Genomic DNA, 55330 nt, shown 5'->3' with positions numbered 1-55330 from the left:
GAATAGCGCATCGCGCAGCACTGATTGACCTGCACGCAGTGGAAAATGAACGCCAATCACAAACCCTTTTGCTCTAGACTCCCGCTGCAATAGCTGGATGTCCTCTTCTGATTCAAGCAGGCATGCTTCGATTCCGTAAAAGCCCTCCTGAAAATCTCTTGCATATTTTTCCTGATCAAATTTTCCATATTGGCCAATCATGAAATTTTTCAATCGAGGGCACCACCTTATTCGCGAATCTGTCCTTTACACAACACCATCATACCACGATCTGGAAAAAGAAAACGCGGGAAATGCTTCCCGCGCTCTGCTTACTTTCTTTCTATTTTGGTACCCGCATCATGCGTCACGACGAGAAATGGCGTCAATTCCCCTTCCTCCCAGAAGAAAGGCAGGACAGAAATCGGCACCTGTCCTTTTGAAACAAAATCGTACGTGAGCCGCGCTAACAGATGAGCTCCGGCATCTCCTGCCATATCCGCCACAATCAGTACATCTTGATGCGGAATGGCGACACCGAGCGAGTCTCCCTGCTTCTGCTGATCCATTTCCGCAAGAAACGAATCGAGCAAAATTCGGCTAGCTGCATAACCATCTGTCGGGCTAATAAAATGGATGCGGTTGCCTCCAACCTCTTGCGTCTTCACCGAAAAGGGAAGCTTTCGCAGGTTTTCTATCGCGTATGTGTGAAGCTGCTCGCTTGTCCAGCCTGCTTCCTGCAGCATCCGATTCTCTATCAATGCATAGCCTTCCCCTTGATCGATTGCGTATAGCACGAACGTATCTGCCGTGTGCTCTTTCGCCACCCAACGATCCGGGTACTTGTTGATCATGGAGGCATGACGCAAAACAGGATAGACGTTATGCTCCTGCCCACTTACTCTTACTGCTCTATCCAACTCCCTTACCTCCATTCATTACCAAGGCGGACTGTCATCGTCCTCCGTTGGCGTACTCACAGGGGAATAGGCAACGTTTTGGCTGCGCTCTTCAATTTCCCGAACGATATCTGTCAATGCCTTAGGCTTTAAAAACTCAACAGGAGACATTCCTCGCTCAAACTGTAGCTGCTCGCCCTCCAGAAGCACCAAATAACGTCCGTTCACCTTCGCGATATGCATGCTGGTTCCGTAATCCGCTAAAAGTGTGCGAATTTGCATGTGGTCCAGCTTGAATTTCAACTCGACCTCCGGCTGACGATCCGTGATAATTTGCATCGCTTCCATCACGGTCTCATGCTCCCACTTCTCTGATAGCTCACGCTTCGGGCTTGCTGCAATGATTTCAATCGCTTCTTCCTCCCGCATCCGCTCTTCGGACTGTTCGGGATACGTATATTCGATGTGCTGTCTCGCCAGTGAAATAACTTCCTCAGACACGATCTGTGTCATCGTCTGTGGATACTCGATAAAACGCAGGAATTCCTCAAAATATCGCGCGTGGGAAAATTGATGAATTTTGACATGATACGGGTCATTCATTCCCGATTCAATCATGTACGGATACATCAAGGACTTCATATTTTTTGCATTGATCGCCATGCGAACGTTCGATATCAGGCTCTTCTCATCTGTGATGACAGCCGTTTTTTGTTCGAAATCGCATTTCAAAATAAAGATGTAGCGTTCGTCAATCAGCTCTAATCGCGTCCGAACGATAATCATGACGCCGCCTCTGACCTGAGAGGTTCGCAAATACGATTGGATCAGCTCCTGACACGGCTCCTTGCTCTCCCCTGACGTTTCCGCTACGAGTAGTCGATTCAAAAGGGCATAGTTAGGGTTAGAGTCTAGCGGATGTCCAGGCTCCAGCACAAACTGCCCCAGCTTTGTCGGCGTACCTTCTGTCTTCGGATTCAGCTCGACCTTTCTTTTGGCAATCCGGGCAAATTCTCCATCGAGAAAATCTCTCAACTCACTTCTCTGGTATTCATCATGGCTCAAATAGCGCGTCATCCGCACTTGTTTGATACCATCCTCTTCTTCAGGCTGTTCCATTAGATAAAAGGATAACCAGTCAATTGTAAAATTCATACCCTTCGCTCCTGTCTGCATGTAACGAACTGATTATAGCAAACCTGCTCAAAAAAAGGTCAGGTTTTTCAAATCATGATAAGATGGAAGGAGAAGGGGAGAATCAGACATGTGGATTCGAATGAAGTCATGGTGGAACGAAACGATCATAGATAGACCTTATCGACGTGGTCACATGGCAGGACAATATCAAATAACAGAAGTATTAGGAATGGGAAGCTACGGGATTGCTTACCTCGCTACGCACATCCCTACGAGCAAGCAGGTGGTCTTGAAGCAAGTAAAACCAAGCCTGCGTCACACGCCAAAAGGAGAAGCCATGCAGGCGTATGAGAAAAAGGTGCTGACGTCCCTCTCGCATCCGCAAATCCCTCGCTGCCTGGATTCTTTCACCTATCGTCAAGACTCGTTTATGGTCATGACATACATAAAAGGCCCTACACTGGAAGACATGCTGTTTGATCAAAACATCGTAGCGGATGAGTATACATGTGCACAATGGATGCGGCAAATCGGAGAGCTGGTGGCCTATCTCCATGATCGACACCTGATTCACCGGGACGTACGCATCCCCAATGTCATCTGGAAAGAGGACAAGCCGTACCTGATTGATTTTGGTCTCGCCAGGTTCATTGGTGACAAGCCGACTTACACGGCTGATACACTCGATGCCTACCCTTCAGAAAAACAATTGAAGCGAGAAGTTGCCCCTTCCAGTGATTTGTATGCATTGGGACATTTCTTTTTATTTTTGCTCTATACCGGGTACGAGCCTGAACTGGACGCGCCTGAAAAAAGCTGGGAAGAAGAGCTCACTATGCCCCCCATTATTCGGGTGATGATTCGCCGTTTGTTACAAATGGACGTTCCGTATGACAGTGTACAGGAATGGCTGAATGAGCTGGATACGTATTTGAGCCAAGCCCAAGAAAAAAGAGCAGGGAATCCGTAGCCTTCACGGATATGCCCTGCTCTTCTTCGTTCTTCATTCTGCGATTGGTTCTTGCTTCGCCTGTTCTATCTTTTCCTTCAGTTCCCCTGCTTCCTGGCGCAGCACTTGTCGCTCGTGTTTGGTCAGAACTTCTCCACCAACGGTGCCATTCACCAGCAAATCCTCTTCATATAACCGATCTTTGCGCATGGAAACCTCCTGCAGACAAGTTGTGTACTTCTTGTCCTACTTTGTTCCAAAGCTGCCCTTCTTATGTGCGCGATTTTGATTACGTTTGGACGGACTTGCATTTTTGGCCGGTGCACCTGTCTTTTGCGACGGCGCAGGCTTTCGTACAGGTCGTGGATCTTCCAGAGCGCCATGCGTCATGAATTTTTCTGCAATCGGCAAGCCTGTTGTCTTGGAAAACTTTTGAATGATGAACCGTTCCTGTGTCGTAATGATTGAAAACACAAGTCCAGCACGGCCCATGCGGCCAGTTCGACCGCTACGATGGATGTAAGTGTCTGCATCCGATGCAGGATCGAAATGAACGATACATTCCACCCCTGGAATATCAATCCCGCGTGCCGATACGTCTGTCGTAATCAGCACTGGAAATGCTCCGTCGCGGAATTGTTGCAGCGTACGAGCACGATCTTCCTTTGTTGCATCGCGGTGCAGAAGTCTGCACGGCAGATGGTGGTAGTTCAGCTTCGATACAATCTCGTCCACTTTTTCGATTTGATTGACAAAAACAATAGAGGAGCGTACATTCACGAGTCGCAGTAAACGTCGCAGCGTGTCCACCTTTTTACGCGGATCGGTGACCAAATACATGTGTGCTACCCCTGCAGCGCCTTCTGGTGCTGCTGCACGAATAACAACTGCGTCTTTGGTAAAAATTTCTGCCGTATGTACGACTTCCTCTGCGATTGTCGCGGAGAATAAGAGTCGTTGCGTATCACGCAGCGTTTTTTTCATGACCTCTTGAACTGGCTTGCCAAAGCCCGCATCCAACATCCGGTCTGCCTCGTCAACGACGACTGTCTTTACTTCATGGACCTTTAGCTTTCGCTGATCGATCAGCTCCAACAGTCTTCCTGGCGTTGCAACGATCAATACAGGCTTCTTTTTCAGTCGCTCGATTTGGCGTTTCACATCGACTCCACCAATAATGGACATCACAGCCGTGTCCTTACCTGGCAGAAGATTCTCTGCTTCCCTTGCAATCTGGACGACGAGCTCATGCGTTGGCGCGAGTACAATAGCCTGTACATCTTTTTGATCCATATTGATCTTCGATAAAATCGGCAGCAGATAAGCAAACGTCTTGCCTGTCCCTGTCGGAGATTCAATCAAGGCGTCCCGACCAGCCATAATCAACGGAATTGCTTCACTTTGTACAGGTGTAGGTGCTTCCATTTTTCGCTCACGCAATATAGTCAACAGCGGTGCGCTAATTTGTAAATCTGCAAACGTGGTGCTCACAAAAACCCTCCTGGCATAAATTCGTGCATTGGGTAAGCTTACCACACTTTGCGGGTAGAAAACAGAGGGAAGCCAATCCTCGCAAGGGAAGAGTGATACAGAAAAACAGGCGAAATCCGAAAGAGGACTTCGCCTGACCCTTCTTCTACCCGTTATTGGAATCGAAACGGGTCTCCTGCTTCTCACCCTGGTCTTGACGGTCTCGGCTGGTGGTTTGGTTACGTGTCCCTTTTGGACTTTCCATGTACTCCTCTACTTCCTTTTGAAACGCCTCATCATAGTCACGCACACCTATCACCCCCTGTCTTTTATTTTGACCAGAGTGATCACATATTATTTTCCTGAAACCTTTTGCCCGGTCATGCGTCTCTCATATAGGAATGATAAATTCTAGAACAATTTGTAAGATGGATGTGAATAGTGAATGGAGACGTTATCGCGCACTCGCACACGTAAGCGAGTCAAGCGCAAAAGACCATGGCGTTGGGTAAAGAAATGGATGCTGGGCACTGCCTTAGCATGTACAACCATAGCACTACTGGGAATTATTTTTTTATTTGGAACGAAAAACGGAGTAGAATTACGTGAGTGGGCTGCCGGTACCTTGCTGACGACACAGCACGATTACTGGGCTCCTTATACGTTTTTACCTGAAGAAAAGCTGAAGGAACTCAAACAGCAAATTACGCATCCGCCCGTCATCAATTCCGAAGGCAGTGTCACAACTGGACCTGCTGTACCGACCAATGCAAAGCTAGTAACGGTCACACTTCCGGAAAAACCCAAGGAATTGATCGAGATCGAGGAAATCGACGTCTCCAAAGGCAGCTATTATTTTAAAGGAAAAATCATGTACATTAGCGACCCGAGCCGAGTGCGCCTCGTCGTCACGAATCGCAAAGATCGCGGAGATCTGCTCGATGAGTTCGTCAAGAAAACAGGTGCCCTTGGGATTGTCAATGCAAGCGGCTTCGCTGATCCAGACGGCTACGGCAAAGGAGCGCGTGCCTACGGTGTCGTCATTCACGACGGTAAAATTTTGCAGGGCTACAACCCTAAGAGCGGAGAAACTGCTTTAGGGCTAACCTATGATGGAAAATTGATTACAGGCAGCTACTCGGCTGAGCAGCTCGTAAAAATGGGTGTTCGTGATGCTGTGAGCTTCCGTCCACAGTTGATCGTAAACGGGAAAAACATGTTTGAAGGCAAGCCTGCGAAAAGCTGGGGGATTCAACCACGTACCGCTATTGGACAAAAAGAAGACGGGACAATCGTGTTCGCAGTCATTGACGGACGTCAGCCGGGGCATTCCATTGGTGCAAGCATGAACGATATGGCGGAAGTATTGGCCGAACGTGGTGTAGTTACTGCAATGGCAATGGACGGTGGTTCCAGCTCCATGATGCTGCACAACGGTGAGGCCATTACGAAAACCTCTTCTCCTTATCATCGAGGACGTTATTTGCCAAATGCGTGGGCTGTTTTTTAAAGAAGTGTTGACGCGATCGAGGAGGTTTACGGATTTGCAGAGCTTGTATCATTATAGTGAAGACCCAACCATTACACATTTTCAGCCACGTGCACATCCCTCCCATCCGACACTTGCTCCGGCAGTATGGGCGATTGATGAAGCACGAGCTCCGATGTACTTTTTACCGCGAGATTGCCCGCGGATTTGCTTTTACAAAAAGGCAGATTCCGAGGCTGCGGACGTCGAACGCTTTCTTGGCTTGACGAGTGCCAAGATGGTTATTGCTATCGAAAGCAAATGGTATCCGGTGCTTACACAAACAAAGCTTTACGAATATACCTTCTCTCCCGAATCTTTTTATTGCTGGGACGAAGGAGCGGGCTACTATTTGTCTAAGGAAACCGTTACGCCACTAGACGTAAAGCCATTAGGTGACCTCATACACTGCCTTAGCCAAGCGGATATTGAATTGCGAATCACCCCTTCGCTGTTGCCGCTTCGAGATTCATTGCTACAAAGCAGTTTGCACTTTTCCATGATACGTATGCGCAATGCGTCGCTCACATAAGAAAACAGGCAGTCTCACCTAACGGTGACTGCCTGTTTTTGCATTTACAGTTTAATCGGTGTCTTTGCTTGCTCCAAGCTCCATTTCTCAACATCCCACGTCTGCGTGACCCAATCCTCATAAAATTCAGGTTCGTGGCAAACGAGAAGAACAGTCCCTTTGAATTCCTTCAAGGAGCGTTTCAGCTCTTCCTTCGCTACGACATCCAAGTGGTTCGTCGGCTCGTCGAATACCAGCCAGTTGCTTTCACGCTGCAGTAGTTTACAGAGGCGGACTTTTGCTTGCTCGCCCCCGGACAGAGCGTTCATATTACGATTGATATGCTCGTTTTTCAAGCCACAACGTGCCAGCGCTCCACGGACCTCATGGTTATTCATCGAAGGGAAATCATTCCATACATCATCGAGTGCAGTAATTGGCTTCGCCTTTACTTCTTGCTCGAAGTAAGCAGGATGGAGGAAATCGCCTTTCTCCAGCTTTCCACCCAGTGGGGGAATCACACCCAGCAACGTTTTCAGCAGGGTGGACTTACCTACCCCGTTCATGCCGACAATCGCTACTTTTTCGCCGCGCTCCAGCTTCACACTCAGCTTCGGCAGCAATGGATGAGAATAACCGATCTCCAGGTTTTCAGCTTCGATGACAAAACGGCTACTTGCTCGGGATTCCTTAAAGATAAACGAAGGTTTGGCAGCCGTTTCAGGCTTGTCGATTCTGTCCATTTTATCAAGCTGCTTTTGACGGCTCTTCGCGCGGCCGGTCGTAGACGCACGTGCTTTATTTCGCGCAATAAAGTCTTCCATTTTTGCGATTTCTTCCTGCTGCTTCTCAAACGCATCAAAATGCTGGCTGCGTTTCATCTCGGACTGAGCCAAGAAGGATTCGTAGTTACCCGTGTAACGATTCAGCTTGGTAAATTCCAAGTGATAAATCACATTTACCACTTCGTTCATGAAGGTCGTGTCATGGGAAATCAGCATGAAGGCGTAAGGATATTCCTTCAAGTAGTTTTTCAGCCACACGATATGCTCTTCATCCAAGTAGTTTGTCGGCTCATCCAACAAAAGAACAGTTGGTTTTTCCAGCAGCAATTTTGCCAGAAGAACCTTGGTACGCTGTCCACCAGAGAGGGATGCAACGTCACGTTCCAAACCGATAGCACTCAGACCCAAAGCGTTGGCGATTTCATCTACCTTCGCATCGATCAAATAAAAGCCGCTTGTTTCCAGCTTGTCTTGAATTTCACCCATGCGCTCCAGCAATTCTTCCAGTTCCTCAGGAGAAGCCTCGGCCATCTTTTCACCAATCGTCATCAGTTCAGCCTCTTGCTCCAACAGCGGCAGAAAAGCGTCCTTGAGTACGTCACGAATCGTTTTACCTGCCTGTAGCTTCGTATGCTGATCCAAATATCCGTATTCGATTTTTGGCATCCATTCAATGCGACCATTATCAGGCAAGTTTTGGCCTGTCAAAATCCCCATCATCGTTGACTTTCCAGTACCGTTTGCTCCTACGAGACCAACGCGGTCATTCGGTTGCAAACGGAAGGACACATCACGAAACAATACACGGTCCCCAAAACCATGGGACAAATTCTCAACGATCAAAACACTCATTTTCTATTCTTCCTCCTGATCTGTTTCCTCTACGAGGCTTACAAAAGAATTCTTTCAAAAAAAGTCGGAGCATACCGTGCCACATAAGCTTCGCCCGTAAAAACCAATTCATCCAGCCGGACACGCATATCCTGAAGGTTGACACCTTCAGAAGCGATGTTCAAGATCGCTGCTCTTGTCATCAGCCTTAGCATATTTACTTCTGCAGCCAGCTTGTCACCGAACAGTTTGCCACTATGCACGATCTCTGAGCGATGATTGTACGATTTTTTTACAAACTGTGCAATCTTCTCCCGTTGCATAGCCGTTTCACCAAAATAGTACGCCATTCGGACACGCAATTTATAGGTAATCTCGCCTTTTTTGCCATCGGGAACAAACAACGATTCCAATGCAATCCACAAATCCAGCAGCTGATCCTCGTAGTTCTTCTTCTCCAGCGAGAGCGCATAGCGACGAAAAGCAAGTGACGGGAGCTTTTGATCGATTAAGGAAGTGAAAATGTTCGCAGCTTCATCATCAAATGTGTACTTGTCACCATCAAGTGATCGCTTCAAATACGTAATGCCATACATGTTGCCATTGACAGTGATGATGTAAGGTATCGAACAAGTCCCCGTTGTGGACGCTAGATTCAGCTTGCTTTCGACTTCTTCAATCCACACCCGTTCATCCGTTACTTTCATCTCTTCGTGATCCCCTACTAAAAATAAACTGCTGGGATCTACTCGCAAATCAAAGGTTCTCTTGTTCTCGTCCATTTCATTGCGCAAGAAACGAGACGCGATCTCATATGGCTTCTGGGCGCCTGAAATGAGAGTGTACGAATTAGGCAAGTCGATCCGAACGGGCTGTGCTGTGGTTGAATTGAATACGGGGGCGATTAAGACCGGCATAGTTCTCGCTCCTTCCAGACCAGCAGAGCTCGTTTATTGTTTACATAATAAATATTATGTTCTATAAACAGTATCGTGCCATTCTGTAGTTTTGACAACATATCAATTCCTTCTAAATGTGGACTTGCTTCCTTACCCATACAAGTTCAAAAGTCGTCTTTCAGCACCGAGAAAGTGGCGAGAACCTGAAGAAGGAGCGGAGTGTAGGGGACCTACATGAGCACCGGACTTCGAAGGTGAACGACAATTTCGATGCCGAGTAAGCTTACAGGACAACATCGTGATCAAAAGACGAGCTTTGGAACAACCTCATTATAGAATACCAGCATTTCCTATGATTCGTCATCATGTGTTTACGCCAAACTAGGTAAAGAAGGAGTTGATTTTATGGAAAAAGACCATATTCTTGATGAAAATCCGCATCAAACTTTTAATAATGTAGCTCGACCGCTGGAACAGACTGGTGAATCCCAGCCTGGCTCTAAAAAAGTAAAGCAACAAAATCATTCCCGCTCCATTCGAACACGCGAAGGATAATAAATGGCACCCGGCACTATACGTCGGGTGCCCACTACCCTTCCTTTTATTTACATCGAAAAAGATTGAATTGTCCCACAAGGATGCACTATGATAAATTCAGTATCCTTGATGGAGGTTAAGTGAAGATGATCACCATTCCACTCCCGGGCAACAATAGCCCTCTTTCCAATTTGATCAGCTATAGTGTTTCACCGCTGTACGAGATGGCTGCAAGTCTGTATACACTCGCCCAAGAGACTCCTCCCGAGCGATTCGCGGATTGGACCGAAGAAAAGCTAGATCAGTTTGAATCAGCGCGTTTACTAAAAGAATGGGGTTATTTTGTCCCCCTGTTCCGATATGGGATCCCCGACTCATTCGACCCCCTACATACAAAAGGTGTTATGGCTGTAGATGATCAATATGAGTACTTCGTAACTCTGCCCACTGACCATTTTGTGCGAAGTATTAAACCGATCTTGGAGGAATGGATATCGCATCACGATATTCCTCCAGTCGCTTTGGATTTAAAAGAGGATTCCGATTATGTGAAAGGCCGATTTAGCCTGTTCGTTTCATCTTATTGGCAGTTATTTTTTGAAGCGAACTGGGAGTCAATTGCTCCAAAATTCGTTCGTGAAGCCGAACGGATTTATTACTCTTTACAAGCTATCAGTTCCCTTACTACCTATCTGCAAACCATTTCTCCCGCGATTACATACGACAATGAGACGCTTCGGCTTACCTGTCCAAGTAATGGGCCAAGCTGCGACGCTTCTCATCTCATCCTTTATCCTAGTCATTATTATGCCCAAGAACCTACTCTCACAAGAAAAGGATTGAATGCCCATTTGTTGTATTCGATCTCAGAAGCAGCATCGCAACCAAAAACGCCCTCATGAAGGGCGTTTTCCACGTTGCATATGTGCGACGATAAGTTTATCTAATTGTTGGCTGATTTTCACGATTTCTGGGTCAAGAAAATTGTAACCTGCATCTTTTGCTGCTCGTTCTAACTTTAGGCGCAAGTCATCAATCATCTTACTCGTAATTTCCATGCTGCCAAGCCCCCACCTAACTGTTGTCACCCACTATTTTACATTAAATAAAATAAGGTGGAAAGGGTAAGATGTGGAAGAAAAAGCCTTGTATCCATTTCTGGAACAAGGCTTTCCCCTTTTCTATTTCATGACGTGGATCGGACGACCCAGTGCCAATTCAGCAGCTTCCATTGTTACTTCACCCAGAGTTGGATGGGCATGGATGGTCAGCTCGATATCTTCGAGTGTTGCACCCATTTCGATAGCCAATCCGATTTCTGCAATGATGTTGGATGCTTCTGGACCAACAATTTGCGCACCCAATACGAGATTCGTTTCTTTTTCCGCAATCAGCTTCACGTAGCCTTCGCCTGCATTTACAGACAGAGCACGACCGTTTGCAGCGAACGGGAAACGACCTACGACATAATCGATGCCTTTTTCTTTCGCTTCTTTCTCATTGATTCCTACGCTTGCGATTTCTGGATCGCAGAATACAACCGCTGGAATCGCCTTGTAGTCCACTTCTGCCGGATGTCCAGCAATCGCCTCGGCTGCAACCTTACCTTCGTAGGAAGCTTTGTGAGCCAATGCAGGACCAGCTACGATATCCCCGATTGCGTACACGTTAGGAATGTTCGTGCGGCCTTGCTTGTCAACTACGATCAAGCCACGGTCAGTTACGTTCATGCCGATATCGCGGATACCGAGTTCATCCGTATTTGGACGGCGGCCAACAGTAACGAGTACGTATTCCGCCTCGATTTTTTGTTGCTCGCCTTTTACTTCTGCAGTCACGATCACGCCGTTGTCTGTCTCTTCCATTCCTTGTGCCAATGCTTTTGTATGGATGGTAACGTCGAGCTTTTTCAGCTTGCGTTCTACCAAACGAGGCATATCTGGCTCAAATCCTGGCAAGATTTGATCGGAACCTTCCAAAATGGTTACTTTTGTACCAAACTTCGCGAATACGGTACCGAGCTCGATACCGATATATCCGCCGCCGATTACCACGAGGCTCTTCGGCAGCTCAGTCAAGGACAGCGCTTCTGTAGAGGACATTACGCGCTTGCCAAACGGGAATGCAGGCAACTCGATTGGACGCGAACCAGTTGCAATGATGCAATGCTGGAAGCGATAACGGTTGACATCATAACCGTGGAACACGCGTACTTCATTTTCACTTACGAACAGTGCTTCACCAGGGATTACCTGGATTTTGTTGCCTTTGAAGAGGGAGCCTACGCCACCAGTCAATTGCTTAACGATACCGCTCTTCCACTCTTGAACTTTGGCAAAATCCACTTTTACGTTTTCCATGGTAATTCCCATGGATTCTGTATGTTGTGTATGCTCATACGTGTGTGCAGCGTGGATCATTGCTTTGGAAGGGATGCAACCTACGTTCAGGCACACGCCACCCAACTCACCTTTTTCCACGACAGCTACTGTTTTGCCCATTTGAGCGGCACGAATCGCCGCAACATATCCACCTGGGCCTGCACCGATTACGAGCACGTCTACTTCTGTAGTAAATTCACCTACTACCATTGTCTCTTATCCCTCCATGACGAGCAGCGTTGGGTTTTCCAGGAGCTGCTTCACGTAGTTGACGAAACGCTGTGCAGGTTCGCCATCAACCAAGCGGTGGTCAAAGCTCAAGGACAGGTGCAACATTTGACCAACCACGATTTCTCCGTTTTTCACAACTGGCTTTTCGCTAATGCGGCCAACACCCAGAATAGCTACTTCTGGATAGTTAATGATTGGCGTGAAGAACATACCGCCAGCAGAACCGATGTTTGTGATGCTGAAAGTAGAACCTTTCAATTCATCTGCTGTTGCTTTGCGGTCACGTGCTTTTTTCGCCAGTTCGCCGATTTCGCCTGCGATTTGGAAGATGGATTTGCTGTCAGCAGATTTTACAACTGGAACAAGCAAGCCCTCTTCTGTCGAGGCAGCGATACCGATGTTGTAGTACTTTTTAAAGATGATTTCTTGTTTCTCATCGTCGATAGAAGCGTTGAGTTCTGGGAATTTCTTCAGACCAGCTACAACTGCTTTCACGATCATAGGCAAGTAAGTCAGCTTCACACCGCGCTCTTCAGCAAGTGGCTTCGCCTCTTTACGCATCGCAACAAGCGCTGTAACATCCACTTCGTCGAAGATCGTAACGTGTGGTGCTGTGTAAGCGGATTTCACCATTGCCTTCGCAATTGCTTTACGCATGCCTTTCAGCGGAACGCGCTCTTCCAGCTCGCCAGCTTGAGGTGCGTGGTGGACAGTTGGAGCCGCTGCTGCTTGTGCTACGCCTGTAGCTGCTGCTGCAGGAGCCTCAGCTGCTACTGGAGCTGCCACTGCTTGTGCAGTTGGCGCTGCTGCTCCGCCAGATACGAAGCGATCTACGTCATCACGTGTGATGCGACCCAATTTGCCTGTACCTGGTACATTCGCCAATTGAACGCCTTTTTCACGAGCGTATTTGCGAACGGAAGGTGTAGCCAGCACGTGTTTACGATCAATAGGTGCCGCTACTGCTGTTGCAGTTGCTTGTGCCATTGGCGTTTCCAGTGCTTGGTTCGCATTTGCGCTCACTTGGGAACCGATGTCGCAGCCTGGCTCCATTTTTTCTGCAGCTTCAGGCGCTGGTGCCGCTTCAGCAGCGTGGGAATCGCCATGACCATGGTCTGGCAGGTTCGGAATTTCACCTTCTACGTCAAACTCGATCAGTGGATCGCCGACTACGGAAACCGTACCCTCGGTTACTTTCAGGTCGATAACTTTCCCTTTAACAGGCGACGGTACTTCTACAACCGCCTTGTCATTTTGTACTTCCATGATGACTTGGTCTTCTTCTACGGAATCTCCGGGCTGTACGTGCCATTTGACGATTTCGCCTTCATGGATACCCTCGCCGAGCTCCGGGAGTCTGAATGTAAAACGACTCACAGTATCTCCTCCTTATAACACTTCGCCATAGTAGTAACCCTATATTTCCCAAAAGAAGGCGGAAAGCTTTCAACTTTTCCGCCATTATGTCCATTTCTCAATTAAAAATCGAGGACTTGAGTCAGACCATCTACTACGCGTTTTACGTCAGGCAGCCATACATCTTCTGCTTGTGCAAACGGGTAAACGGTATCTGGTGCTGTAATACGCAGCACTGGTGCTTCGAGGTGCAGGATCGCACGCTCGTTGATTTGCGTGATGATTTCTGCAGCTACACCAGATGTTTTTTGTGCTTCTTGTACTACGATCGCACGGTTTGTTTTCTTCACAGAAGCTACGATGGTATCGATATCGAGTGGGCTGATGGTGCGCAGGTCGATTACTTCTACTTTTGCTCCACGCGCTTTCTCGATTTCTTCTGCTGCTTTCAGGCTGGTATGCACCATTGCACCATAGGTGATGATGGTAACATCGCTACCTTCTTTTACAACATTTGCTTTGCCAAGCGGAATGGTGTACTCGCCTTCTGGAACTTCTTGACGGAAGGAACGGTACAGCTTCATGTGCTCCAGGAATACAACTGGATCGTTGTCGCGGATTGCGGAGATCAACAGTCCTTTTGCATCGTACGGGTTGGAAGGGATAACCACTTTCAGTCCCGGAGTTTGCATCATCAAGCCTTCCAAAGAGTCAGCATGCAGCTCAGGCGTTTTTACACCGCCACCAAATGGGGAACGGAATGTAATTGGGCTCGTGAAGCGACCGCCGGAACGGTAGCGCATACGAGTAGATTGGGATGCAATCGCATCGAAGGTTTCAAAAACAAATCCGAAGAACTGAATTTCTGCTACTGGACGGAAGCCATTGATGGAAAGACCAACAGCCAAACCGCCAATTCCGGACTCAGCGAGTGGCGTATCGAATACGCGTTGCTCACCGAACTCAGCTTGCAGACCTTCTGTTGCACGGAATACCCCGCCGTTGTTACCTACGTCTTCACCGAAGACAAGTACGGTTTCATCGCGCTTCAATTCTACGCGCATTGCATCCGTAATGGCTTGAACCATTGTCATTTGTGCCATGGCTTATTTCGACTCCTTCGCCAGGAATTCTGCCTTTTGCTCTTCGAGTGCAGGTGGCAGTGTCTCAAACATTACATCGATCAGTTCGCTAACTTTCATTTTCGGAGTTTCGTCCGCTTTTTTGATCGCGTCAGCTACTGCTGCTTTTGCTTCTTCAATTACAGCCTCTTCGTCTTTTTCGTTCCAAAGGCCTTTTGCTTCAAGGAACTTGCGGAAGCGGATCAATGGATCGCGCAGTTCCCACTCGCTTTGCTCTTCACCTGTACGGTAACGAGTTGGGTCGTCACCAGCCATGGTATGAGGACCATAACGATAAGTCATTGCTTCGATCAAAGTCGCACCTTCGCCGTTTACACCGCGCTCTTTTGCTTGTTGAACCGCGTAGTAAACTGCGAGAATATCCATACCGTCAACGCGTTCGCTAGCAATACCAGCAGAAACTGCTTTGATTGCGATGTTTTCAGAAGCCGTTTGTTTTTCGAACGGCAGAGAGATCGCATAACCGTTGTTTTGGGAGAAGAAGATGACAGGCAGCTTGTATACCCCTGCAAAGTTCATACCCTCGTAGAAGTCACCTTGGGAGGTTGCACCGTCACCAAAGTAGTTGATCGCAACTTTCTTTTCACCGCGCAGCTTGTAGCCCATTGCAACACCTGTTGCTTGTGTACATTGAGCCGCGATGATGATTTGTGGCATCAATACATTAACACCTTCAGGGATTTTTCCACCCTCGATGTGTCCACGGGAGTACAAGAATGCTTTGTGCATAGGGTAACCATGCCATACCATTTGTGGAATATCACGGTAGCTAGGCAGGATAAAGTCTTCTTTGGAAAGAGCAGCCTCGGAACCGATCATGCTTGCTTCTTGACCAGCTACTGGTGCATAGAAGCCCAAACGGCCTTGGCGGTTCAAGCTGATTGCGCGTTGGTCCCATACACGGGTAAATACCATTTTACGCATCAGTTCACGCAATTCATCATCGGAGAGCTTAGGCATCAAGTCAGGACGAACAACCGTACCATCCGGGGCAAGAATTTGCAGCGGGGCGTTGTTCTCTGTTTGTTCAACAGCAGTGGATACGCTCATCACATTCACCTCGTCACTAGAATAAGGGGCTTCCATTTCTCGGCCTGCCTTCTGCCACTATCATTTGAGCACACGCTCGATAGGCGGAGAAAGCAATTCACGTCGGAAGTAACCCTGATAAAATACAGAAGAAATTTGCAAAGTGCAAGAAAGGGCTTACAGCGCCGTTTGCAACACCCTGTTATACTGCAGATAAAATACCTGTTTAACGTGTTATAGTATTGATATTACAGGGTTTATTTCCTCTCTGTTATCATTTACTATATAAGCTGTATCAGTTTTTTTCAAGGCTTAGTTTTTCAATTGAGCAAACAGGGAGTGTGAATCGATGTCTGACTATGTAAAGCGAACAATTGTAAAAGAAGAAGTGCCCAGCATCTACGTGGACACTCCCCGCTCGGTCAAAGTATACTTACCGCCGGGGTACAATGAGCTTCTTTCTTACCCTGTTGTTTATTGCCAAGATGGGAACGATTTTTTTACGATGGGGCGAATGGCGACCATTTCCAATCAATTGATTCTGGAAGAGGGCATCGAGCCATACATCGTCGTCGGTGTCTCTGTGGATCGAAACAAGCGCACGAGTGAGTATTCCCCATCCGGCTCGAGAAACGCAGCCTATCTGCGCTTTTTCACGGAAGAGCTGTTACCTTACATCGAGGAGCGTTATCCTGTACGACGCGATCCTGGTTCACGTGTACTGGCTGGAGACTCCTTAGGTGGAACAGTTTCTTTGCATCTCGCTCTGGAAAACCCGGAGATGTTCCCCCAAGTACTCGCTTTGTCCGGAGCGTTTTTCCAAACGACGCTCGATCCACTCCTGAACCAATCTAGCCTATCCTGGCTGCGAATCTGGATGGTCGTTGGTCTCGATGAAACAGCTGTTGAAACGAGTGCAGGTACCTTTGACTTTGTTCATTGGAATCGCAGTGCGAAACAGATTCTTGAGGACAAACAAGCGACATTGTCCTATCGAGAAAAACCAGGGAACCACGTCTGGGGATTGTGGCAAAAAGAATTGCCTGACGCCTTGCGCTACTTCTTCCCTCCTCCTCGTCTGTAAGCATTACGAGCCATTAATTTCTTTGATGTCCTCGTACCCGTAGTACCGGCCATCCACCAGGAAGATGCCTTGGTGGTTGGCTTTTTCGATTTCGCCAGCAACCTGATTCGCATCGTTTAGAACGATGTTGACAATTTTACTCTCGTCACGCTTCATTTGATTGAGAATACGTTCTCGGTCTTTGGCTGAGATCATATCTATCCCTCTTTTCCCCTATGTTGGATAGCTATAGTATTTCATTGGGGGGGCTGAATTACACACAACAGCCTCAAGCGAAATCGAACCAAAAAAAGCCTTGCCGCTCTCCAATTTCTTGGGCTCGGCAAGGCTTATTACGCTTATTCATTTATCGTTCGATTGTCGTATATTTAAAATCTCTGCCTCCAAATGGATTGATCAGAAAGCCTTTTACTTTGTCATTTTGAATATATGGTCTTGCTCCATAATAAACGGGAGCGATCGGCATTTCTTCCATTAAGATTGTTTCTGCCTCACGCATGATCGCGTTTCGCTTCGTCAGGTCTTGTTCCAAATAGCTCTGGATGATTAGCTCGCGGTATCTGTTGTTTTCCCAAGCAGCGTCGTTCGTCCCCACTGTTTTGTCCTTAAAGATTTCCAGGAAATTGATGGGGTCGTTAAAATCCGCTCCCCAATTTCGATAAGCAAACTGATAGTTTTTGGAGCGCTTGTTTTGTAAAAATACTTTTTCCTCCAAGCCACTTATCTTAACATCGACACCCAGGTTTCTTTTCCATTGATCCTGAAGGGCTTCAGCCAGTTTTTTCTGACGATCATCACCAGAGCCATACGTGTATGTCACTTCAGGCATAGTGGATAGCCCCAGCTCCTTTAACCCTTCATCCAATAGCTGCTTGGCTTTGCCCAGATCTTCCTGAAAATAGTCATTTTCACTGAGCTGCATGGAGGGCGGTACCCATGCGAATGCCGCCGGAACGCCTGTCTGTACAATTCCGTCTACGAGCGGCTGCCGTTGGATCGAATACGAGAATGCTTGTCGAATCTTTTTGTTCGTAAAAGGTGGCTTCGTCGTATTGAAGGTGACAGCAACTGTATTCGGATACGGAGCAAGCACGATCTTGCCTTCATTTTGCAAAGCAGGGATCACATCTACTGGCAGCACATAAGTCGGGTGTCCTCCCCAATCCAAATCTCCAGAATCAAACAAAGCTTGCGCCGTATTCGTATCGGTAATCATGCTCCAGACGATCTTATCGAGCTTGACGGCGTCTTTGTCATGATACTTGTCGTTCTTCACGAGAATCAGCTTGTTTTTATGCTCCCATAGCTCCATTTTGAACGGGCCATTCCCCACGTAGTTTTCAGGAGAGGCTGCCCAATCCGGATGTGCCTCCAACGTCTTTTTATGCAAAGGATATAGTGTCGGAAAAGCTGTCAGCTCGTAAAAAAACGGGGCTGGTGAATTGAGTTTGACCTCAAGTGTATAGTCATCGAGCGCTTTGACACCTACGTCCGCATGTGTGCCTTTGCCTGTATTAAATTCCTCTGCTCCTTTTATGAAATAAAGCATGTATGCATATTCGGAAGCTGTTTTCGGGTCCAGATTTCTTTTCCACGCGAACTCAAAATCATGGGCAGTTACTGGGTCGCCGTTGCTCCAAAGCGCATTCGTTTTCAACTTGAAGTTGTACGTCAGCAAGTCCTCAGATACCGTGTAGCTGTCAGCGATGGCGTTGGCGATTTTTCCATCCGGACCATAGCGAGTCAACCCTTCAAAACAGGCGGTAATGACATCGAAGGAAGTCCCATCAGATGCGAGTCCAGGGTCTGCTGTTGGAGGCTCTCCACCGTCTGCATTCCAATTCAATACCATCTCTTCCCCTGTTGGCTGTGCTGGCTGAGATACCTGATCATTCGGCTGGTTCTTTGCTGCTGGTTCACTTGTACTGCATCCCGTTAAAACTTGAAGCAGCAAGAAACAGCTCAAAATGAAGCTCATCCTCTTTCTCACATAGACCATCCCCCTTGACTCGATCTGATTCAATGCTCAAGCGTGTACTATCGCTTTATCACACTACCATGATAACGCAAGTGGGCACGAAACAAATCAGACGGTATGGCGAAAAACGGTGAATGGATTGGATTGTATTTTGTACAAATTGTCTAATTATTTTAAATATTATACACAAGCACAAAAAAGCCAGTCCTCTCTGTGACTGGCAACAATCATCATGCAAGATGACAAAAGTAGATGGAAACTATTACACCGTATGTATCAATTGTTCAACTGTTTTCAAAACGAGCTTGATCTGTTCCTCGCTAATGTGTCGATGTGTCGTAAAGCGAATGACATATTCATCGAAATCAACGGCGAGTACTCCTTTTTCCTCTAAGCATTCCAAGAAGGCTACTGCCGTTTGACCGATTGAATCCGTATTTACCAGCACGATATTCGTCTCTACTTGCTCTACCTGAAGCGATAGCTGGCGCAAGCCTTCTGCCAATTGCTTTGCCCGTTCATGGTCTTCTGCCAGTCGCTCCGTCATTTGCGTCAACGCGATGATTCCGGGTGCTGCCAAATACCCTGCTTGGCGCAACCCTCCTCCTAATTTTTTTCTCCACCATCTCGCTTCTTCTATAAATGCACGATCGCCAGCCAGAATAGAACCTACTGGCGCACTCAGTCCTTTGGACAAACATATCTGCACGGTATCAGCGAAGCAGGTAATCTCACTGACTGCAACACTTTGGGCCACAGCGGCATTAAAGAGGCGGGCTCCATCCAAATGAACAGGAACACCATGTTTTTGGGCTACGTCATAGATATTCTTCATTTGTCCGACTGTGATTACCGCCCCGCCAGCGCGATTATGCGTATTTTCGAGACAGATCAGTTTTGTGCGAGGAAAATGAATATTATTGCCGCGGATCGCCCTCTCTACGTCTTCTGCACGCATAGCACCGCGCTCTCCAACCAGGGTCCGGGTCTGCACACCTGCCAATGCCGACATAGCCCCGCCTTCATAGTAAAAAATATGCGAATCTGCTTCTGCAATCACTTCATCGCCGTTTACACAATGTGTCAGAACAGCGACTTGATTGCCCTGCGTACCGCTTGTGACAAACAAAGCTGCTTCCTTCCCGAGTATTTCTGCTGCGATCGATTCCAAACGGTTAACAGTCGGGTCCTCTCGGTAAACATCATCTCCAACCTCCGCTTCCGCCATCGCACGAAGCATTTCTTCGGTTGGCTTCGTAACCGTATCGCTGCGCAAATCGATTTTCATAAATGACACTCCTTTCACCCAGATGCATCTCTCATTCCCTGTCGTAACACTTTCAACATTGCATCCTGAATTCCCTCTTGCTAAGATGGAGGGGACACTTACATACAGTTAGGGGATTTGACCTGTGAAACTAAAAATCACGCGTAATGCTGCCAAGCAATTGACGACTATCATCGAACAAGAAGAAGACAAAGACCTGAAACTTCGCGTATATATTACACACTCTCACGGTGATCATGCGCACTACGGCCTCGCTCTGGACAAGCCGACAGAAGAAGATGAAGTGATTGCTACAGACAAAGAGATCGATGTGATCGTGAAGAAAGACGAGCCATTGCTGGACGGTGTTATCATCGATTACCTCTTCTTGCCACAAGAAGGCTTTGTCATTACCAACCCTTCTAAAGGTAACACAGGTGACCACTAAGCTTGATACAGATAAACCCTCTGCCTTCTTGACTGGCAGAGGGTTTTCTTTTCGTTTGGAGTCTTTATTCGTCAACAGCTCTGGTATACAGTTCTGCCGGTAAATCTATTAACAACGGAGAACACGCTTCATCCATCTGTGCCATAACAAGTCGATGGACAGGTCGAGTCATGGCTACATACAAAAGCTTTGCGTCCCATTCATTGTTTTGATAGGCCTCTACATCGAGCAAGATGACCACATCAAACTGCAATCCTTTTGTTAAAAAGGCAGGCATGACAGTTACGCCACCCGGGAATTGGTTATCCTTGCTGCCTAGAAGTGTCAGATCTGCAATTTTGTCTTGCAAGCCCTTATGCGCCTTTTTACTCGCTTGAATCGTTTTCGCAACGATCGCGATCGTTTTGAAGCCTTCCTTCTGGTAGGCAGCCACTCGCGAAGAGACGTCCTCCCACAGCTGTGCTCGTGAACTCGCCGTTACCATAACAGGCTTGTCACCATGTCGCAAAACCGGTTTTGCCAATACGGTCTCTGGCAATTCGATTTGTCGTAAAACCTCATTGGCACAACGCATTATTTCAATCGTCGAACGATAGCTTTGCGACAGCGTGTAATAGGAAGGAAACATTTGAGCAAAGATCCCCTTCGTCAACTCCTCCCACGCATGAATGCCCCTGTAGCTATGAATACCTTGCGCGATATCTCCGACGATCGTTAGCGAGTTTCGCTTGGTTGCCAATGCAATGACGGCGATTTCTAGTGCACTCAAATCTTGCGCCTCATCTACGACCGTATGATCAAAATGCTCTGCTTTATTCATTCCCTCGACAATATGTTGTAAATATAACAATGGCGCAATATCTTCCGGCTCTAGTCTTTCCTCTGCAAACAACACAGCGCTTGACTGACTCACATCACGAACGACCTCATCTGATACATCAGCAGGTACGAGCTTGCGCAGCAATTCCTCATCAGCCATCAACTCTCGATAAGCTGCGAAGATTTCCAGGCGCGGGAACTGCGTCAAATACGTGTCCAGAATTTGCTCCAGCATTTTCTCGAATTTGTACAAGCCTTCTTTGTCCAGATCGACTTTTCGCTCGCGCAAATGGGAAAACAGCTGTTTGTTCATTTCTTGTTTCAAATGCTTACGAAGTGCTTCCACCCGCCGATGATACGGCATATTTGCGAATTGCTCCAGGAAGCATTGGCGAATAAAATCACTCGGGATCGAAAAGACTTGCTTCGTTTTGTTGTATAAAAAGCTGAGCTTCTTAAAAGGTATTCTTGTTTCGACGATATGACGGATGTATTGCTCCAACGCCTCCCGACAGGCGAGTGAGCCTTTGAAGCGGAGCCTGTTTCGCATGATTTCCTGCTGACGCTCATCCTGTCCGTCTTCAAAAAATAATTGGAGAGGTTTATCCGGACTCGTGATTCTCCATCCTTTTGGCAAAAGAGGCTTCACGAGCCGCGCCGCCCAATCCACAAAGGTAGACTGTTGTACATCATCGACCCCCAGCTCAGGCAAAACCTCTGAGATGTAAGTAAGAAACATCCGGTTCGGCGCAAACACCATGAACTTTTTGGACATCATGGAATCCTGATAGTTGTAGATCAAATAGGAAAGCCGATGCAGGGCAATTGTCGTTTTTCCGCTCCCCGCTACTCCTTGCACGACGATTGGCCGTTCTTTTTCCGCCCGGATTATATCATTTTGCTCAGATTGGATTGTAGCGACAATGTCCTTGAGTCTGCTATCGTTTGCCTGATTCAGATTTGCTGCCAAGAATTCATCGATGAAGCCCTCTTGTAAAAACTCGTCAGGATGCCCCATTTCACGGTTAATGGTCTCTTTTACCGCTCCATCATAGATACCGACGATTTTTCCATCTTCTATGGCAAAATTCCGCTTTAATCGAACCTCACCACGTACGATCTCTCGTCCCATCCGGTAAAACGCGTCTTTGCTCTCACCGGAATAATATAGGCTGGCAATGGGCGCACGCCAATCCACGACGACTGAATCAAACGTATCGCTTCGCACAATCCCTCGTTTTCCGATATAAACCTGATCCAACTCATAGATTTCATCTTTCATGAAATCCACTCTGCCGAAATATGGCTTCTCTCTGCCCTGATCTTCCAGGTAGCGTAAATCTTTCGCCTTTTTATAGTTCACGACTTGCTTTACATAGTCATCTGTTGCCTCTCGAATTTCCTCACGCAGCTGTGCAATTTCTTCGTCAATCGACGCAACTGTTTCTTCCAGCTTTTTTTGTTCTACCTCATAATCACGATGCTGTGTACTCACATCCATTCCCCCCTCACATCGATCACCATTGCCTTGCCAGCCATATTCCAGCTGCACAAGAAAGGAGACTAACTCCTAAGCTAAGTAATGCGTACATAGTGCCACGCAGTAATTGACCTTCTCCCCAGAAGGAAACAACCTCCAGTGAAAAACTTGAGAAAGTCGTAAATCCTCCCATGACTCCCGTAGCAAAAAGAAGGTAGAGAGCAGGCGACAAAAAGCCCCGCTCTTTCCCAACCACGAACAAAATGCCGATGATCAAGGACCCAGACACATTGGCGACCCATGTTCCCCATGGCCAACCTGGCTGATTGGCAGCCAACGATAACAGGTAGCGCCCGAGAGAACCAACCGCTCCTCCTACCGCCACAGCTATCCACGCCATCTCTTACCCTCCCCACGATATCAGCTGTTCTCGTTATGTATGTCACAGAAAAAGACACCCTAGCGTCAAGCGAGGATGTCTGTCGTATCAGTAATTGTTATCTTACTGTTTTGGCTTATTTTCTTCAAGGTCTTCCACATACCGGATAGAATCTAAATTTGCTCTCAAAGAAAGCTTAACGGCGTCAATGTACTTTTGGCGCAACGTTTTTTGCTCAAGCTTCTCTTCCTCGGTCAAACCTTCTTCGCGAGATTTTTTGACCAATTCGTTAATGCGTTTAATTTCTGCGTCAGATACCACTGCTGGTTTCCTCCCACTCTGTAGTAGTGCCGCTTCATTATACCACATTCGAATGATCCCGCAAGACGACCGAACACTTACTGAGTATCGGGAATGAAGAGAGTCTGACCTGGGTAAATCTTGTTGCTATCCATATCGTTCGCATCTTTAATCGCTACGATGTAGTCACGCACATCCATATTTTGATCCGCTTTGTGGCGAACGGCAATCGTCCATAGACTATCGCCGGAGCGAACCGTCACTTCTTTGCCTTGTGGTGCCTCCATTGCGGAAGAAGCAAACACTAGTTCGGTCAATAAGTAAAAAAAGAGAGTGAATGTAATAAGAAACAAGAGAGCTTGTCCTCTCGTGATACCAAAACGAACGCGACGCTCTTCTTTTTTCTCGAAACGATTACGTACTGTCAATGAATTCATGATAATGGCCCCCTCACAAACATACGTTCTGTTATCTTGTACCCTCATAATAAATGAGAACATATGTTCATGTCAATAAATAATCGAACTTATGTTTGTCGAACGCAAGATCCCATGGTATAATATAGGAAAATATGTTCGAGAAATCAGAGGTGTCTTTCTATGTCAAAATTATCGAGTAGACAACAAGCCATCATCGAGTTCATTCGAAAGGAAGTTCGTGATAAAGGATATCCACCCTCTGTGCGGGAAATCGGAGAAGCTGTCGGACTAGCTTCCAGCTCAACCGTACATGGACATTTGGCACGATTAGAGAAAAAAGGCCTCATTCGCAGAGACCCTACCAAACCTCGCGCCATCGAATTGCTTTCAGATGAAGATCGGTTTCAAGACAATTTCGAAGACTCTGTCGTACGTGTGCCTGTAATCGGGAAAGTAACTGCTGGACAGCCGATCACTGCTATTGAGGATGTAGAGGAATACTTCCCGCTTCCAGATAATATCGTGACTTCTGACAAGGTCTATATGCTGCGCGTCTCTGGAAATAGTATGATTGATGCCGGGATTCTCGACGGCGACTACGTAATCGTTCGCCAACAGCACGTAGCGAACAATGGTGACATCGTTGTAGCCATGACCGAAGAAGACGAAGCGACTGTCAAAAGATTTTTCAAAGAGAAGAACCACTTCCGACTCCAACCGGAAAATGCAACGATGGAACCGATCATCTTGGAGCATGTATCCATTCTCGGAAAAGTCATCGGTGTCTATCGACTCATTCACTAGTTTCCACACATAAAAAAGGACAGCCTCGGCTGTCCTTTTCGTTTTCTATTTGATAGGCTATCTGGCGATAAAAAACCAGACAATCATCGCCACTTGTAGAATTACTTTTACGACCGCACTGCCCAAAAATCCGATCAGTGAGCCCACACCTGCTTTTACTGCTCGCTCCATCGTCTGCTTCTGCACCATCAGCTCTACTAGCACAACGAATACGAACGGCAAGATCAGCATACCAAACGGCGGAAACACGAATATCCCGAGTACAATACCGACAGCAGCCGCAATGGACGACCACTTGGACCCCCCGTACCTTTTCACGAAGTACATATTCGTCAATAAGTCAGCACCATAAAGCAGAATACTTAGAACGACCATTCCCCACCAAAATGATGCTGGCAATCCCGCTCCGGGATCGGCAATGAAAAAGTGATAGAGCAAGAAGCCCACCCACAGTAAAATCGTATCAGGTAGAACGGGTAAAAATATCCCGGCGATACTCAAAAGAAACAATAGCACAACTACGATCCACAAAAATATTTCCATCCACGACACTCCCTTCATTTAGGTATACGAGTGATCATTGATTTCGTTGCGCACTTATTCACTTTTGTCTAAACTATTTTAAAAGAAAGCAGAAACGGAGGTAGCTTCATGAGAAATTGGCATGACCTCTCTTACTTGCGCCACGGAACGATCCGTCAAAAATCAGCCTGGAAAGCGATCCAGGAGACTCGCATCATGGAAGTTCTTTCTCCGTACCGCCCTGTTCTTGCTGGCACCATTCCATTGGACATTGATGTTCTCCAAAGCGACCTGGACATCATTTGCGAGAGTCATGATCTGGAACAGTTTGAACAGAATGCATGTAAAGCTTTTGGCTCCTTGCATGGCTTTGAAGTAACCCATATAAACGTAAAAGATATAGCCACGTGCGTCATCCAGTTTTTCGCGGCTGACTTTTGGTTTGAATTATTTGCTCAACCGGTTGCCGTCGAGAAGCAAAATGCCTATCGACATATGGATATGGAAGCACGGTTGCTAGCGATAGGTGGACAGGAAGCCTATCAACAAATCAGGGCTCTCAAGCAAAGCGGCATCAAAACAGAACCCGCGTTTGCCGAGTACTTTCATATTCCGGGTGACGATCCTTATGAGGCATTGTTACAATTGGAGTCGTTAACAGAACAGGAATTACGCCAAAAGGTTCAGCTCCTCCTGAATCGTTAATCCATCAACAAAGACCCGACCTCTACTTCTTGAATGCAGGAAGGGTCATCATTTTTGGGACTGCCCACTTTCGTAGTTACCGGATAAACGCTCATCTCGCTGGATTCATAGGGGGTAAAGAGGGATTGTAGCTCCAGTTGATCATACTTCTCTCGATCAAGCCATAAGTCTTCGTCCTGTTTCTTTAAAATGACTGGCATTCGCTCGTGAATGTTTTCCATGATTTCATTCGCCTGTGTCGTCACAATCGTGCACGTATGTACTTTTTCTCCCTTTTGATTCATCCACGTATCATACAATCCGGCAAAAGCGAATGGTTCCCCCGTTTTCAGTATGATCCTCATGGGCTGCTTTCCTGTGATTGAATTCATCCATTCATAAAAGCTGTCAGCAGGTAGGATGCACCGTTTCTTGACGAAAAGCTGTTTGAACGCGGGCTTCTCATTTAACGTCTCGCAACGAGCATTGATCATTTTGTAGCTGCTCTTCTCATCTGCTGCCCACGACGGCACCAATCCCCACTTCAACTGACCAATCCGACGCTTGCCGCGATCAGCAATAATCGCTGGAACCAGCTGGCCCGGCGCAATATTGTACCGTGGTTCCATCTCAAACGGGATGACTTCGATCTGGAACCGTTCCTTCCATTTTTCCAAATTCGTTACGAGTGTAAAACGTCCGCACATACGATTCACCTCACAACCTTCCCCTGCTAGACTTATTACTTTTGTCTTCTCTCTTACTCTTTCACACGGGTAGGCATTTAAAACCTTTCACGCATGGGAATCTTGTTCAAATAAAACAATCACATCCTCCTCTTCTACATAACAAAAGAAGACCACTAGAAGAATTACTTCTCAGGGTCAAATTTCTTGTTGTTATGAAAAGACCTAACCCGTACAGAATAGATATCGGTTACAAACATGAAATTACGCCAACTGTCTATGATTTTCTATAAAAACTGTAAATAACTAATCTCAATCTGGCATTCCGATTTCTGTCTTTATATTTTGTTTGATTTTTCTGAATTTATAAGCGAGAAAAATGGCTCTTGTGAAAAGATCGATGGCTATCGAGATCCATACGCCTGCAATTCCCATTTGAAAATGAATTCCTAACAAGTAAACACCTATGACGCGAATCACCCACATGCCGATGGCCGTGCTGTACATTGGGCTTTTCGTATCTCCAGCTCCTTGCAAGGCCCCCGCTAACACTACTGCCACAGCTAAAGCTGGTTGGGCAAATGCATCGATACGCAAGGCCGTCACCACCATATCAATTGCATTTTGATCTGAGGTAAACCAACTGGCTAACCACGGTGAGAATAGAAACATCAACAGCCCAATGATTGACATGAGTACGACCGCTATCCAGGTGGTAAGCATTCCGTATTGGTAGGCATCTTCTCTGCGGTTGGCTCCCAAGCTCTGTCCCACAAGTGTTGTTGCCGCGACAGCTAATCCATAGCCGGGCATGTAAGAAAAACTCTCGATTGTACCAGCTATCGTATGAGCCGCGTACGTATCGGTGCCCATTCGGACAATCAGGCCAAAGTACAGGACTTGACCAAGACGCATAATGATTCTTTCTACAGCAGCTGGTAGGGAAAGTTTGAGTAGAGGAGCATTGTATGATTTCCCGTTAGTATCGGTGGCTGTTCGAAGTGAAAACGCCATTTTTGATCGCTGAATGTATACAAAAAGTACAATGGTACCGATGATTCTCACAATAACTGTCGCCCAAGCTGCTCCAGCAACCCCTAAGGACGGAACGATCCAGAATCCAAAAATGAAAAGATAATCCAAGACGATATGGAGAATATTAATCCACCAGCTGACCTTCATCGGTGTCTTGGTGTCACCAGCTGCCCGAAGGATGCTTCCAAAAATGAGCATGAGTGAAATAAAAACGGAGGGTACTGCTACAATGCGTAAATACATGGCCCCATCTGCTAGTACCTTAGGTTCAGCACCCATTAGACTTAGCAGCGGTTCTGCAAAAAGCAACGTAATGAGGCCGAAGATCATACCCGCCAGTGCAGCTAACAAAGTGGACTGTCGGGCAAGCACTTTTGCTTTTTCAAAATCACCTGCCCCGACACTTCTGGCAATCAAGGATGAGGTCCCGATCCCTAGTGCCATAAAAATAGCCAAGTATACGGCTAACACAGTATTTGCAATACCGACGGCTGTAACTTCGGCCAATCCTAGCTTTGATACAAAAAGAGTATCTACGAACCCTACAGCTGTTTGTAAGATGTTTTCGATAATCGCAGGTACTGCTAAGGCAAGAATGAGCTTTATCTTTTGCTTCGATGATTGTCCTTCATTTCCTATGACATGTCCCGTCATACAGATCAGCCTCTCATCGGATAAAGTGGTCCAATGCTTTTTTTATATCAGCCAAAACAGGCTCTTCCCCACCGTGATGAACAGCCTCGATCAGACAGCTTTCAATATGATCGTTAAAAATGACTTTTGAAACACTATCGAGCGCCTTTCTCGCAGCAGCAATTTGCAGAAGCAGATCTGGACAATCACGGCCCTCCTTCGCCATTTCTTTTATGGCACGTACATGCCCTTCGATTCGTGCAAGGCGATTGACAACCTGTTTTCGGTACTTATGCTCATGCGTATGCTCATTCACTCGCTCACCCCCTTTTCATTCATTGTATCCCCCTGGGGGGGTTATTTCCAGTTGTTTAGATAAGAATTTTCAGATTTTTCCCCAAAGATTCTTACCATAGAAATCTGTAAGTGTTTATCGTGAGATCATTGATGAAACATTTTTGTGCTCCTAAAATCGTTCACCATCAGAGGATGCTGTAAACCTCTCGAAAGTCGCTTGACCAAAGTGGAAAAAGGCGTGCACATAGTGGATGCAAGCCGAGTGATCGTATCCGTGATTAGAGATTACACCCGATGGTTCACGTGTTTATGTGACAAATATTTATCAGAATACTGTCTCTGTGATCAACATCGCAACCAATACCAAAATCCTCCCCCGAATCCCCGTCGGTGACTTCCCCTTCGCTATCGCAATCACTCCGAACTGCGTCCATTGCACTCGTCGAAATCTATCGAATAAAGCTCAAAAAATCCAACATAAAGGAAGAATAGGCAGACCATTAGTCTGCCTCTCGTTCTATTTCTTTGTCTCATTTTCTTTCATGTGAATGAGCTGTTCCGTTTCCACATCATAATTTCCTATCTCATTTTTGGGATCATTCTTATATCCCCATACAGATACTTTCTTGGCGTCTCCCTCCACTTGCTCCCATGCTGAATCATCCACAATCACGAAAATATCAGCATAGCTACGTCCATCCCCAATGATTACATTTCCTTGAAAAGAGAGCTTGTTCGATCCAATTGTTAGATTCGTTGTTTCATTTTTAGCGAAGTATACCCCTTCGCTGTTTGCGATCAGTGGCAGCGCACTAAGTGGTGTCGTGTTATTTTTCTCATCCACTTTTCTAAGCAGTTCCTTTTCGAGTAGCGATTGAGCCATCGATTTGTTCATGACCATCGCGTTTTGTTCTCCTGCAGGAACGATTTTCACACTATAAGTATCAGTCACGGTCACGTCTTTGGACTGTTTGGCTAACGCGTTATTTATTTGCTGTTCCGTTCCGTATAAGATAATCCCATTTGCGTCCTGTGAGCATCCTGTAAACAAGACGGCTGCAAAAAGCAAACTTACACCAAGACCAAATTTTTTGCGTAATTTCATGATGACTTTCCCCTCTCTCTTACTAGCTAGCCTACTATCCACCTACTGGAGTCGAGGCAACTATTACTATAATGGTCTATAGAGACATTTACCATCGACTTTCCTTACATATCCACTTACATTTTTGTAAGTATCGTTATACAAAAAAGTCATTTTCTTTTATAATTACAAATACTCCCTTTTGGCATTGGAAGGGAAAGCTGTTTTCAAAATGGACCTCGAGGGGGGTGTACAGATGGCGAATCTTCTCAATTTGCCACATACCGCAGCGGCTCATGCAAAGCCTAGGAATAGTAAGGCGATACTTTGCATGAGGTGGTCTTACGTTTAATCGAATCATCGCCTTCATTTGCGTATCTCATTTCCTATTTCTTGGCTTTGCCCCTTATTTTCGTATTCATAAATAAGGAGCGAGCAGAAATGAAGTGTGTGAAAGCAAATTTAATCCTTCCTGAATCGTTACTGGCAGAAATTCAAAAGTACGTGCAAGGAGAAACCATTTATATTCCGAAGACAAAAGTAGCCCATCAAAAATGGGGCACGCGTACTGGCGGAAGAAAACTATTAGATGAGCGCAATACGGCAATCAAAAGCAGCTTTCAGGCCGGGTCGTCCATTTCTCAGCTAGCGGAGAAATACTTTTTGTCTACAGAGACGATAAAAAAAATCGTATACACCAGATAGACGCTCAAAAAGCACTGACAACCCTTCCATTCAGGGTGTCAGTGCTTTTCTCGTATGGCGAGTTTGTTTACGAAATGTCTTCTCCCTTTCTCACCCACAACAAACCCTTTAAAGTAAAGAAAAGCCCCATCCAACAGACAAGACAGGAGGAACCTAAACATGGAGCCTTTTATTCATACGCATCACTATCATTTTATTAAATCTCGCGTTCAAGCAATTATGAACGCCTATGCGACCAGTACAGATGTCAACGTCATACGTGCTCGTAAAGAAATCGCCCACGAAGAAATTTTTCAGTTGTTTCCGAGCATCACACCAGAACAAAAAGAGCTTTTGCAACCGATTGACACGATCAAAGAAAAAGCGGAGGGTAAGCAGTTCTTGCATCTACTCTCATCCTTTGTGATCCCATTCCCTGCTCCCACAGAGTCTTCGATCAAGAAACTCTTCCCGAAAGTAAAAAAGCTAAAAGTCCCGAATTTAACTGAGATCAATTTTTCAGAGATTTCCTATATAAGCTGGCTAGATACCGCGACGGACAAGAAATATATTATCGCCAACCATGAAGGAAAACTGATTGGCATTCACGGACAGTTTACAAGCATGAATAAAAAAGGCGTATGTGCGCTCTGTAATCGCTTTGAGGAAATTGGCATGTTCGTTCTTGAAGCCAAAGGCTCCAGTGATGGCACATATTTAAAAAAAGGAAACTACATTTGCCAAGACAGCGTGACATGCAATCAAAATATCATTTCGCTAGATAAGCTGCACGATTTTATTGCGCTCATGGTCAAATAATCTGTATGCCAAAATGAAAACAGCCGCCTGCTCTCGAAGCCAGGCGGCCTTATCTATTCTATTTGATCTTACTTGACCTCAATCAGAATCTCTTCGAGTCGATCCCAAGTTTGGGTAACGCCTTCGAGCATGCCCATATCCATGACAGTCTTAAGCGCTTCTGCGGACACATATTCAGCACGGTTCACCAGCTTCGTCTTGCCGCCCAAATCGATGAATTCCAGCGTGACCTCAGTCGATGGCATGGTATCGTTTGAATTGCCTTCTGCATCTGAAAAGTAATCCGTATAGACGATCTTCTCTGGCTCGACAATTTCCTTATAAACGCCTTTGCCCCATGATTCCATGCCGAAATATTCTCCCATGCTCTGATCGACACATTTCATGCAGTAGTGCCAAACACCACCCGGTCGGAAATCGATGTTACAAACCGGAAGCTCCCAGCCTTTCGGTCCCCACCAACGCTTGAGATGCTCAGGCTCTTTAAACATCTTGAACACGAGATCTTGGGGAGCGTCGAACACACGCTCCAATACCAGCACTCGATCATTCTCTACCCTCGAAACCATTGCGCTTTTTGCCATTGAAAATTCCTCCTCATCGATTTGAATAATCTCATGAATTGTCCTTGTTCTGCAGTTCCCGCAAGTAGTCATCCAGTTGATCGAATCTGTCCTCCATAACGCGCTGGAAGGACCTCACCCAAGAATCAAGCGCTTGGAATGGTTCTGGCTGTAGCTTGTAAATCCGGCGGTTGGCTTCGGCTTTTACTTCCACGATCCCGTTGTCACTGAGCACCTTCAAATGCTTCGAGGCTTGGGGCTGCCGAATCCCTAGTCGATCAGCGATTTCCCCCACAGTTAAAGCTCCGTCGCGCAAGAGCTCGACGATTTTCATACGATTTGGTTCAGCCAAAGCAGCGAGCGTCGCCAAGTCCATGCACGGATTTTTCCCAGACATGTCACTCACCCCGTTACATGATGGACTTTCCGTTCATCTCATCCCCTTTAGCTATATGCTTATCATTTCTTAACCCAAATATACTCGATAAGGAATATTCCTGTCAAGGAATATTCAAAAGAACTTCAATGCCCTTTATTGGTTTGGATTAGTGATTGATCAATAACTATGGCTTACCATTCATTTCATAGATGTGCGATTCTGCAAATGTTGGATCGTTGCTGTAATCCCCTGCTCGAACTGCGTCGCTGGAATCGGTCCGATTAGCCGATTATATTTTTCTCTGCTTAGGATTAATGGTTCTTCGGTTAAGTAAAGCATCTCGACAACTTCCTTCATCACGGGAATGAACATACCGAGTAAAGACAATCCTATTTTCCCGAGAGGAATGACAGGTTTCGCAATGCCACTAGCCTTTTGAGCAATTCTTACAATTTCTCTGCCGGATATGATACCTGAACCCGGGATGTTCCAGTTTTGGCCATAGGCAAACTCTCTGCTGGCCAGTTCTACAATCATCTTCGCCGCATCGGGTAAGTAAACATATTCACGAGGAACATGCATATTGCCAATGAAAAACGCCGGTTTGCCAGCCGCGATCGACTCGAGCGTCGATCCCAAATACGATGCTTGATTGGCAGTTGGTCCGTAATAGTCCGGCAATCTGACAATCATCGTCTGCACCTGATTCCAATCGCTACTGAACAGCATTTGCTCAAATGCCAGCCGGATCTTTCCTTTCTTCGTGTGCGGGTGCTTTGGATGCTCCTCCGTCACTATGTCCATCTGCTTTCTCCCGTATGGATAAATGCCGTCTACTGCGACAACCTTCAAGCCTCTCTGGTTGGCAGCCTCCATGATGACTTCACCTAATGGTATCAGCTTGCTTACCATCTCGTTATACGGCACGTTTGCACAATGACCCCCTGTTGCCCCCACTACTATGGCTTTTTTCATTTTCTTCGATTGTCTATCGACCTTGCTAATAATCGGGAATGCAATCGAACTCTGTAACCGATCAAAGTAGAGATGAGCCGTACATATCGTCCTGTAGATTTTGGACCCATCCCTGCCAAGAGGCCAATTATATTCGACTGTTACTTTTTTCCATATTCCCTCGTCTTGCTAACTGTATCTAGGATACTGATCACGGGAGGCAAAAAAAATGAAGAACAAAACAACATGTCTTATCCTTTGGTTTAGCCAGAGCGTATATGTGCTCTACTTATTTGCTTGGCTCCTTACTGTAGCATTCACTGCTTTTCTTTTGCCGGAAAATGAAAATGATACAAGTGCATTGCCGCAAGTTTTCTATGCGGTACTCATTTATCCATTTGCTTTGCTCGTTTCAGCTATTGGCAGTTGGGTTGCCTATCACAAACATAATTTCAAAGTAAGTTACTGGCTGAATTCGATTCCTTTGCTTTGGATTATTCCGATGACACTGCTTTTTATTTTGTTCATTGTCGCTGTTTGATTTTACTAATGCGGCACTACATTCGATTTTTAGCTAAACCATGGAGTGAATTTCTTTTAAATTTTTCCATTAAAAGAAGGTATTTCCATTTTTTCTTTGAATTTATCATACGTATTTTATTTATTGCACTCATATGGAGGAGAAAGATTATGAAAAGCTTGGTAAGAAGTTTCGGTATTTTCGTCCTGGCATCATCGTTCTTAATCGTACCTTCACAAGCAGCAGAAACGAATACGGGAGCAAAGGGAAAAAATAATATCGCCCGAGCAACAAATGTCTTTGAAGGTAACTGGCAGTATGGTGATACGTTAGTAGTAGCTTACGATACATTCATGCCAAATGGTTGGATTTCTATCGAAAGAGAGCCACACCGTGGAGGGACACTTGGATATGAAGTAGCCAAATACATTGTTGGTGCTCCGTATGGTGCGGTGGAAAGAAGCTATAGCTTTAATGTACCTTCCGGCTGGGTCGTAATCGGTAGAGGTTATAACAGTAAAAGACAAGCTTATATCGATATAAAAAATGAGACGAAAAAACGATACCAGCCTAATGAGCTGGAGAATAAATGGATAAGTACCAGTCAGCCCGTACCTTATGGCTGGGTCGTCGTAGGGGTAAATCTCTATGAAAAACATATTGTCAATATAAGCAATGTGCCTACTCAATCAAGCATTGAAGTTCTCAAGCATCCCTCGCCATCCTTTTCTTTTGAAATACCAAGAGGCTGGGAGGTTACCGAAGACGGAACACATTCACGGATCATCACGAGAATGTACTAAAGCTCGAACTCAAAAATTTGAGCGTCGTTCGCTGGTCCATCAATGTTTGCTGTTATCAAGCACCTCACCTTATTGGGTGAGGTTTTTTTGTAATAATCAGATGCTCATTTCACATAAACATTCATTGTGCCCCACATTTCACCCCCAAAGAAGAGGACCACATTGAAGTAACAAATGGAGTCGTCACAAAAATGACTGAACAGTACGTCCCCTAATTACTAGCAGCGCTCCCTTTTTGGGAGGTTTTTCTTTTTTCTATTTGCGTAATAAGCTATCAGGGAATAAAAACGCTTATAAAATCTATCGGTGTATCATCATTCCACTCTTTCTGGGGTACAAAGTGTATCCCTTGAACACACGGTATATGAAATCTCCACCACATGGTGTCTTGTAAAAAATCATCATCTATTTCATAGTCGATTTCCCCTTTTAACTCCGAAAGCACTGTTTCAATTCCAATTAATTCTTGATACTTCCCCTTATAGTTATTCATGGCATAGATAGAATAGAGCCCTTGCTCTTTACTCAAGTGAAACCAGAAATCATCGCTTTTGATTGAAATAATTTCAGCACGTGCCCACTCACATGTATATTCAAAATTCAAATGCTTTTCTAGCGTTTCCAGATCTCATCCCAGTATTGGTTAGATAACCACTGTTAAACATCCACTCTAGTTTCTGTTTAAGAGCTTCAGCCACCTTAAGCCCCCTATCTTCCTGAGCAATTTGTTATGTTTTGCATGCCCAAATTTTTCACTATATGTGATATCGCCCTTACATCGTTCCCCAAATTGCATAGCTTGAGTTTGGGGTTGTTCCTCATTCTCAGATAGGGGTGATATCAATGGGATTTTTTGACGATAATTTTTCTTTAGTCTTAGTTCTTTTCGTTTTATTAACAATTGTTGCCTGCAGTTGTGATGATTGCTAATATCAGTCCAATGCTAAGGGCGGCTAAGCTGCCCTTTCTTACCCATTTTTACGATAATATGGGAAAAGGCCCCGTATCTCCAGAAGCTTTTCAACAATTATTTAATTGGATTACTATGTTCTCTTATTATTACATCTTGCCCCTGATTCTTGTAGGATTGCTCAGCATGATATCCTTTGCAACAATGATTGGAGTAGCTCAACCAGCTACTCCCTTTTATTTTCAGAATATATGGCGTTCCTGCGCGTATACTTTTTTTGGAAATATAACTTTCGAGGGGGAAGATTTATGAAAAAGCTTACTCTGTTCGGTATTGCTGCTGCTTTATTACTGTCTCTTTCATTTCCTGGTGTTAGCAACGCAAAAGAACAACATGTACCATGTGAAGCTGATGGGTATTGCGGATGGCCAACCTATAACGCTTAAAAAAACAATCAAAGAAAGACTGATAAGCACCCAGTCATGATAAGAATGCTGATTGGATTGGCATTTGCTTTTTGGTTCTTTATTCTTTGGGCCGGAAAATCACTTCTCTCAAGCGATACTCCCGTAACGATTTCGACCGGTGACACGATCCTTTTCTCGCTCAGTTATCTCGTTTCTACGGTAGTAGCTCTTACCTATGTCAGGTTCACGCATAATGGTAAAGTACATATCTTCCTGTTTATCCCTACATTACTGTGGGGACTTTCTACTGCTCAAGTATTTACCCACCATTTTCATCCTTATGATACGGTGATGAGTGTTATTGGCTTACTAGGATCTGGAATTATCATGTTCTATTCCATTTTGAAGCAGAAAAATGCTCGTCATTTTCGAGGATGAGATGGCGGATGCTTATTACCTTTTGCCACTTGCTCCAAGTTGGCAGCCTTGTTCCCTATAATTATCTTTAGTTCGTGTTTTTAGAAATTGATCAGAATTGATACAAAGGGGTGTAATAGGTATGAAAAAACAGCTTCTCTCTATTGCTATTCTCGCTTTACTTATCTCTGCCGCACCTGCATATGCTTCCTCATCTACCCATGCTCAAGTACAAGATGAACCAACCACTGCATCCACGGAGCAAACAAAAGAACAACCATTCACAAAATACTACTACCTTAATCCTGGCCAGTTAAGCGAGAAAGAAGCGATTTATTTAAAAAAAGGGCAGGAGCTTCGTATTAGCCCCAAAGGTAGCTTCGCTAATTACACAGTCTATAATGATCAAAATACACAGATTTGGAGCGGTACGACAGGTATCATTATTAAAGCTAAGGAGGACGGATATCGCTACGTACAATTTCAAGCCCCATATTCCTATGAGGATCAAAATGTTATCGTCGCTACTTATACGATTCAGTAAAAAATATACATGTTAGCCCGTCCTGATAATGAAGACAGGTACGGTCGTCCTGCTATGATTACCGATTTACTTATGGGCAATGTCTCCACTCTCAGCTTGGAGATGTACGCTTGAAGACTTTTACCAAAAGATATGAAATGAGCAATTTGTAAACAAACTAACTGTTCTTATAGTCACCTACCGAAAATAATATGGTAATACGTGGAAAACATATCTTCCTTGGAGGTGATTACCATGTTCAAAAAACTTCTTAAAAAGTTAGGTTCAAATCATCCATCGGAGCCTTGCGGAGATTCATGCATCATATATCATGGCTACTGTCTCTGCCCTTGATTATCTGTATGAAAGTTCTAGATAGGCTGTCCCAAAAGCCATGAGAGTGGCGAGGGATGGTCTTTTTTTCACTCTAGTCATTCAGCTGCTTATGCGTTCAAAAAGTGTGATTGTCGTGACCCCTCCCCTGCGCTCTAATTTCCCCTCTATACGTCGGGTATATTTTCGATTAGAATAGATCAGTACTATTCTGCTATCGGTAGAATGTCAAAATCTTTCACAGGTTTACCCTGCATTATTGGAGGCTTTTACTACTAACATGAACAGTCAACCACAAACCAACGTCAAAATCGTCACAGCCGATCCTAGCGCGATCGGACTGTTCGGACTGGCTATCGTTACGTTCGTAGCTTCATCTCAAAAGCTTGGGCTGACAGAAGGTCTTGGACTTGTGATCCCTTGGGCAATCTTCCTCGGTGCTTTTGCCCAGCTCTACGCATCTATCCTCGATGCGAAGCACAACAACACATTCGGGACGACCGCTTTTGGCGCGTATGCGTTCTTCTGGTTCGCGACAGCAAGCAGCTGGCTTGTGAAGCTCGGCGTATTCGGTGAGACTCTCGCTGCTAACGCTGACGGCGCACAGCTCGGCTTTGCTTTTGCAGGATATCTCATCTTCTCCATTCTCATGACGATTGGAGCAATGGAGACTCATAAAGTATTGTTCTTTATCTTCGTACTTATTGACGTCCTGTTCGTGGGTCTGACTTTTGATGCTTTTGGCATCGCTTCTGGAGTATTCAAACCAATGGCTGCTTATGCTGAGATGGGAATCGCTCTTCTCTCCTTCTACGGTGCAGGTGCAGCTGTCCTAAATATTCATTTTGGTAGGGTATTCCTTCCTGTCGGTCGTCCGTTCGGGATTTTCAAAGCTCGTTCTTAATTCGTTAGCCGCTCACCTCGCCGATCCGCGTTGGAGCGGCTTTTTCTATTGCGTCCAATTCCAGAGGAAAACATGAATGAGCACTGAAACAATTTTGCTACGTAGCCGTATTCCTTTATGAGGTGACACAATTGCCATTATTCGCCACTATTTGGTTTTTATCAGTTGCTACATGTATCTATATGGTTTTTATAGCTGATTCCCCTGGTCATGTTGATAAGTGGATTGAAATGTTTGCAATCGTCACTTCCAAAATGATGTGGTCGGATATTAAAAGATGGTTGGCATTAAGAAAGAGTGGGACCTTATAACCGATAATTCTAAAACCTTATCCTCATAAATACTTCGCTTTCTCCTTCATCTCAAAACTAAATGAATGGAATTTTCGCACCTTTTTAGCCACGCAAAAGCATCCCCTAAAATATTCATTGTTTTTAAATCTAGGGTGTTTTTCCAATGTCTACTACAAGGAGTGCAAATCAACATCACTTTCTCTTACCTATACAAAATTACCGTTGTGTTAGAAGAAACCAGTAAATTAAAATCAAGTTATCCTTTGCAAGAAGATGGTGATTATGGATTGTACTGCTTCGAAGAAATCTCGGAATTCATATTCGCAGAACGAAAACACTTATTTTCATATCCTGATCTTGTCATTTATCATCCTGGACATTATGCAGAATTAAATGATCAAATTATTCACTTTTATAAACAAGAAGGCTTTTCGAAGATTACTTTATCTTCTGCTCCCAATCGATTCATGAATGGAAAGTCAGAATATGAGATGTTCAGACCTATCCTTGTGGAGGGCGGTATCCCCGAAAATGACATTATTCACATTACAAAAGGTAGTACCATCGACGAAATTGTCAGATACTCATTTCAAATCCCACTTCAGCAATCAATACCGTTCAAGAACGTCCTTTTAGTCGGAAAAGCCTTTTTTATGAGGCGTTTCTTAATATTAGGTGAAAAGTATGCTCCGGAAGGTACCATTCTTGATGTCATGGGTCTAACTGATGATAGAGGCATTGAAAAGAGTAACTGGGCGGATACTGAACCTGGAAAAAATAGAGTGATCGGAGAGCTGGAAAGAATATCATGCTTGTTGAGAGGGACTATTTCATAATCCTTTTTACATTTCTATCCAGAATGAACAATCCGGATTTCGTGTTGAGCTGGAGTGATTATCATCATGAACTCTCTGCCCATCGTTTAAAAAACTCAAGTATTTCATTCAGGTTTTCCGGACCACCAAATGCTTCAAAACATCCGTCTTTCAATCTGCAATGTACCCAATCATTCTCGGTTCTTTCTACAACATAATTCTGAAAGGGTCTTTTGTTCTCCAGAGGCGTATCTTGTAAGTTAACCTTTATTGACCACCCCGGATTATCAATAGTACTGATCGTTATTCCATAACCATGCTCCCAGTCTCCATCACAATTGGATGAGTAAAAATTTTCCAACCACTTTAGCATCTCCATTTTTAAATCCATCCCTTCCAAGATATTTCACACATTTAATTAATCCCATCCCAAACATGTCGCCTACTTTGTCTACCATTCGACAATATCTCCTAAAGAAAAGGAACTCGATACCCCTTAAAATGGTATATGTTGGTAATTTCGGAAAAGGAGATGAACGATCCATCTTATTTTTAATGGAATTGCCGCAACGAATGACATCCACTCGATAATCGTTTCTCAATTACATTTACCACTATTATGAAAGGTTGATGCTAATGTTTAAGAAAACCTTGATAATCCTGACTTTAAGCGCAGTTGTCTCTGTACCAGCTATAGCTGCAAAAGCCCAAGGGGCAGCTCTACCTTCTCAGGAGAAGGTGCCTAACTTCGCAACAACAAAAATCAAGAATGCCGCATTTGGTCAGGAAATCTGGGTAATGCTAGGCTCTCCTATTCCAACCGGATGGGTCGTGATCAGAACTTCTGGAAATATGAACCTGATTAAGGATCTTAATAACGCTCCTGCTGGTTACGAGGTTTGGGTAATGCTAGGCTCCCCTATTCCAACTGGATGGGTTGTGATCAGGAGTTCAGGAAATATGAACCTGCTAAAAAATCTTAACAACGCTTCTTCTGGTCAGGAAGTATGGGTAATGCTGGGTTCTTCTATTCCAACCGGATGGGTTGTGATCAGGAGTTCAGGAAATATGAACCTCCTTAAAAATCTTAATAACGCTCCTTCTGGTCAGGAGGTATGGGTGATGCTTGGTTCGCCTGTTCCTGACGGATGGATCATTATCAGATCAACAGGAACAATGAACCTGATCAAGCGTGTTGGCTAATCAGAACAATTGGATAACCGCATCTATAATAGATTGACAGATAGCATGCATTTCGTCCACAAGCTGAGATCGAAACTCAATCGACTTCAGCTTGTTTCCTTTTTCTGTGTGGACGTAAGCTGCTGAAAAACCATTACTCGTACACATCGTGAGTGCCAAGCTTCTTACTTTACTAATCTTATGTTGTGATAATTTGTTCATATTTCCCCGAACAATCCACTTGTTGTATAATTTTGTAATACATTATGATATCTAGGGAGTAAACAATATGCTTGTACCAATTATCAGTATCTTGATGAGCATCTGGTTATTTAGAGAAGCAAAACTACGTAATGAAAACCATTTCTTCTGGGCCATTCTCGGCCTTCTCTTCTCGTTTTTAGCAATAGGAATTTTCCATATAAAACATAGGAATCATATTCAAGGTATTGTTGCTTTGATCTTTGGGATACTTATTTACTCGATTCTCTTGAACGATTACTTTCCTACCCCCTGAAAACCATGCCGCTGCCAATCTTGGTGAAATGCAACTTGGTAAGATATGCGTGATACGAAACCACTGTGTTTCCCGGTAGCTCTAACACGGTCCACCCCGTTGGGAAGCCCATGAAGACTTACTTTCTCGACAGTTATAATTGTAATACCCGTCCTTTCCATTCCTTTTTTCGTGGTTTATCTTGAAGGGGGCTCGCTCAAATGGTAATTACATTAATTCTTCTTATTGGATGGATTCTCATCTTGAATTCAAAGTCTTTAAAAACTAAGTGGTTATATGTGAGCATTTTTATTGTTGCTCTGTTTATACTTGGAATCATTTCGTATAATGACGAAGACTGGACTGGGTATTAGGTAGATCATTGCAACGTGAGCAATATGATTTGTTAACTTCTATCATACCGTTACTGGTTTTGTACCAATCTGTTTCAGACGCCTCTTTGCATCCTCTGCCGTTCCTTCTCCGTTTAATACCCGAGTACGCAGCTCTGTATTAATAGTTCCCCACAAAACGAACTTCCTTTTTCATAGTAATCTGTCTAACCTTCTGCAAAAGCTAGGGCGAACACATCAAATGAGTCATCCTCACAGTATGTATTAATCACTTCATCAGAGATATTTACGGCGTTGAGTTTCAGGCCCACTTCCAAGCTCTTCAAAACGTCTAAAACTGCTTATTTATCCATACTTATTCTCTTCCTAACCAATAAGTTTACATCCGCTTTTTTATGGTAATATACTTAGACTGACCAAATTTTAAGGTGAAGCAATTGATTTATGCTAAAGTAAAAAACATTATTGATCAATGGGACCCGATTGGGTTAATTGGTATAGATCCCGAACACGATCATTACCGAAATGAAATAAATGAGATTATTAAGCTCCTTCAATCTAACTACAGTATGCCTGAAGAGTTCGCCAAACATTTAGAAAGCATTTTCATCGAATACTTCGATGACGAAATTTATATTCGTCCGTTTGCAGAATGCCTGGATGTCGCTCGCATTCTAGTTACAATCGATAGCGATTAACAATTAACGAATGGCTTCCCTAGCATTTCATCTGTCCCCGGCCGCCATCATCGCTTGGTGGGTCGTAAGCCGCCTTCTATTCTTCACGGGAGTAAGGTGTTAAGTGAAGCATCCTTGCCATTTCATCTGACCGATCACGAATCATTCCCCCATCTCTCTCCTGTTTATCTCTCTGCGCAATTGATAAAATTACCATATAGGTGAGTATTATGAAAAAACAACGTTGGAAAAAACAGGATCAATTTTATAATTGAGCTTGTGTGCCCGACTTTTTTGTCCCATCCTCCCACATCACACTCTAAGAAAAAGGAGTGTTGATTTGTAAATAGGTCGTATTAATGTCGTATTAATGTCGTTACTTGGTCAGAAGCGTTGTCCATTTGTTTGGGAATTGTCCGATCGTTTTATACCGTTTGATTCGTTCTATTAAAACAGCTAACTATTCCAGCGATTCAAGTCCCCATTTTTTCCACCCCTTAACTTTGGGTTTACGCCGTGGTTTGTGAGCTCTTTAGTGGGGACGGGAAACGCTACCCTGATCCTTTGACATACTGTGAAACACCTACGCAGTATTACTATTAGAAACAGTGACTCGCATGAAATTCATCTAAGAACGGCCAGGTCATAGAAGCATGTAAGTTATGGCTAATGTGTATCCCATGATGGCACGAAATAATAATTGAATGTCCAAATTAAAGTATGGAGATTTTGTTTTTTTAGGAGGTTTATAATGACGAGACAGTTGAAAAGATCTTCTACTGACAAATCTATTTTAGGTGTTTGTGGTGGTATTGCAGATTTTTTTGGTATCTCTTCATTTATTGTGAGACTTATTTTCGTTGTTTTCGCAGGCCCTGTTTTAGGCATTGTGTATTTAATTTTGGGGAATATTCTCGAAGAAGATAGACGATTGTAAAGGTCGTATTTTGCATTATGATTTAAACCGCCATTGAGCAGATCCATTCATATCCGTTCAACCTGCAGCAATTTTTCAACTGGCACCCACCAAACTCCTTCGACCCTAACAAGCTTGATCTTGTTCGCAATTCGGTCGATATCCTTTACGACGCCCCATTCCCTACGGATACAGTCCTCATGCCAACTAACATTGATTGCATAGTCTTTTCGAACAGAGTCGTAAATAATGACATTCATTTCAGCCAGTGAAGCAGGATTGATCGGAGGTAAGGGAGTCACTACCGACTCATAGTGATGTTCATACAGTAAGCTCATTTGCCAGTCTCCTCCACTAATCCAGCCTCAATTAAGTCTCGAAGAATGTCAGGAGCGCATCCTGGGCTTACACCTGTGTGGATTTTGCTTATAGCTTTGAGATGCTTTGGGGTTAAAACCGGAACAGCTTGGAATTGGCCATCAATCACTGCTTTAATTGTCTCCACGTTAATCACCCTTTCACGAACGTTTGTTCTTATTTTATGATGGGTGACGAAAAAAGAAAAGCCCCATTTTTTAGTGGAGCATTAAATGTTTTTGCCGAACATATATACGTGCTCCCGAATGGGGGTTATTTTTTTGTCTGTTAGCAAGGGAAACTTGATCGAGGTGATCTTATGTTTGCTGTTTTTATCCGTACTGCCTCCAGCGATTTTCGGATGACCCAAAAGTAAATGGAGCCCTATATGCCGCTTGTACAAGACATAGAACATAAGGTGTACATGGAAATCGACGTTAAAACCATTGACTAGGATCCGACCTGGGCTGTCTCGGTTGATTGCTGACATAAAGCTGGATTGGTAAACAAGGTCATCTGCCACAGTGCTGAGCGAATCTCCCGAACCCCTTTTTAGAGTTTGGCAATTTTATGAGGCTAGCTAATCAGATGAATGTCCCTGTGGCATTCGCAGAAATATTCTGAAGGAATCACTTGAAATCGTATGTTAAGCACTGCAACGGTCTTTTTACACTTCGATCTGCACAACACTTCGTTTTTTGTTTTCACCGGGGTATCCGAATGCAGCATTTACAAACCGACAACCATACGCTTCGTAATCAAAGCGCTGATGAGAATGCCCGAAACACCAAACCTTACCTTCAAGTTGTGAAAAGTAAGAACTTCCGTCAAAGTAATAAAATGAGTTGACCAGATCACGGTCTGCCTTGCTCCAATCGCCTCCCACATGTGTGATGATTACATCTGATGACTCAAGGATAACGTCAAGTTTCTTCTTCTCTTCGTCAGCAAATGTAAATGGCTTGTCCAACAAACCCTTGATCAGTCTGGAGTCGTTCATTATTTCCCACCACTTCGAATAAAGTGCCTCTTTTGAATATCCAAGCTCTTTAATCCCATATGAGAAGTCGTACCACATTCCAACTCCTCCATACGTAATCCCATCGATCTCTATTGTGTTGCCATCAAGATAATGCACATTAGATGATATCAAGCTGCATATTTCTTTCATTTCGCTTACGCGATTAAGAGATTTTCCCCCGTACTGCTCTTCTTGATTTGCACTAACCAGATAGTAATCATGGTTTCCTGCAACTATCAGAATGTGCTCATATATCTGTTTCAACTCTTCAATCAATATTTTATTTTGCCAATTGTAATGGCCCAGATCACCAGCAATGACAAGCACTTTATGGTGATTTTCAGGCAAAAATCCTTTAATAAAGTTTTTAATTTGCGGCATCATTTTGTGTAGTGGATTTTCAACTTTAACCCAAAAATCCAAATGAACGTCTGAGATAAGATCAAATCCTTTACTCATGCCACTCACCTGCTTTCCACTCGAAATATTGTGTTAATAGCAATTTTTCATTATTTCATAAATCCTTATGTTATGACCTCTGGCAAGGTCTGTTTTAAAGAGGGATTTGACAGTGACATTGAGTTGACCAGAAATTGCTTTTTGAAAAGTTTCGCTTTTACTAGTTATAAACTCCTCATCTATTTTCATGGACTCATCAACATTTAAATCAAAAAATTTATTCAATGCATTTTTTGCATTTCTGAAATATTGAGTCAATTCACTATCAGTTACATAGATTAGGATTAATCTAGCATCTAGGTCTGATCTAAACATAGTAAGCCTATAAACATCATTAAACAGTCTCCCTGCTTGATGTGGTCTTGGTGAATTTTTTCCGCTTGGAATTTGACGATCATACTAAAATTCTAATACTAGACCTGCTCTTATGTTAGTTGATGGGATATAAGTATCCACTTCTTTATTTGGAATTGAAGGATGTGGGTATTCTAAAATGACTTCACATCGTGTGTCTAGTAAAATGCTACATTGATGGTGTTTATCGTTCTAATACATTTACTTGTTTCTTGTGAGAATTTTGTGAGCCGAGTTTGATAGGCTAAAAGTGCCCATTGTAGATCTTCATCTTTTTATCCGTTGGTGGAACGCCGTATGCGCTGAAAGGCGCCTGTACTGTGTAGGCTCGTTAAAAAGCCGATATAGAGAGAGGTATAAGACGAGAATAGCGATCAACCTGCAAATGTTACACTTCATCCAAGCTGGAAAAACGGGGCTATTTTTTCTATTCGTGTTGGTAGTGGTTCGGGAATACTCTCAGGTGAGGTAGCAGTCGACGGTTACGGTGGCACAGCAACCATATCTAACTTAACCAGTAGTGATCCTACGAAAGTGACCTTTACGAATGAATCTGGCTTCTTATTGATTAGTAGAATCGCCAGCGGCACCGCGACAGTTTCTTACGAAATTACTGATAGCCGTGGTGGGAAAAGTACGATCAGTTACACCGTCATCGAGCTATAGGATGCAAAAAAATTAAAATAACTTTCTTACCTCACCTACAAAGGTGAGGTATTTTTTCACCAAGATTGTCTGTTATCCAAATTACCGATTTGTTAACTAACCTTCAGAGCAGCTTTGTAAATAGCCTCTTGCGGTGCCGCCCCATAGCCTTCAAACCGCCTAGGTTTCTTTGAGTTCCCACCCAAGATGTATCTTTTGAAACCATCGCCGCTCATTGGATAATTCATACAACCAGCCATTCGAAACCAACTTGTCTACGATGTGCCACGCATCGGCTATGTTTTGGAGTGGGTTCCATTCACTCGCCCATATCCATGTATCATCAAATCCATAAAAGTAATCCCTCTGGTTGTAAAAGTTCGTTCCCTTTTCCCACCCCATCACCTTCGTTGCCAGTGTTTCAACGAGTTGCTGCTCGGTCATGCTGTACCACCATTCCCTTCGGCCAGCAACCTTTCGACCAGGTTATAAATCTCAATTACGTCCCAAGGGAAATGTCCTGAAATTTCGATCCCCAATAAATCTGCCGCATGTGAAGCGAACCTCACCTCAATTGATCCACCTGTTTCATCGTCGAATAAGAAGTCAAAATGAATCTCTCCGTTGGTGATATCAGCGCCGTCCACGAACGCGTAGGCTTTATTCAGCATTGTTTTGATTCCCTGTTCAGCCTGTTCTTTTGACATGCCCTTGGTATATACGACCAATTTATTTCCATGTCTCTTTCCTCCCTAACTAGTTTGTTAAGTAAACATATATAGAACCTGTACAAAGGTGTAATACTTTAATAAAGGAAGAATTGTTCTAGACCTAATTTGTTCTACAAAAATTGGAGGTCAAATAGTAATGCATTCACCAGAAAACAATTTGCAAAAACACACACTGATTTCGATTCCGTCATTAGATCAGTTAAAAGAGATTGCAAAAAGAAGTAATTATCTAGTTGATGAAAGTCTTTCTCCTGATTCAGAATTTGCCTTCCTGAACCCAAAGACAAAAGCTGGTGTTGCTGCAATGATGACTACAGACCACTCTCTAATTAGCATTGATTTATACGTTAATAACGATCCCACCATAGTTCCTTTTGTATCAGAAGTATTAAATCTGTATCTTCTACCGGTTGATAATTTAGCTGAAGACGTCACTTCGTCCTACAACGATAGAAAGGAATTTGAAAGACATTATGACTACTATTGGGTACAATACATGCCTATCGAAGAAGATCCAGAAGTGGTGCTAATTAGATATAGACGTTTTGTAGAAGAATGATTTATTCAATCCAGCTTTATCTTGATACACATTGTGATAAATACTCTTCTCAATAAGTTCAAATATTGAGCTTTCAAAGCAAAAAATGGTAATATTTTCACGAATGAACATTAAGGAGGTGCCTCAAATGAAGTTATATCCTCTGACATAGATAATTTGAAAGCGAGGAGTTATATGACATTTGAGATTATAGAACGCATTCCTACTCTTGAAGAGTTTCATCAATTGTGCGTTTCAGTTGGTTGGGACAAGATGATGAATTTCAAAGTGATCGAAGACTCACTTGAAAATTCTTTGTATTCAGTTGTTGTTCTCTTCGAAGGTAAAATAATTGGTATGGGCCGAATTATCGGCGATGGGTACGTTTATTTTTACCTTCAAGATATTGTTGTACTTCCGGAGTTTCAAAAAATGGGGATAGGTACAATGATTATGGACAAACTCATGTCCTATCTAAAAGGGAATGCTCCCGATAAAGCTTTTATTGGTCTCTTTTCTTCTAACGAAGGTAAGATACTGTATGAGAAATACGACTTTAAACAGTACCCTGCTTTAACAGGAATGTTTCGAGTAGCACCAATTTAGTTAGCATTCACAGCAAGCTCCTCCAAGTCTGGAGGAGTTTTAAATTTTGCAAATTTATCATTTAAGTTATGTAAACATCAGTTACATCCCAGGCAGCGAGAAAATCGTCTGTTCCCCCGTTTTGCGTCGATCCCTTCCAATGCCTGGAGTGCTGGTCTACTCTCGAATTGGATCTCCTTCAACCGCTAAGCTATTATTGGAATTTTGTTGTTCGGAAAATCATTCCACTGCTTTACTTGATAAGAATCATCTGCAATACCTCTAGCATATCCACCCAGATATTGATCGCGTCTTTACCCGGAACCATTGCCGACATTTAATCAAAAAAACGACTGGCTCGATCGCCATAATCGTTTGGTGTGTCGTAAGCCGCCTTGTATTCTTCACAGAGTAAGGTATCCAGTGAAGCATCCTTGCCAAATCATCTGGCCGTTCACGAATCATTTCCCCACCTCCCTCCTGTTTATCTCTCTGCGCATTTGATAAATCAAGAAACTATTATTACATTTTTTGTTAATTACTAAATAGGTGAGTATTATGAAAAAACAGGATCAATATTACTCTGCTTAATTGGCCTTTATTTATTGATAACTAGCCTGGAGTATGGCTTGATCGGTTTCCTTTATTTAGCCGAGTGATTTAACATAATTGACCTTGTGTGCCCGACTTTTTTGTCCCATCCTCCCACGTTACACTCCAAGAAAAAGGAGGGCTGCTTTGTGGAGAGGTCGTATTACTGTCGTCACTGGGTCAGAAGCGAGCCTATATTTATAAAAATTCTAAAGCGGCAACATGAGAAAATTTGAAGACCATCTGCATAAGATTTATGAGTAAATTGTGGGTAATTTGTCGCTGCGTTTGTGGGTGAAACGATTTTCACAACCGCACCCACGAAAACAAAAACCCCTCGCACCTACAGGCACAAGGGGTCTCGCGTATTAATAAGCAGTCATATATTGCTCGCGCTCCCAATCGTGAACGCGTGTGCGGAACATATCCCACTCAATTTCTTTTGCTTCAATAAAGTGTACAAGCGCATGCTCGCCCAATGCTTCGCAAATAACCGGGTCAGCTTTCAGGCACTCGATTGCTTCCTTCAGCGTAGACGGCAAGTTCTCGATACCGTTTGCTTCGCGGTCTTGCTCAGTCATAACGTAGATGTTGCGGTCGATTGCAGGTGGTGGAGTGATTTTGTTCTTGATTCCGTCCAAACCAGCTTTCAGCATAACTGCCAGCGCCAAGTATGGGTTGGTTGCTGGGTCTGGGCTACGCACTTCAATGCGCGTGCTCAGTCCTCTGGATGCAGGGATACGGATCAATGGAGAACGGTTTTTCGCAGACCAAGCTACGTAGCAAGGAGCCTCGTAACCAGGTACCAAGCGCTTGTAAGAGTTTACGAGCGGGTTGGTGATCGCTGTAAAGCTGCGAGCATGCTGCAAAATACCTGCCAAATAGTGCTTAGCTGTTTGGCTCAGACCCATTTCATCGGACTCGTCATAGAAAGCATTCTCTTTACCACGGAAGAGCGATTGGTTCGCGTGCATACCGGAGCCAGCTACACCATACAGAGGTTTTGGCATGAAGGTAGCATGCAGACCATGCTTTTGCGCGATGGTTTTGACAACCAGCTTGAACGTCAAAATTTGATCAGCAGCTTGCAGTGCATTTGCATACTTAAAGTCGATTTCGTGTTGACCTGGAGCTACCTCGTGGTGAGAAGCTTCCACTTCAAAGCCCATTTTTTCCAAAGTCAATACGATATCACGACGGCAGTTTTCACCGGAGTCGAGTGGAGCAAAGTCGAAGTATCCGCCTTGGTCATTCAGATCAAGCGTAGGCTCGCCTTTTGCATCCAGCTTGAACAGGAAAAACTCAGGCTCAGGACCTACGTTGAATGCTGTGAAGCCCATTTCTTCCGCTTCTTTCAATGCACGCTTCAGGATATAGCGCGGATCTCCTTCGAATGGAGAACCATCTGGCATGTGGATATCACAGATCAGACGTGCAATTTTGCCAAACTCGTTGCCCCACGGGAATACGACCCATGTATCCAGATCAGGAACCAGGTACATGTCGGATTCCTCGATGCGCACGAAGCCTTCGATGGAAGAACCATCAAACATCATTTTGCCATCGAGTGCTTTTGGCAACTGGGACAGGGGGATTTCTACGTTTTTAATAATCCCCATCAGGTCGGTAAACTGCAGTCGGATATACCTTACGTCCTCTTCTTGGGCCAAACGCATAATGTCTTCTCTTGTAAACTTGCTCACATTTCTCTCCTCCTGTCTCTATATCGGCTTTCTATCTAGTGGAAGAAGCGGGAAAGCTCTCCACGTATCAATGCACCCTCGCCATGGCGAGTGGCATCGCGATACATAATCTGCTGCCTTAGGAGCTGATGCAGCTCTTTGTCGGTCATGTCCTTGCGTTTCTCTTCGGATGTTGTGGAAATCTCGGTTTGTTCCATCGCAGGCTCTTGCATTTGCAAGACTTGCTTGATCCCTGCAATATTCAGTCCTTTTTCAATCAGAGCCTTGATCTCCAACAAGCGATCTACATCGTTGAAGGAAAAGAGCCTCTGCTTCCCTTCTGTGCGGGCTGGCTGAATGAGGTCGTTTTGTTCGTAATAACGGATTTGCCTCGCAGTGAGATCAGTCAGCTTCATGACGATCCCAATGGGAAAGAGGGCCATATTCCGGCGAAGGTCATCACTCATGACTTGTCCCTCCTGTTTCGTATTTCTTAGTCTTATTCTATTTTATAACAAAAATCCTGTCAATAGATGTTAGGAAATATTACACGAAAAGTTATGTACAGTTTTTTGACATGAAAAACGGCATCCTCCATGATCTAGAGAACGCCGCTTGTATCCTATTTACTCGGTATCTCGAGCAAGCCTTTTTCTAACATCCCGTTCAACGCCGTCAATATCCCCACTTTTACGTGTGAGTACGTCAATCCACCCTGAACGAAGCCCAAGTACGGCGGGCGAATCGGGCCGTCTGCCGAGAACTCGATGCTCGCTCCTTGAATAAACGTACCCGCAGCCATAATCACCGGATCAGCGTATCCAGGCATTTCGCTCGGATAAGGAGTCACGTGTGAATCGACTGGTGCTGCTTTTTGAATTCCTTGGCAAAACGTAATCAGACGTTCTGCACTGCCGAACTCAACGGATTGAATCAGATCGGTCCGCGGTTCATGCCACAGCGGATTCGTTTTGAAGCCCAGACGCTCCAGCATTGCCGAAGAGAATACTGCACCCTTTAACGCCTCGCCCACTACATGTGGAGCTAAGAAAAAGCCCTGGTACATCTCCAGTAGTGAATAGAGTGATGCACCACCCTCCGCGCCAATTCCTGGTGCAGCCATTCGATATGAAGCAAGCTGAACCAAATCCTCGCGTCCAACGATATAACCACCTGTTTTGACCAAGCCGCCGCCAGGGTTTTTGATCAGTGAGCCTGCCATGATGTCTGCACCAACGTGCAGCGGCTCCTGTTCCTCTGTGAATTCACCGTAGCAATTGTCTACAAACACGATGAGATCGGGCTTGATTTCCTTTACAACGCGAATCATCTCTTGAATTTTGGCAATGGTGAACGACGGTCTGTCCGCGTATCCTCGCGAGCGTTGGATGCCGATGACCTTTGTCTTTGGCGTAATCATTTGTGCGACTGCCACAAAATCAATCTCGCTTTCTGGCGTCAATGGGACATAGTCATACCCAATGCCATAATCCTTGAGCGAGCCTTGACCTTCTCCGCGAACGCCTACCACTTCTTCAAGCGTATCGTACGGCTTGCCTGTAATATAGAGAAGATCGTCGCCAGGTCGAAGGATTCCAAACAAAGAAATCGCGATCGCATGTGTGCCTGAAATAATATGGTTGCGGACCAAAGCTGCTTCTCCACCGAACACCTCGGCATAAATCGATTCTAGCGTCGCACGTCCAGAATCATCGTAGCCATAGCCAGTAGATGGCGAAAAATGAAATTCGTTGACTTCGTGCTTTTGGAAGGAACGCAACACTTTCAGTTGATTTGTATCCACCAATGCGGAAATTTGACGATGTCGCTCTGAGATCGTCGCTTCTACCTCCATAACGAGGGGACGAAGCTTTTCACCATGGGAAAAATATGAAAACATCTGTTACTTACCAACTCTCTTCAACAGTCTCTGGCTTATCCAGGAGGAAAGGAGCAATCTTGCCGTATATCGGATTATCCTTGTTCACACGGACGGTGATCAAGTAGGCCGCTTCCTCTTCATTAAATTCTTGTTCCATCTCTACCCCATCCCGATGCAAAAGGGAGAGAATGTCTCCGCGCTCGACGGGAACGCGCAGCTTCATTTCATTGAAGGATTGCAACGCAAATGACTCAATCCGGGCGAGCAGTTGCTTCAGGTCATTTTCCCGCATGGCAGAAATCAAAATTGATTCGTCTGCACGTGGCAAGTAAGAACCCTCTACAAGCATGTCTGCCTTGTTGAAAACGACTAGCTGTGGAATCTCTTCTGCTTTTAGCTCGCGCAAAATCTTGTCTACGACGTCCATGTGTACTTGGAAGTCAGGGTGATGACTATCCACCACATGCAGAATGAGGTCCGCTTCCTTTACACCTTCCAGCGTCGAACGGAATGCAGCGACAAGACTCGTAGGCAAGTCTTGAATGAAACCAACCGTATCGGTCAACAGCACATCCAGCCCACTCGGTAGCTCCAACTGCCTTGTCGTTGGATCGAGGGTCGCAAACAGTTTGTCTTCCTGCAATGTGTTTGCATTCGTTAGCTTGTTGAGAATCGTAGATTTCCCGGCATTCGTATAGCCGACCAACGCAATCTGGAACACGTTGTTTTTCTTCCGACGCTCCCGATGCAATTGTCTCGTCCGAACCGTATCCTCTAATTGCTGCTTGAGCTCACTGATCCGCTTGCGGATGTGGCGACGATCGCTTTCGAGCTTGGATTCACCCGGACCACGCGTACCGATACCGCCCCCGAGACGAGACAGCTGTTTCCCCTGCCCGGCAAGCCGAGGCAGCAAGTAGTTGTACTGCGCCAGCTCGACCTGAATTTTTCCTTCACGAGACTGCGCACGACCCGCAAAAATATCCAGAATGAGCTGCGTGCGATCAATCACTTTGCAATCGAATACTTTATCCAGATTACGAGTCTGGCTTGGGGACAGCTCATCGTTGAAAATGATGACATCCACATCCAGCTCTTCAGCCCTCAGCGCGATTTCATCGATTTTTCCTGTACCCAAATACCATGCAGAATCAACCCGGTCTCGATTTTGTGTGATGACGTCGAGTACCTCTACACCTGCAGTAGCTGCCAGCTCATGCAGTTCTTCCATAGAAAGACGCGTTCTTTCTTCATCGCGGTTATCTAAATAGCAACCAACCAGTATGGCTGTTTCTTTCGTCTTAATCAGATCGTTCACCGATTCACGCCCCTTCATGCACTATCATACCACATTTTGCCCAAAACGTTACGACCGCAGGGCTTGGCAAGTGAAACACCCCTGTCTTTTTTCGTTAAATTGCTCTTCGACTATTCCTTCATCAATCAGTTTGTAGAGAAACTTCTCCACACGCGGGAGTAAAGTAAACAGCCGCTCCCCGAATTGTCCAGGAAAACGGCTGCTGCAATAAATCCTATAGATTTGGATACGATGCCTCTTTGTATTGGCCGCTCCTGATTCCTTTTTCAAATAACGTGGAAAAATCAATGTTGTGTTTGAAAAACAATCGTTTGGCTGGCATGTCTTTTTTGATCGCCACCGACACGAGATAGCTCCGTAGTGGTTGAAAGGTATCGAAAGAATATGTTTCATCCTCTTCAGGCTGTTCCATGAGCGGTACCGAAAATGACAAGGGAGGAAGCGAAAAGCCCATTCCCTCCGCTTTCATCACCGCCTCTTTGCGTGTCCAAATGCGATAAAACGCTTCCTGCTTCCTGTCTGGCCTGTCCATTGCTTCCACATAATCAATCTCTGCTGGTGTAAAAACCTGCGGCATTACATTCAGATGGTCTCCGGCAATTTTCTCGACGTCAATTCCCGCCTCTTCTTCAAGCGCAAGTACACAGACAACCATGCCATCCGTATGGGAAAGATTGAAGGAGATTGCTCGCTGATACTCTGGCGGCAAGAGAGCATGATGAACAAAGAGCTTGCCGTATTCATTTTTCCTTAACCTTACACGCTCAGCAGGGATCCTCAATACACGTCCGAGTAATTCCTTAATCAAGACACGTCCTGTCAAAAATTCCACTTTTTTAAAAGGAACCCGATACCGTTGAAATGTCGTCATTTCTTCTGGGTCCAAAAGATCACTTCTATGCCGAATCTGCTCCAATGGGTTCTCATCAGGCAAAGCAACCCAATACACTTGTATGAGCGACTGCTTCATAATACCCATTCTCCCCGTTATTCACGTTTGCATATCGGGTTAGCGCAAGCCTGTACTCGCGCTAACCCATTTTGAATTCCTTACTTCAAAATATTCTTAATCAGCGCAGCGTTTTGCTCAACAAAACCTGTATCCAGCATTTTTTCATGATCTCCATATCCGTCAAAAGCTGCATATGTGCCTGTTGTGGATGAGCCCCACAGATTGATATCGCCCCGCACATGCTTGCTCTGACTCGAAGGGGACTTGATCACATACAGATTGGCAGCCACCTGCCCGGCATTTTTGAGATTATCTAGATACGAGTAGTAGCTTTCGATTTTCTTCCCAACCTGTTCCTTGAAGAACTCTCCTTCCCCTTGCAACTGTGGGTATGCCTGGAGCATTTGCTCAACCGTTTCCTGTGCATATTTGCTGCTTTCTTCTGACGTAAGCCGCTCATCATTCATCTCCTGAATATAGAACGAGTCTAGCAATATCAGATCAGCCACGTGTTCTCCCTGCTTCTCCAAAAGCTTCGTGATTTCAAAAGCCAGATTGCCCCCCGCTGAAATTCCAAGGAATGTATACGGTCCTTGAGGTTGTATTTGTTTGATGAGACTAAGATAAGCTTCCATCCGCTTCTCTGATTCGATGAAATTAAAGCTATAAAATGTGTAGTTATCCAATGTTTCCGCCAGTCGCTGATAGACTACGCCAAGTGCCACCACAGGCGGGAAGCAGAAGATGATCTTATCCCCTTGACCTGAGGTAGAAAGCAGTATCCGTTCTGTGGAATAATCTGGCTTGGATGTATCCTGATTCGCAAGGAATTCAGCAATCTCACGGATCGTAGGTGTCTGGAAGACTTGATGAATCGGCATCTGGAACGGAAGCTCTCGCGATAGTCGGGCAGCGAATTTAATGATACTCATGGAATCAGCTCCTAGCGTAAAGAGATGGTCGTTTACGCCAATTCGTTCGATTCCCAGTAAATCGCTCCAGATCATGGCAAGCTGTTTTTCCAACTCGCTCGCTGGTTCGACATAGACATTCGTAGTCAATGAGTCTACGTCTGGTTTCGGCATCGCTTTGCGGTTTACCTTTCCATTTGGAGTTAGCGGCATTTCATCAATTTGCATAAAATGCAGGGGCACCATGTAGCTAGGTAGAACCTCACCGAGCTGTAACTTGATCTTTCCGACATCGATTAATTGCTCGGAGACGATGTAGCCGCACAGATATTTCTTGCCTTTGCTGTCAACATGGTCCAGTACAACCGCTTCCTTCACCTGAGGAAGCTGCAATAGCTGGTTTTCAATTTCCCCAAGCTCTACCCGATAGCCGCGAATCTTCACCTGAGCATCTTTTCTTCCTAGGAACTCAATGAAGCCGCCTGCATGCAAAATCCCATAGTCACCCGTCCGATAGAGTCTGCCTAACTGCGGATGCAGTATGAAAGCTTCTTGTGTCTTCACCTCATCCTGCAAGTACTCCTTTGCCAGACCGATGCCTCCAATGTACAGTTCGCCCTGAACCCCGAGCGGACAATAGCCGAGCTGTTCGTTCAGTACGTAAAACTTTTGGTTTGCAAGCGGCATGCCATAAGGGATAGAGGTGTTGGTTTCTGCAAGTTCGTCTACTGGATAATAGATGGACCAGATCGACGCTTCTGTAGCTCCACCCA

At 44.8% G+C, this 55330-nt stretch carries 66 protein-coding genes and 1 pseudogene (2 of these 67 cut by a window edge); 25 read left to right on the top strand and 42 right to left on the bottom strand.

The annotated features are described in order from the left end of the window. From AB1L17_RS01735 to AB1L17_RS01725, 3 genes are all read right to left on the bottom strand, one after another. Positions 1-213 carry the 5' end (the start) of an IolE/MocC family protein gene (locus AB1L17_RS01735; RefSeq protein ID WP_412842980.1) on the bottom strand. It extends 717 nt beyond the left edge of the window, so only the first 213 of its 930 coding nucleotides appear in the window; the start codon lies at positions 211-213; its stop codon lies off the left edge, out of view. A 98-nt stretch (positions 214-311) separates the two neighbouring features. Further along, positions 312-899, bottom strand: coding sequence for a DUF1444 family protein (locus AB1L17_RS01730; RefSeq protein WP_412842981.1), 588 nt, complete (start codon positions 897-899; stop codon positions 312-314). 18 nt (positions 900-917) lie between these two features. Continuing rightward, on the bottom strand, positions 918-2033 hold the full coding sequence (locus tag AB1L17_RS01725; RefSeq protein ID WP_412842982.1) for a DUF3900 domain-containing protein: 1116 nt from the start codon (positions 2031-2033) through the stop codon (positions 918-920). Positions 2034-2142: 109 nt separating this feature from the next. On the opposite strand from AB1L17_RS01725, the gene AB1L17_RS01720 reads away from it, so the two are divergent. Then, a complete protein-coding gene (locus AB1L17_RS01720; protein WP_412842983.1) occupies positions 2143-2985 on the top strand; it encodes a serine/threonine protein kinase in 843 nt (280 codons plus the stop codon). Between the two features lie 33 nt (positions 2986-3018). Here AB1L17_RS01720 and AB1L17_RS01715 read toward each other — a convergent pair whose 3' ends face one another. The 3 genes from AB1L17_RS01715 to AB1L17_RS01705 form a co-directional block, all read right to left on the bottom strand. Then, a complete protein-coding gene (locus AB1L17_RS01715) occupies positions 3019-3174 on the bottom strand; it encodes a hypothetical protein (protein ID WP_173619571.1) in 156 nt (51 codons plus the stop codon). A gap of 36 nt (positions 3175-3210) precedes the next feature. Then, positions 3211-4455 (bottom strand): DEAD/DEAH box helicase, encoded by a 1245-nt coding sequence (locus AB1L17_RS01710; protein ID WP_412842984.1) that lies wholly within the window; start codon positions 4453-4455, stop codon positions 3211-3213. Between the two features lie 145 nt (positions 4456-4600). After that, entirely contained in the window at positions 4601-4744 is a 144-nt protein-coding gene (locus tag AB1L17_RS01705; RefSeq protein ID WP_162837736.1) for a hypothetical protein, read from the bottom strand. Positions 4745-4879: 135 nt separating this feature from the next. Here AB1L17_RS01705 and AB1L17_RS01700 point away from each other — a divergent pair, with 135 nt between their 5' ends. Together AB1L17_RS01700 and AB1L17_RS01695 are read left to right on the top strand one after the other, a co-directional pair. Next, positions 4880-5944 carry a phosphodiester glycosidase family protein gene (locus AB1L17_RS01700; protein ID WP_412842985.1) on the top strand — a complete coding sequence of 355 codons (1065 nt, stop codon included), beginning with the start codon at positions 4880-4882 and terminating at the stop codon, positions 5942-5944. A gap of 34 nt (positions 5945-5978) precedes the next feature. After that, on the top strand, positions 5979-6494 hold the full coding sequence (locus AB1L17_RS01695) for a DUF6886 family protein (RefSeq protein ID WP_412842986.1): 516 nt from the start codon (positions 5979-5981) through the stop codon (positions 6492-6494). Between the two features lie 44 nt (positions 6495-6538). Here AB1L17_RS01695 and AB1L17_RS01690 read toward each other — a convergent pair whose 3' ends face one another. Next, positions 6539-8110, bottom strand: coding sequence for an ABC-F family ATP-binding cassette domain-containing protein (locus AB1L17_RS01690; RefSeq protein ID WP_412842987.1), 1572 nt, complete (start codon positions 8108-8110; stop codon positions 6539-6541). A gap of 38 nt (positions 8111-8148) precedes the next feature. After that, entirely contained in the window at positions 8149-9006 is an 858-nt protein-coding gene (locus AB1L17_RS01685; RefSeq protein ID WP_412842988.1) for a hypothetical protein, read from the bottom strand. 387 nt (positions 9007-9393) lie between these two features. Here AB1L17_RS01685 and AB1L17_RS01680 point away from each other — a divergent pair, with 387 nt between their 5' ends. Next, positions 9394-9543, top strand: coding sequence for a small acid-soluble spore protein P (locus AB1L17_RS01680; protein ID WP_412842989.1), 150 nt, complete (start codon positions 9394-9396; stop codon positions 9541-9543). Positions 9544-9671: 128 nt separating this feature from the next. Next, positions 9672-10427: a hypothetical protein gene (locus AB1L17_RS01675; RefSeq protein ID WP_412842990.1), complete on the top strand. Its 756-nt coding sequence runs from the start codon at positions 9672-9674 to the stop codon at positions 10425-10427. On the opposite strand, the gene AB1L17_RS01670 is transcribed toward AB1L17_RS01675, so the two are convergent. The 5 genes from AB1L17_RS01670 to pdhA form a co-directional block, all read right to left on the bottom strand. Next, positions 10422-10583 (bottom strand): Spo0E family sporulation regulatory protein-aspartic acid phosphatase, encoded by a 162-nt coding sequence (locus tag AB1L17_RS01670; RefSeq protein ID WP_412842991.1) that lies wholly within the window; start codon positions 10581-10583, stop codon positions 10422-10424. The genes AB1L17_RS01675 and AB1L17_RS01670 overlap by 6 nt on opposite strands. 123 nt (positions 10584-10706) lie before the next feature. After that, entirely contained in the window at positions 10707-12116 is a 1410-nt protein-coding gene (gene lpdA / locus AB1L17_RS01665; protein WP_106840639.1) for a dihydrolipoyl dehydrogenase, read from the bottom strand. Positions 12117-12122: 6 nt separating this feature from the next. Beyond that, positions 12123-13514 (bottom strand): dihydrolipoamide acetyltransferase family protein, encoded by a 1392-nt coding sequence (locus AB1L17_RS01660; RefSeq protein ID WP_412842992.1) that lies wholly within the window; start codon positions 13512-13514, stop codon positions 12123-12125. A gap of 101 nt (positions 13515-13615) precedes the next feature. Further along, positions 13616-14596, bottom strand: a complete 981-nt coding sequence (locus tag AB1L17_RS01655) for an alpha-ketoacid dehydrogenase subunit beta (protein WP_412842993.1) — start codon at positions 14594-14596, stop codon at positions 13616-13618. Positions 14597-14599: 3 nt separating this feature from the next. Further along, a complete protein-coding gene (gene pdhA / locus AB1L17_RS01650) occupies positions 14600-15685 on the bottom strand; it encodes a pyruvate dehydrogenase (acetyl-transferring) E1 component subunit alpha (protein WP_412842994.1) in 1086 nt (361 codons plus the stop codon). Positions 15686-16013: 328 nt separating this feature from the next. On the opposite strand from pdhA, the gene AB1L17_RS01645 reads away from it, so the two are divergent. Continuing rightward, entirely contained in the window at positions 16014-16748 is a 735-nt protein-coding gene (locus tag AB1L17_RS01645; protein WP_412842995.1) for an alpha/beta hydrolase, read from the top strand. 3 nt (positions 16749-16751) lie between these two features. Here the strand turns inward: AB1L17_RS01645 and AB1L17_RS01640 are convergent, their stop codons facing one another. From AB1L17_RS01640 to ltaE, 3 genes are all read right to left on the bottom strand, one after another. Beyond that, a complete protein-coding gene (locus AB1L17_RS01640) occupies positions 16752-16943 on the bottom strand; it encodes a hypothetical protein (protein WP_412842996.1) in 192 nt (63 codons plus the stop codon). Positions 16944-17094: 151 nt separating this feature from the next. Further along, positions 17095-18738 (bottom strand): peptide ABC transporter substrate-binding protein, encoded by a 1644-nt coding sequence (locus AB1L17_RS01635; RefSeq protein ID WP_412842997.1) that lies wholly within the window; start codon positions 18736-18738, stop codon positions 17095-17097. Positions 18739-18988: 250 nt separating this feature from the next. Then, complete coding sequence (gene ltaE / locus AB1L17_RS01630; protein WP_412842998.1) at positions 18989-20014, bottom strand: low-specificity L-threonine aldolase; 1026 nt, start codon at positions 20012-20014, stop codon at positions 18989-18991. A gap of 124 nt (positions 20015-20138) precedes the next feature. Between ltaE and AB1L17_RS01625 the strand changes: the two genes are divergently transcribed. Next, on the top strand, positions 20139-20441 hold the full coding sequence (locus AB1L17_RS01625) for a HesB/IscA family protein (RefSeq protein WP_412842999.1): 303 nt from the start codon (positions 20139-20141) through the stop codon (positions 20439-20441). Positions 20442-20505: 64 nt separating this feature from the next. Here the strand turns inward: AB1L17_RS01625 and AB1L17_RS01620 are convergent, their stop codons facing one another. The 4 genes from AB1L17_RS01620 to yneA form a co-directional block, all read right to left on the bottom strand. Beyond that, positions 20506-22755 (bottom strand): HelD family protein, encoded by a 2250-nt coding sequence (locus AB1L17_RS01620; RefSeq protein WP_412843000.1) that lies wholly within the window; start codon positions 22753-22755, stop codon positions 20506-20508. A 22-nt stretch (positions 22756-22777) separates the two neighbouring features. Beyond that, the gene (gene crcB, locus AB1L17_RS01615) at positions 22778-23140 is read right to left on the bottom strand and encodes a fluoride efflux transporter CrcB (protein ID WP_412843001.1); all 363 of its coding nucleotides are present in this window, start codon (positions 23138-23140) and stop codon (positions 22778-22780) included. A 102-nt stretch (positions 23141-23242) separates the two neighbouring features. Continuing rightward, entirely contained in the window at positions 23243-23440 is a 198-nt protein-coding gene (locus AB1L17_RS01610) for a DUF896 domain-containing protein (RefSeq protein ID WP_412843002.1), read from the bottom strand. A 77-nt stretch (positions 23441-23517) separates the two neighbouring features. Next, on the bottom strand, positions 23518-23856 hold the full coding sequence (gene yneA, locus AB1L17_RS01605; RefSeq protein WP_412843003.1) for a cell division suppressor protein YneA: 339 nt from the start codon (positions 23854-23856) through the stop codon (positions 23518-23520). Positions 23857-24018: 162 nt separating this feature from the next. Between yneA and lexA the strand changes: the two genes are divergently transcribed. Next, positions 24019-24642, top strand: coding sequence for a transcriptional repressor LexA (gene lexA / locus AB1L17_RS01600; protein WP_412843004.1), 624 nt, complete (start codon positions 24019-24021; stop codon positions 24640-24642). Between the two features lie 57 nt (positions 24643-24699). On the opposite strand, the gene AB1L17_RS01595 is transcribed toward lexA, so the two are convergent. Then, entirely contained in the window at positions 24700-25185 is a 486-nt protein-coding gene (locus AB1L17_RS01595; RefSeq protein ID WP_412843005.1) for a DUF456 domain-containing protein, read from the bottom strand. 108 nt (positions 25186-25293) lie between these two features. On the opposite strand from AB1L17_RS01595, the gene AB1L17_RS01590 reads away from it, so the two are divergent. Continuing rightward, positions 25294-25869, top strand: coding sequence for a DUF4269 domain-containing protein (locus tag AB1L17_RS01590; protein WP_412843006.1), 576 nt, complete (start codon positions 25294-25296; stop codon positions 25867-25869). Here the strand turns inward: AB1L17_RS01590 and AB1L17_RS01585 are convergent. From AB1L17_RS01585 to AB1L17_RS01575, 3 genes are all read right to left on the bottom strand, one after another. Further along, complete coding sequence (locus tag AB1L17_RS01585; protein ID WP_412843290.1) at positions 25866-26555, bottom strand: SOS response-associated peptidase; 690 nt, start codon at positions 26553-26555, stop codon at positions 25866-25868. The two genes, AB1L17_RS01590 and AB1L17_RS01585, sit on opposite strands and share 4 nt — an antisense overlap. 291 nt (positions 26556-26846) lie before the next feature. Further along, a complete protein-coding gene (locus AB1L17_RS01580; RefSeq protein ID WP_412843007.1) occupies positions 26847-28223 on the bottom strand; it encodes an MATE family efflux transporter in 1377 nt (458 codons plus the stop codon). Positions 28224-28236: 13 nt separating this feature from the next. Next, the gene (locus AB1L17_RS01575; RefSeq protein WP_412843008.1) at positions 28237-28518 is read right to left on the bottom strand and encodes a metal-sensing transcriptional repressor; all 282 of its coding nucleotides are present in this window, start codon (positions 28516-28518) and stop codon (positions 28237-28239) included. Positions 28519-28783: 265 nt separating this feature from the next. Between AB1L17_RS01575 and AB1L17_RS01570 the strand changes: the two genes are divergently transcribed. Further along, positions 28784-29047: a hypothetical protein gene (locus AB1L17_RS01570; protein WP_412843291.1), complete on the top strand. Its 264-nt coding sequence runs from the start codon at positions 28784-28786 to the stop codon at positions 29045-29047. Here AB1L17_RS01570 and AB1L17_RS01565 read toward each other — a convergent pair. Next, positions 29017-29604, bottom strand: coding sequence for a lipoprotein BA_5634 family protein (locus AB1L17_RS01565; RefSeq protein WP_412843009.1), 588 nt, complete (start codon positions 29602-29604; stop codon positions 29017-29019). The genes AB1L17_RS01570 and AB1L17_RS01565 overlap by 31 nt on opposite strands. A 420-nt stretch (positions 29605-30024) precedes the next feature. Between AB1L17_RS01565 and AB1L17_RS01560 the strand changes: the two genes are divergently transcribed. Beyond that, positions 30025-30288 carry a CD3324 family protein gene (locus AB1L17_RS01560; RefSeq protein WP_412843010.1) on the top strand — a complete coding sequence of 88 codons (264 nt, stop codon included), beginning with the start codon at positions 30025-30027 and terminating at the stop codon, positions 30286-30288. A 159-nt stretch (positions 30289-30447) separates the two neighbouring features. Beyond that, positions 30448-31086 (top strand): FusB/FusC family EF-G-binding protein, encoded by a 639-nt coding sequence (locus AB1L17_RS01555; RefSeq protein ID WP_412843011.1) that lies wholly within the window; start codon positions 30448-30450, stop codon positions 31084-31086. Positions 31087-31154: 68 nt separating this feature from the next. Here AB1L17_RS01555 and AB1L17_RS01550 read toward each other — a convergent pair whose 3' ends face one another. The 3 genes and pseudogenes from AB1L17_RS01550 to AB1L17_RS01540 all read right to left on the bottom strand — a co-directional run. Beyond that, the gene (locus AB1L17_RS01550; RefSeq protein ID WP_412843012.1) at positions 31155-31670 is read right to left on the bottom strand and encodes an SRPBCC domain-containing protein; all 516 of its coding nucleotides are present in this window, start codon (positions 31668-31670) and stop codon (positions 31155-31157) included. Between the two features lie 31 nt (positions 31671-31701). Beyond that, complete coding sequence (locus tag AB1L17_RS01545) at positions 31702-32046, bottom strand: ArsR/SmtB family transcription factor (RefSeq protein ID WP_412843013.1); 345 nt, start codon at positions 32044-32046, stop codon at positions 31702-31704. Positions 32047-32226: 180 nt separating this feature from the next. Then, positions 32227-32967 (bottom strand): annotated as a pseudogene (locus AB1L17_RS01540) (NAD-dependent epimerase/dehydratase family protein); the annotation flags it as partial. Positions 32968-33211: 244 nt separating this feature from the next. On the opposite strand from AB1L17_RS01540, the gene AB1L17_RS01535 reads away from it, so the two are divergent. Together AB1L17_RS01535 and AB1L17_RS01530 are read left to right on the top strand one after the other, a co-directional pair. Continuing rightward, positions 33212-33523 carry a hypothetical protein gene (locus AB1L17_RS01535; RefSeq protein ID WP_412843014.1) on the top strand — a complete coding sequence of 104 codons (312 nt, stop codon included), beginning with the start codon at positions 33212-33214 and terminating at the stop codon, positions 33521-33523. A gap of 149 nt (positions 33524-33672) precedes the next feature. Then, on the top strand, positions 33673-34305 hold the full coding sequence (locus AB1L17_RS01530) for a hypothetical protein (protein WP_412843015.1): 633 nt from the start codon (positions 33673-33675) through the stop codon (positions 34303-34305). 274 nt (positions 34306-34579) lie between these two features. Here AB1L17_RS01530 and AB1L17_RS01525 read toward each other — a convergent pair whose 3' ends face one another. Next, positions 34580-34909, bottom strand: a complete 330-nt coding sequence (locus tag AB1L17_RS01525; protein ID WP_412843016.1) for a hypothetical protein — start codon at positions 34907-34909, stop codon at positions 34580-34582. A gap of 239 nt (positions 34910-35148) precedes the next feature. Between AB1L17_RS01525 and yjcZ the strand changes: the two genes are divergently transcribed. From yjcZ to AB1L17_RS01495, 6 genes are all read left to right on the top strand, one after another. Then, positions 35149-35235: a sporulation protein YjcZ gene (gene yjcZ, locus AB1L17_RS01520; protein ID WP_412843292.1), complete on the top strand. Its 87-nt coding sequence runs from the start codon at positions 35149-35151 to the stop codon at positions 35233-35235. 288 nt (positions 35236-35523) lie between these two features. Further along, complete coding sequence (locus tag AB1L17_RS01515; RefSeq protein WP_412843017.1) at positions 35524-35661, top strand: hypothetical protein; 138 nt, start codon at positions 35524-35526, stop codon at positions 35659-35661. A gap of 36 nt (positions 35662-35697) precedes the next feature. Then, positions 35698-36060 (top strand): hypothetical protein, encoded by a 363-nt coding sequence (locus AB1L17_RS01510; protein WP_412843018.1) that lies wholly within the window; start codon positions 35698-35700, stop codon positions 36058-36060. 121 nt (positions 36061-36181) lie between these two features. Further along, entirely contained in the window at positions 36182-36583 is a 402-nt protein-coding gene (locus AB1L17_RS01505; protein WP_412843019.1) for a hypothetical protein, read from the top strand. 592 nt (positions 36584-37175) lie between these two features. Beyond that, the gene (locus AB1L17_RS01500; RefSeq protein ID WP_412843020.1) at positions 37176-37799 is read left to right on the top strand and encodes an acetate uptake transporter; all 624 of its coding nucleotides are present in this window, start codon (positions 37176-37178) and stop codon (positions 37797-37799) included. A gap of 472 nt (positions 37800-38271) precedes the next feature. Continuing rightward, entirely contained in the window at positions 38272-38928 is a 657-nt protein-coding gene (locus AB1L17_RS01495; protein ID WP_412843021.1) for a YdcF family protein, read from the top strand. A 64-nt stretch (positions 38929-38992) separates the two neighbouring features. Here AB1L17_RS01495 and AB1L17_RS01490 read toward each other — a convergent pair whose 3' ends face one another. Continuing rightward, on the bottom strand, positions 38993-39280 hold the full coding sequence (locus AB1L17_RS01490) for an immunity 53 family protein (protein ID WP_412848858.1): 288 nt from the start codon (positions 39278-39280) through the stop codon (positions 38993-38995). After that, positions 39240-39365, bottom strand: a complete 126-nt coding sequence (locus AB1L17_RS01485; protein WP_412843300.1) for a hypothetical protein — start codon at positions 39363-39365, stop codon at positions 39240-39242. The genes AB1L17_RS01490 and AB1L17_RS01485 overlap by 41 nt, the downstream gene beginning before the upstream one ends. A 178-nt stretch (positions 39366-39543) precedes the next feature. On the opposite strand from AB1L17_RS01485, the gene AB1L17_RS01480 reads away from it, so the two are divergent. The 3 genes from AB1L17_RS01480 to AB1L17_RS01470 all read left to right on the top strand — a co-directional run bounded on the left by AB1L17_RS01480 (position 39544) and on the right by AB1L17_RS01470 (position 42552). Then, entirely contained in the window at positions 39544-40110 is a 567-nt protein-coding gene (locus tag AB1L17_RS01480; protein WP_412843022.1) for a hypothetical protein, read from the top strand. A 1265-nt stretch (positions 40111-41375) separates the two neighbouring features. After that, on the top strand, positions 41376-41636 hold the full coding sequence (locus AB1L17_RS01475; protein WP_412843023.1) for a DUF1871 family protein: 261 nt from the start codon (positions 41376-41378) through the stop codon (positions 41634-41636). 730 nt (positions 41637-42366) lie between these two features. Beyond that, positions 42367-42552: a PspC domain-containing protein gene (locus tag AB1L17_RS01470; protein ID WP_412843024.1), complete on the top strand. Its 186-nt coding sequence runs from the start codon at positions 42367-42369 to the stop codon at positions 42550-42552. Positions 42553-42599: 47 nt separating this feature from the next. Here AB1L17_RS01470 and AB1L17_RS01465 read toward each other — a convergent pair whose 3' ends face one another. The 4 genes from AB1L17_RS01465 to AB1L17_RS01450 all read right to left on the bottom strand — a co-directional run bounded on the left by AB1L17_RS01465 (position 42600) and on the right by AB1L17_RS01450 (position 46074). Next, a complete protein-coding gene (locus AB1L17_RS01465) occupies positions 42600-42869 on the bottom strand; it encodes a YolD-like family protein (RefSeq protein ID WP_412843025.1) in 270 nt (89 codons plus the stop codon). Positions 42870-43555: 686 nt separating this feature from the next. Continuing rightward, complete coding sequence (locus AB1L17_RS01460) at positions 43556-44368, bottom strand: metallophosphoesterase family protein (RefSeq protein WP_412843026.1); 813 nt, start codon at positions 44366-44368, stop codon at positions 43556-43558. Between the two features lie 1179 nt (positions 44369-45547). After that, positions 45548-45811, bottom strand: a complete 264-nt coding sequence (locus AB1L17_RS01455; RefSeq protein WP_412843027.1) for a BC1872 family protein — start codon at positions 45809-45811, stop codon at positions 45548-45550. After that, positions 45808-46074 (bottom strand): hypothetical protein, encoded by a 267-nt coding sequence (locus tag AB1L17_RS01450; protein ID WP_412843028.1) that lies wholly within the window; start codon positions 46072-46074, stop codon positions 45808-45810. The genes AB1L17_RS01455 and AB1L17_RS01450 overlap by 4 nt, the downstream gene beginning before the upstream one ends. A gap of 160 nt (positions 46075-46234) precedes the next feature. Here AB1L17_RS01450 and AB1L17_RS01445 point away from each other — a divergent pair, with 160 nt between their 5' ends. Together AB1L17_RS01445 and AB1L17_RS01440 are read left to right on the top strand one after the other, a co-directional pair. After that, positions 46235-46657 (top strand): hypothetical protein, encoded by a 423-nt coding sequence (locus AB1L17_RS01445; RefSeq protein ID WP_412843029.1) that lies wholly within the window; start codon positions 46235-46237, stop codon positions 46655-46657. Between the two features lie 174 nt (positions 46658-46831). Then, the gene (locus AB1L17_RS01440) at positions 46832-47242 is read left to right on the top strand and encodes a GNAT family N-acetyltransferase (RefSeq protein WP_412843030.1); all 411 of its coding nucleotides are present in this window, start codon (positions 46832-46834) and stop codon (positions 47240-47242) included. A gap of 261 nt (positions 47243-47503) precedes the next feature. Here the strand turns inward: AB1L17_RS01440 and AB1L17_RS01435 are convergent, their stop codons facing one another. The 7 genes from AB1L17_RS01435 to AB1L17_RS01405 all read right to left on the bottom strand — a co-directional run. Next, positions 47504-47686 (bottom strand): hypothetical protein, encoded by a 183-nt coding sequence (locus AB1L17_RS01435; RefSeq protein ID WP_412843031.1) that lies wholly within the window; start codon positions 47684-47686, stop codon positions 47504-47506. Between the two features lie 494 nt (positions 47687-48180). Beyond that, positions 48181-49515 (bottom strand): type I glutamate--ammonia ligase, encoded by a 1335-nt coding sequence (gene glnA, locus AB1L17_RS01430; RefSeq protein ID WP_412843032.1) that lies wholly within the window; start codon positions 49513-49515, stop codon positions 48181-48183. 35 nt (positions 49516-49550) lie between these two features. Beyond that, entirely contained in the window at positions 49551-49961 is a 411-nt protein-coding gene (locus AB1L17_RS01425; protein ID WP_412843033.1) for a MerR family transcriptional regulator, read from the bottom strand. A 155-nt stretch (positions 49962-50116) separates the two neighbouring features. After that, positions 50117-51394: a methionine gamma-lyase family protein gene (locus tag AB1L17_RS01420; protein ID WP_412843034.1), complete on the bottom strand. Its 1278-nt coding sequence runs from the start codon at positions 51392-51394 to the stop codon at positions 50117-50119. A 7-nt stretch (positions 51395-51401) separates the two neighbouring features. Further along, positions 51402-52694 (bottom strand): GTPase HflX, encoded by a 1293-nt coding sequence (hflX, locus tag AB1L17_RS01415; protein ID WP_412843035.1) that lies wholly within the window; start codon positions 52692-52694, stop codon positions 51402-51404. Between the two features lie 214 nt (positions 52695-52908). Further along, complete coding sequence (locus AB1L17_RS01410) at positions 52909-53664, bottom strand: 4'-phosphopantetheinyl transferase family protein (protein ID WP_412843036.1); 756 nt, start codon at positions 53662-53664, stop codon at positions 52909-52911. 80 nt (positions 53665-53744) lie between these two features. Then, positions 53745-55330, bottom strand: partial view of a non-ribosomal peptide synthetase gene (locus tag AB1L17_RS01405; RefSeq protein WP_412843037.1) — the final stretch only. It continues 13060 nt past the right edge of the window; only the last 1586 of its 14646 coding nucleotides appear in the window; the start codon falls outside the window, past its right edge — the gene reads right to left on this strand; the stop codon is at positions 53745-53747.

The organism is Brevibacillus jepli (assembly GCF_047229145.1).
Taxonomy (GTDB): Bacteria; Bacillota; Bacilli; order Brevibacillales; family Brevibacillaceae; genus Brevibacillus.
This window is presented reverse-complemented; position numbering and strand designations above follow the sequence as displayed.

Excerpts from the sequence above, each read along its gene's own strand:
- lpdA (WP_106840639.1), bottom strand. The coding sequence starts at position 12,116 with ATGGTAGTAGGTGAATTTACTACAGAAGTAGACGTGCTCGTAATCGGT.
- AB1L17_RS01720 (WP_412842983.1), top strand. The coding sequence starts at position 2,143 with ATGTGGATTCGAATGAAGTCATGGTGGAACGAAACGATCATAGATAGA.
- AB1L17_RS01580 (WP_412843007.1), bottom strand. The coding sequence starts at position 28,223 with ATGACGGGACATGTCATAGGAAATGAAGGACAATCATCGAAGCAAAAG.
- AB1L17_RS01460 (WP_412843026.1), bottom strand. The coding sequence starts at position 44,368 with ATGAGTAAAGGATTTGATCTTATCTCAGACGTTCATTTGGATTTTTGG.
- crcB (WP_412843001.1), bottom strand. The coding sequence starts at position 23,140 with ATGGCGTGGATAGCTGTGGCGGTAGGAGGAGCGGTTGGTTCTCTCGGG.
- AB1L17_RS01550 (WP_412843012.1), bottom strand. The coding sequence starts at position 31,670 with ATGGCAAAAAGCGCAATGGTTTCGAGGGTAGAGAATGATCGAGTGCTG.
- AB1L17_RS01510 (WP_412843018.1), top strand. The coding sequence starts at position 35,698 with ATGATAAGAATGCTGATTGGATTGGCATTTGCTTTTTGGTTCTTTATT.
- AB1L17_RS01545 (WP_412843013.1), bottom strand. The coding sequence starts at position 32,046 with ATGTCTGGGAAAAATCCGTGCATGGACTTGGCGACGCTCGCTGCTTTG.
- AB1L17_RS01595 (WP_412843005.1), bottom strand. The coding sequence starts at position 25,185 with ATGGAAATATTTTTGTGGATCGTAGTTGTGCTATTGTTTCTTTTGAGT.
- AB1L17_RS01585 (WP_412843290.1), bottom strand. The coding sequence starts at position 26,555 with ATGTGCGGACGTTTTACACTCGTAACGAATTTGGAAAAATGGAAGGAA.
- AB1L17_RS01645 (WP_412842995.1), top strand. The coding sequence starts at position 16,014 with ATGTCTGACTATGTAAAGCGAACAATTGTAAAAGAAGAAGTGCCCAGC.
- AB1L17_RS01455 (WP_412843027.1), bottom strand. The coding sequence starts at position 45,811 with ATGACCGAGCAGCAACTCGTTGAAACACTGGCAACGAAGGTGATGGGG.
- AB1L17_RS01425 (WP_412843033.1), bottom strand. The coding sequence starts at position 49,961 with ATGAGTGATGACCTTCGCCGGAATATGGCCCTCTTTCCCATTGGGATC.
- lexA (WP_412843004.1), top strand. The coding sequence starts at position 24,019 with ATGTCAAAATTATCGAGTAGACAACAAGCCATCATCGAGTTCATTCGA.
- AB1L17_RS01450 (WP_412843028.1), bottom strand. The coding sequence starts at position 46,074 with ATGTCAAAAGAACAGGCTGAACAGGGAATCAAAACAATGCTGAATAAA.
- AB1L17_RS01680 (WP_412842989.1), top strand. The coding sequence starts at position 9,394 with ATGGAAAAAGACCATATTCTTGATGAAAATCCGCATCAAACTTTTAAT.
- yneA (WP_412843003.1), bottom strand. The coding sequence starts at position 23,856 with ATGAATTCATTGACAGTACGTAATCGTTTCGAGAAAAAAGAAGAGCGT.
- ltaE (WP_412842998.1), bottom strand. The coding sequence starts at position 20,014 with ATGAAAATCGATTTGCGCAGCGATACGGTTACGAAGCCAACCGAAGAA.
- AB1L17_RS01565 (WP_412843009.1), bottom strand. The coding sequence starts at position 29,604 with ATGAAATTACGCAAAAAATTTGGTCTTGGTGTAAGTTTGCTTTTTGCA.
- AB1L17_RS01500 (WP_412843020.1), top strand. The coding sequence starts at position 37,176 with ATGAACAGTCAACCACAAACCAACGTCAAAATCGTCACAGCCGATCCT.
- AB1L17_RS01670 (WP_412842991.1), bottom strand. The coding sequence starts at position 10,583 with ATGGAAATTACGAGTAAGATGATTGATGACTTGCGCCTAAAGTTAGAA.
- AB1L17_RS01420 (WP_412843034.1), bottom strand. The coding sequence starts at position 51,394 with ATGTTTTCATATTTTTCCCATGGTGAAAAGCTTCGTCCCCTCGTTATG.
- AB1L17_RS01435 (WP_412843031.1), bottom strand. The coding sequence starts at position 47,686 with ATGATTCGTGAACGGCCAGATGATTTGGCAAGGATGCTTCACTGGATA.
- AB1L17_RS01535 (WP_412843014.1), top strand. The coding sequence starts at position 33,212 with ATGAAGAACAAAACAACATGTCTTATCCTTTGGTTTAGCCAGAGCGTA.
- AB1L17_RS01685 (WP_412842988.1), bottom strand. The coding sequence starts at position 9,006 with ATGCCGGTCTTAATCGCCCCCGTATTCAATTCAACCACAGCACAGCCC.
- AB1L17_RS01640 (WP_412842996.1), bottom strand. The coding sequence starts at position 16,943 with ATGATCTCAGCCAAAGACCGAGAACGTATTCTCAATCAAATGAAGCGT.
- AB1L17_RS01480 (WP_412843022.1), top strand. The coding sequence starts at position 39,544 with ATGTTTAAGAAAACCTTGATAATCCTGACTTTAAGCGCAGTTGTCTCT.
- AB1L17_RS01690 (WP_412842987.1), bottom strand. The coding sequence starts at position 8,110 with ATGAGTGTTTTGATCGTTGAGAATTTGTCCCATGGTTTTGGGGACCGT.
- AB1L17_RS01715 (WP_173619571.1), bottom strand. The coding sequence starts at position 3,174 with ATGCGCAAAGATCGGTTATATGAAGAGGATTTGCTGGTGAATGGCACC.
- AB1L17_RS01445 (WP_412843029.1), top strand. The coding sequence starts at position 46,235 with ATGCATTCACCAGAAAACAATTTGCAAAAACACACACTGATTTCGATT.
- AB1L17_RS01465 (WP_412843025.1), bottom strand. The coding sequence starts at position 42,869 with ATGAGCTTACTGTATGAACATCACTATGAGTCGGTAGTGACTCCCTTA.
- AB1L17_RS01725 (WP_412842982.1), bottom strand. The coding sequence starts at position 2,033 with ATGAATTTTACAATTGACTGGTTATCCTTTTATCTAATGGAACAGCCT.
- AB1L17_RS01555 (WP_412843011.1), top strand. The coding sequence starts at position 30,448 with ATGGAGCCTTTTATTCATACGCATCACTATCATTTTATTAAATCTCGC.
- AB1L17_RS01515 (WP_412843017.1), top strand. The coding sequence starts at position 35,524 with ATGAAAAAGCTTACTCTGTTCGGTATTGCTGCTGCTTTATTACTGTCT.
- AB1L17_RS01675 (WP_412842990.1), top strand. The coding sequence starts at position 9,672 with ATGATCACCATTCCACTCCCGGGCAACAATAGCCCTCTTTCCAATTTG.
- AB1L17_RS01470 (WP_412843024.1), top strand. The coding sequence starts at position 42,367 with ATGACGAGACAGTTGAAAAGATCTTCTACTGACAAATCTATTTTAGGT.
- AB1L17_RS01560 (WP_412843010.1), top strand. The coding sequence starts at position 30,025 with ATGAAGTGTGTGAAAGCAAATTTAATCCTTCCTGAATCGTTACTGGCA.
- AB1L17_RS01700 (WP_412842985.1), top strand. The coding sequence starts at position 4,880 with ATGGAGACGTTATCGCGCACTCGCACACGTAAGCGAGTCAAGCGCAAA.
- AB1L17_RS01485 (WP_412843300.1), bottom strand. The coding sequence starts at position 39,365 with ATGGTAGACAAAGTAGGCGACATGTTTGGGATGGGATTAATTAAATGT.
- AB1L17_RS01490 (WP_412848858.1), bottom strand. The coding sequence starts at position 39,280 with ATGCTAAAGTGGTTGGAAAATTTTTACTCATCCAATTGTGATGGAGAC.
- AB1L17_RS01410 (WP_412843036.1), bottom strand. The coding sequence starts at position 53,664 with ATGAAGCAGTCGCTCATACAAGTGTATTGGGTTGCTTTGCCTGATGAG.
- AB1L17_RS01530 (WP_412843015.1), top strand. The coding sequence starts at position 33,673 with ATGAAAAGCTTGGTAAGAAGTTTCGGTATTTTCGTCCTGGCATCATCG.
- AB1L17_RS01440 (WP_412843030.1), top strand. The coding sequence starts at position 46,832 with ATGACATTTGAGATTATAGAACGCATTCCTACTCTTGAAGAGTTTCAT.
- AB1L17_RS01505 (WP_412843019.1), top strand. The coding sequence starts at position 36,182 with ATGAAAAAACAGCTTCTCTCTATTGCTATTCTCGCTTTACTTATCTCT.
- AB1L17_RS01590 (WP_412843006.1), top strand. The coding sequence starts at position 25,294 with ATGAGAAATTGGCATGACCTCTCTTACTTGCGCCACGGAACGATCCGT.
- pdhA (WP_412842994.1), bottom strand. The coding sequence starts at position 15,685 with ATGAGCGTATCCACTGCTGTTGAACAAACAGAGAACAACGCCCCGCTG.
- yjcZ (WP_412843292.1), top strand. The coding sequence starts at position 35,149 with ATGGGATTTTTTGACGATAATTTTTCTTTAGTCTTAGTTCTTTTCGTT.
- AB1L17_RS01655 (WP_412842993.1), bottom strand. The coding sequence starts at position 14,596 with ATGGCACAAATGACAATGGTTCAAGCCATTACGGATGCAATGCGCGTA.